Source organism: Candidatus Lernaella stagnicola, assembly GCA_030765525.1.
GTDB classification, from domain to species: Bacteria; Lernaellota; Lernaellaia; order Lernaellales; family Lernaellaceae; genus Lernaella; species Lernaella stagnicola.
Genome location: JAVCCK010000034.1, coordinates 173,015 through 230,685, shown reverse-complemented (window position 1 = coordinate 230,685; position 57,671 = coordinate 173,015). Strand labels below are relative to the sequence as shown.

Sequence of the window (57,671 nt, the reverse complement as noted above, 5' to 3'; positions counted from 1 at the left end):
GCACCAATCGGTCGGCCAATTCCTTGAATTGCAGAGCGCGTCGCTCGGTCGCCAGGGCCTGATGTTCGCCGGTTTGGGCGATGAGCGTGGCATACAGATCGATGCGTGTGTGTTCGAAGTCGCGCGCCGCCATTTGCGCGAGGAGTTCGAAGTCGTCGCCCTTGTACAACACCTTAAGGACGCCGTGATTGATACGCAGGCGGCTTTCCCGCTGCAACCGGTGCAGCATTTCGTGGATCAGCGGCCGGGCGTCCCGCCCCGTCGCGAAGATATGCGACAACGCGCCGCGCACAAACATCTCGCCCTGGCGGACTTCCTCGCCGTCTTGCGACATCCACCCGCAACGGGCGATCAAGCGTTCGTCGTCTGTGAACGACAAAGGGACTCCTTTCACAACGCGTGAGTTTCTATATTATGAACCTATGATAATGATGCAATCGCCGAGACGCTTCTTGTGGCTTTTTATCGTCGGTTTTTTACTGGCGGCAAGCGGCTGCGCCACCACCTCGCGAACGCCGGCCGGGTTCGAAACCGGCGGCGACTGGTACGAGACGGGGATCGCCAGTTGGTACGGAGAGCGATTCCAGGGACGCCGCACCGCCAGCGGGGAACCTTTCAACTACCACAAACTGACCGCAGCGCACCGCAGCCTGCCGTTCGGCACGTACGTGGAGGTCCAGCGCGTTGACAACGGCCGGTCGGTCGTCGTGCGGATCAACGATCGCGGCCCATTTGTGCGCGGTCGCATCATCGACGTTTCGAAAGCGGCAGCCGAGCGCCTGGACATGTTGCGCGCCGGCGTCGTTGAAGTTCGAATTCGTATTGTGCGCCCGGCGCATTAGCCGCCCGGCCCCGTGGGAGGACGACCCATTCCCGACGCACGGCTGCAAAACGACATCCGCCGACTAACCGCCGTAATTCAAACGGCGATTCTCTGGATCAGCGGGATCCTCCCGATTCTCGTACTCGTCGAATTTTGGCTTCGCGATCCCCATGAGGTCTTGTGGCTGCGTCATCACGTGGTGGAAACGCTGACCATTCTTTGCCTGGCGCTGCCCGGGCTGTTGATCTTCTTTTGGCCGCTGGTGCTGGCCGGGACGCTGCTTTTTCTGTGGCGTTTTTACCGCCGCCACCGCTCGCCCCGTTCCGTATCCTTTTATGCCAGACGGGCGTTGGCGACACTGGCGCGCGTGGCGCTCGCGGGCACGCAAAGCTTGTTCGCGGCGTTCTGGTGGTGGCTGGTGGGATGGAGGCCGGTTGCCGGAGCGGCGTTGGGCGCTGTCTTGTTGGGAAGTCACCTCGTGTGGTTCGGCCGTACCGAAGGGCGGCGGCGCGCTCTATCATTCGTCATGGGCGCGGTGGCGATCATCTGGCTGTGGAGCGGCTTCTGGTGGGAATACCGCATGGCGCAGCCGGTCCCGCAGGAGCGCATCTATTCCGCCGCCGCATACGACGCGGCCGTGGATTCTTCCGGCCGAACGATTGTGCTCGACGCGCCGTCGGGGCGGGCAGTCATACTCTCCGAGGGCCAATCGCGAGAAGTGGACCGCACGTTGGGACCGCAACGTTTGGCGATCAGCGAGAAGGACCATAGCGTCTACATCGCCAACTTCGACGCGCGCTGGCGGGGCGCGGTCACCCGCATCGCGGGCCAAGACGTGGAGGAAATCGCGCTGCCCGGTTGCTCCAAGGCGATCGACATCGCCGCCGCGCCGTCACAACGCTTGCTGATCGCGTGTGAGTTTTCGGGCACGCTGCATGTATACGACCCGGCCCGCGGCCTGATGCAACGGACGATCCGCGTGCCGCGCCTGCCCTATGCTGTTGCGGTCGACAACTCCGGGAAGGCGCTGGTGGCCAGCGAAAACGTCACCGGCCGCGTGGCGCTGGTCGACATCGACGCCGGGCGCCTGATCCGATCGCGGTCATTGGGGCGCGTCAACTGGGACGCAGTTCACGATCCGGTGGGCGGGCTGTGGTACGTGGCGCGGCCCATTTCCGGGGAGGTTGTAGCCCTGGACGATACGCTGCGCATCGTGCGCCGGATCGCCGTGGGCAGCGCGCCACGCGAATTGACGATTACCGGCGGCGAGCGAGCCTGCCTGCTGGTCACCCATTACTTTTCCGGTCGCTTGACGGTGATTGACTTGCGCGATGGTCGTATCGAGGCCCGTTTGCGCATTGGCGAGCAAGGTTTGTGGCACCAATTTCGCGGCATCTCGATCGCGCCGGACGGTTCTTGGCTGGCCAGCGACACCAACGGCGTGTGGCGATTGCCGCCTCGCTAGAAGTCGACGACGACCGTCGTTCCCGCCCATCGCCACGTTGATTTCAATCGTGAAAGGATGTCTTTGAACAACGCCCGCGCCTGCGCGCGCGTGGCCGGTTGCGGCACGAACTTCGTTACGGCGTGATTGCTGTAGAATGGGGTGATTTCCAGCCGCGCCAGCTTCGCGGACGTGAACGTCGCCTCGGTCACGAGTGAATACGCCCGGCGGTCCATGTCGAATTTTTCGTAACGGCCGGCGTTCTGCCACACATAGTTGCCAATGGAGTGCAACACCGGCTTGCCGTTGATTGTGGTGAATCGCTGGGCGATATGCGGGCCGTGGCCGATCACGAGATCCACGCCCGCCTCGACGGCCCTTCTGGCAAACCGTCGTTGAACCCCCTGCACGGGTCGGTAGTTGATTCGGTAGTGCAAAAGCACCGTCACGAAGTCCGCCCGTTGTTTCGCCGCGGCGATATCCTCGCGCAGGTTGACCTCGGTGAGCGCCGCCACGCCGGGTTTGGCGGCTGCGGCGAACCATCCGCCTTCCCCGCGCTTGCGGTAGGCCGGATGATGTTGAAAGTACGCCAACACGGCGACGCGGATGCCGTTTTTCTCGAGCACGAGCGGTGCGCGGGCCGCGTTCTCGTCCTCGCCGGCGCCGAAAGATCGAACGCCCGCCTTTCGCAAGTAGGACAAAGTTTGGCGCAAGCCGCTCACGCCGTAGTCCATCATGTGGTTATTGGCGAGGCCGAGGGCGGCGAACCCCTCGCGGGCCAGGGCTCCGGCGGCTTCGGGTTCGTGGCGCGGCACGAAAATCGGTTTGTCGAATTGAATGTGCGGCGTGTCGGGGGTAGCGATCGGCGTCTCGAGATTGCCGACAAGGAAGTCACCGCGGCGGGCGGTTTTCCGCATGTGCCGGAAGGAATAGTCGTAGCCGTGCCGCGCTGCGAGTTCTTTGGACGGATAATCGCCGAGGCCGGTGTCGCCCACGAACACGATCGACAGCTCGGGCGCGGCGTTTCGCTGACAAGCGACAAGGAACGAAACCGCCACCGTAAAAAAGACTGCGATGCCGATTGTCGTTGCGCGTTTCATGGATTCGTGTCGATTACTTTTTGAAATCCAGATCCAACAACGAGGCTTTGCGGTCGCCCTTCTTTTTCCGCAGGTCGGCGGCTCCCAACGGTTGCCCCTTTTTCGCCGGCGCTATCTTCTTCGCCTTGGCAGGCTTTTTCGGCGCTTTTTTCGGTTTCGCCACGCTTTTCTTTACCGCCTTCTTCTTGGGTTTCTCCGGCGCGGCTTTCGCCGGTTTCTTTTTCGCCGGCGGTACTACCTTGGCCGTCTTTTTGGGTTCGGCTTTCTTTTTCGGAGCTTTTTTCACGGCGCTTTTCGCCTTGGCCGTGGCCGGCTTCGTCTTTTTTACGGTACCGGTTGCCGGTTTTTCCTTCGGGGCAGTCTTTTTCGCGGCCGCCTTCTTTTTCGTCGTAGGTTTCTCGGTCGACGGTTTTCCCGGCTTGGTAACTTTTTCCACTTTCGACGCCGCCGGTTTTTCGGCCGACGACTTGGCCTGACCGCGTTTGGCGCCGGCTTTCTTCTTCGCCGAGGCCCGCCGCGCGGCACCCAGATCGATCACCTTCGCTTCCGGACGCGCCACAATCGGTTTCTGCGCCGCGGCTTGCCGGGGCTTCGCGGCGCGTCGAACCCCCTGGGTCAACTGTTGCTCCAAGCGGTCAATCACCGCATCCACTTCGGCAATCGTGTCGGCCATATCGCGAATGCGACGATTTTGGCGGTCCACGGCCCACTCTACCTGCTGCTTGTCGCGCAGGCTGGGCAGCCCCGCCGCACCGAGCACTTCGGTGACGATCTTGTCAAACTGCTTTTTGGTTTTGAGAATCTTGCCGACGGTCTGCAGGCCCTCGGGCGTGGCCAGGAATTCCATGGCCCGCTTGGTGATCGCCTTTTTCATTCTCCTTGTCAGGCTTTTCTTATCGCTCACGGTGGATCCTCCGCGTCTTACCAGTGATAGGAAACGCTCGCCCCGCCGCCGAGAATATACCCTTGGGCTTCCACGGCTTCGAAGGGGAGATCGGGATCGACCAGATCTTTTTCGAAGCGAATCGGGATGAGGTGATGATACTGGCCGTATGCGTCAAACGAAAGCGCCTTGTTGAACGTAATGCCCGCCCCCGCCGACATCACGTGTTTGTCCGTGTCGACCAGGTTGATGTAGCCGCGCTGCGCCTCGAAAGGCGTGGGTTGAAAACTGTACCCGGCCCGCAGGGCTACCTGCACCTGCCCGACCCACAGAGCGCCGTACGCCGGCGGCAGGCGGTGTTCGAACCCGATCCGCGGCACAAAAATATCGTGGGTTTTCGGCCGGATGATCTGCCGCGTCGGGAACTTGATTTTCACGTTGGTCGTCAATCCGGGCAGCGTCACCTGGACCGGCGGCAGCGGGCCCACCGTCCCGAGCACCGGCACGCTGAGAGTACGAATACGCGCGCGCATGCTCGTGGGCAGCGTGGCCAGATTGATGTTCCAGTCGTCGATGATCAGCCGCAGGTCGGGGGACGGATACTCCGACCAGTCGTACCACGTCACGTCGCCGGAGATGGTCCACGCATCGCCCGCTTTCACCGCGCCACCGAAGGCCGCTTCTTGCGGTTTCCAGTGGTCGCTCATGTCGGCCAGCACCCGCACGGGCACCGAAGCGTTGACGGTTAGCGTGCCGTCCAGGCCTTCCAATTCGATCGGCACGCGCAGCGGCTTGTTACCCAACGCCGGGGCGTGCAATTCGATCACGCCCTTGAGCGGCAAAAGGCCCGGCGCCAATTCGGACAGGTCGGAAAGGTTCACCTGATAGTTCTCAACGGTCAGCCGGGCGTCGACGTCAACGGTAACATCCCACTGGAACGAACCGCGGTACGAAGCCCCCAGTCGCAGCCATTCGCAGGGGCGTACCATTACCCCGGCATAGGGTGTGTAGCTGAAAGGGAAATCGAGAATAAGGTCGGCGTCCACATCGAGATCTTCGTCCTTGCCCTCCAAGGTGTTGCCGGACGTATCGCGGTTTTTCATTTCAACGGGAATCTTGAACACGCCCTTGCTGTCGGCGAACACGCTTAAGCCACCGCCGATGCTGAAACCGGAAACCGGTGACAACGCCGCCCCTACGTACGTCACGGCGCGTTTCGCGCGATTTTCGTACATGATGAACGAGGGGAAGTGACTGTCGATCGGGTTGAGGCGGACCATGTAATCCGTCGGCAGATAAGCGAGCAAGCCCAGGGCGAGATACCGGTTCAGCTTGGACGTGAAACCCATGAAATACGCGGTAGAGTCGTCGATGTCCACTTTCTCGTTTTCGATCGCGTGTAGTAACGCGGCCTTTCGTTTCGTGATGCCGTCGATCGGTACGAGTTTCAGATCGAAATAGTTTTTGGCCGCCATGAAACCGACGGCCATGTGGTTGCCTTCGTTGTAGATCATCCCCGCCGGGTTGTAGTACACGGCGGCGTAGTCGTCGGCTAAACCGGTAAACGCTCCGCCCATGGCGATGGCGCGCGTGCCGAAGCCGTACATATCCAGCGGGCTGGCGTGAACCGCACCGGGCGCAGCAAGAGCGCACACTATCCACAATGCGGCAAACAGTAAGCGCCACGGGCGCAAAAATCCTCGCATCGAAACATCTCGCGGGCCGTTGAAAACCAAGGCGGAAACTATATCTTACCAATAAAACTCACGCAACAACCCGACGGCGCACCGGATGCTCGATCCGCATCCACAGCGTCGGCATCGTTTCGGACGCCTCGTACGACGGATACCCCTTGGTGATCAACAATTGGACGATGGGTTATAGGACGCGGGAGATGACGCTTCTACCTTTGATTCCGGCGCGGCTGGCGTTTCGCTGCCCTGACTAGTCTTTTTTCATTAGCCGGAGAACCGCGACGCTGTCCTCGAATTGCCACGAATCGGGCGGCAATAGACGGTTATAGAGCCACCGGGCCTTTTCCACTTTCGCGGGTCGCGGCGTGAAATCGACCCGCATATTGTTGTTGAAGAAGGGAATAATCGTCACCGACTTGAGCCCCTTGCGGGTGATCTCGATTTTCGCGATCCAGGAGTAGTCGTATTTCAGAGTGCGGTCGCGACCCTTCTTGCGAACGCCGTGGTAAACGAAATTGCCGATCGAATAGAGCACCGGCACGCCCTTTTGCATTTCGACTTTCTGCGGAATGTGCGGGTGATGCCCGACGACGATGTCCGCCCCGGCGTTCACGGCAATGGCGGCGAACTGCCGCTGGGAATCTTTCACCTTGGGGTGGTAGCAGGCGCCCCAATGCGGATAGGCAATCACGAAATCCGCTTGTTTTTTAGCTTCGCGGATATCCCGGCCCCACCGCGGTTCGGTCACCGGAGCCACGCCCGGTAGTTTCGCGGTCGCCAGCAGGCGCCACTTCCGGGGCCGGCAACCGGCGACGATGGCGGTCTTGAAGCCGTCTTTCTCCAAAATCAGGGGGCGGCGAGCCTCTTCGAGGTTAACGCCCGCGCCGAAATGTCGAATGCCGGCTTCGTCGAGGTAGCGGATGGTCGTTTTGAGCCCGGCCTCGCCGTAATCCATCAGATGGTTATTGGCGAGGCCTACGATACCGACGCCTTCCTTTTTCAACACGGCGGCGACAGCCCGGTCGTGGCGGGGCCGGCGTTCGCCGAAGACGGTTTCCATCTCGGGATCGACAATGGGGGTTTCAAGGTTTGCCACGAAGTAGTCGGCACCCTTCATGTGGGGACGCACGTGTTCGAATGCCGCGTCGTAACCATTCTTTTTGATCCACGGATAGGATTCCACGGCGAGGCCCAGTCCCAGGTCGCCGACCAAGGTGACGGTCATTACGGTCGGCTCGTCGACGCTTAGCGTTTTGCTGCGCGCGGTGCGCTCACAACCCGCCGATCCCATCGCCAGCAGGAAAGCCAACAACCAAGCGCCGATTATCAGATGGCGTTTATACAATTTCATCGGAAATCAATATAACAAGGATTCTTCCGTTAGGGTACGGGGAGGACCGTGTGGGATTTACGAATTTGCCGCCCAGAAAAAAACGGCCAAGGGGAGGTCACTTGGCCGAATTGCTATGGTGAGGCTCTTTCGCTCAGGAACCGGCCGAAACCGAGTGGATAGTAGCGTTCGGACGTTCGATCGCGGCGGGCTGGCCTTCTACAAGGCGCCACGCCTTCTTATCCCTGAGCATGGCCATGACTAGCTTGTGATTGAGCGCGTGGCCGCTTTTCACGCCGTGCATGCGGCCGAGAATCGGGTACCCGGCGAGGTACAAATCGCCCATGGCATCCAACGCTTTGTGACGAACGAATTCGTTTGGATAGCGAAGTCCGCCGTTGTTGATCACCGAGTAGTTCCCGATAACCACCGCGTTGTCGAGACTGCCGCCGTTGGCGAAACCGTTTTCGCGCATCTGCGTTACTTCGGCCAAGAAACCGAAAGTACGCGCCGCAGCCAGTTCGGTGCGGAAGCTCTCGCGCGTTACCACGACGTCGAAACGTTGGCGCCGAATGATTGGGTGGTCGTAGTCGATTTCATAGGTCAGGGCGAAACCGTCGGCCGGGAACAGGGCCGCGCGCTTGTCGCCTTCGCTGATGGAAACCGGCTTGAGGATTTGAATATAACGGCGCGGCGTGCTTTGTTCCATCACGCCGGCACTGTCGACGAGGTAACTGAAAGCCGCGGCGCTGCCGTCCATGATCGGAATTTCGTCGCCGTCGACTTCCACGATCGCGTTGTCGACACCGTGCCCGGACAAGGCCGCCATCAGGTGTTCGATCGTGCCGATGACAAAGCCGTCGCCCATTAAGGTTGTGGCGAAGTTTGTACCGCCGACGTTGGCCGCGACAGCGCGAATACGCTGGCGACCCGGCAGATCCGTGCGACAAAAGACGATGCCATTGTCGGCCGGTGCCGGGCGTATGGTGACGGTCACATTTCCACCGGAGTGCAGCCCCACTCCCGTGCAACTAACCGCTGCTGCCAAAGTTCGTTGCCAAAACATAAACATAAGCCCCTTTTCTACCCCAAAATACACTTCAGCTTATGCCCGGTATTGAGCAAATGCCGTGCCAGAGACATAAAAGCGCAAAACCTCCTAATTTTTTGTCAAGGAAACCGAGAGTTTAGCCGATAAACAAAATTGAGATCGTAATGCGGCTGGTCTGGGGCTCACTTGTTATGTAGTGTATTTGCAACACTCTGTGTGGTGTATTTGCGACACTGAGCGCGGTGGTTTATTCCAGTTTTCCCCAGTACCGATCCTTTTCGCTGTAAAGGCAACCACAATACTGTTGGCGGTAGAGATGCTCTTGTTTGCTCCGCTCAATACCTTCCCGCCATCCCGGGCGGAAGTCGCGGTACATAAATTGTACCCCGGCCTCCTTGCCGACGGTTTCACCGACCTGGGCAATCAGGTCGTGCTGTTGGCGCTTGGAGTAAAGCAACGTGGTTGTGAAATAGTCGAATTTTCCGCGCTTGGCCACGTTGGCGGCCGCGCTCAATCTCATGCGCAGGCACAATCGGCAACGCTCGCTTTCGCGGAACGCCACCATGCGAAGAAATTCCTGCAACCGGTATTCGTCGCGCCAAATCATGGGCAAATCAACGCGGGCGCTGTACTGCCGAACCGCCTCGCTGCGCTTCCGGTTTTCCGTAACCGGCTGAATGTTCGGATTGTACCAAAAACCACGCAACTCGGCGCCCTCGGCACGAAGTCTGTCGATCGGCACAATACTGCAGGGCGCGCAGCAAATATGAAGCAGAACATTCATGGCGTTACAGTGCCACGGAACGCTGCGACCGGTCAACGCGTGCCGGCTGAGCCGGGATCGCAAATTCATTTTTCGACGACGAACGCAACACACTCGAGACGAATAGCATTTCGTAACGAATCATCCTTGTTGGTCAATCGTAATATACTGATTAGCAATAGTACGTTTCTGTTTGCCAATCCAACTCCAAACACAGTGGGGGAGCGATGTCACAGTTTGATGGGGTAAATGTGTTTTCCGCGACGAAGGCAAAAGAGCGCGAAGAGTTGGGCGAGTCACTCACCCGTTGGATGAACTCGCGGCCGGATGTCCAAGTCGTCAATACGGTTGTCAAGCAATCCAGCGACAACGAGTATCATTGCTTGAGCATCATCGTTTTCTACCGCATGCCGTAGAATGACGCCCGTACCCTCAGTACGGTAAAAGCAGCAATAAACTCGTAATAACTTGCTCTTATATGGAAGGTGCGGTATAGGCGCCGAACGCCCGGCCGGGCTTTGCGCTCGGCCGATCGGGCCGCACCGTTTCGCAGGTACGCCGTGCGTGGCACGCAGTCGGGAACCTTTTCTCGGGCCGACGGTCGTTTTCGCATAGGTTCAAATCATCTGCGGGAGAATTCCCATGAAGCGCACGTGTTACGTCGTATGTATTCTTATTCTGGCCGTCCTTTTCGGGGCGGCTTTTTCCTTAAGCGGCTGCTTATTGACCCGACCCGCCAATGCGGTGCCCGCCGGAACGGTTGCGGCGGGCGAAGTGTGCGGCAACGCACTGAGCCGAGGCTTCGAGGCGACGTTCTCCCCGCCCGCAGGTACCACGTGGCGTAAAACGAACGCCGTGCGCGTCTGGCTCGCCAAGCTTGACGGCACCCTCGTGGCGTACGCGACCGACATCGATTACGACGCCGAGAACCAGGTCCTGCATGCCCGTTTCGGCAAGAACGTCTCCCCGCAGGAAGAGCCGTTGTACTTGGTTCGCTATGAAATCGGCGTCGGCGACGACAGGACCACGGCTTCCTTCAGCCTCGCGCAGGTCCTTGGCGCACTCCAAGTAAGGATTTTGGGGCCGGACACCTTCCAAACCGGAAGCCGCGGCGCAATACGGATCATCGCCCACGACCGTTTTTCCGGCGAACCCCTCCCCGGCGCGACGATCACCGTGACCTTCCGGGACGAGAAAGCGGTCACCGAAGTGTTTCGCGGACAAAGCGCCGACGACGGCACCTGCGATATCTCCTTCGATGTGCCCGCACGGCAGTGGCAAGACGCCGCGCTGGTTGTCGCGGCCCAATGGCGGGGTCAGGAAGTATCGCTCGAACACGAGGTGACTCTGCGTCACGACACGCGAATTCTGCTCACGAGTGACAAGCCGCTGTACCAACCGGGCCAGACAATGCATCTGCGCGCGCTGGCTTTGGGCAAGGCCGACCGCCAACCCGCGGCCGGGCGCTTAGCGTGGTTGGAAGTGCAGGACGGTAAGGGCAACAAAGTTTTCAAGAAGAAACTCCAGACAAACCGTTTCGGCATTTTCGCCGCCGACTTCGTCCTCGCCGATCAAGTGAACCTCGGGACCTATCGCATTTCGGCCATCGAAGGTGAGACCAGCGTCGAGAAAACGGTCGAGGTCAAGCACTATGTGCTGCCCAAATTCAAGGTAAAGATCGACGCGGACCGCTCCTGGTACCTACCCGCGGCAACCATACGCGGAACCATCGACGCCCAATACTTGTTCGGCAAACCGGTCTCCGGGGCGAAAGTGGCGATCGAAGGTTTGGCGACGATCGTCGGCGTCGAGAAATTCGTCGATTTGACCGGCAAAACCAATGCCGAAGGGCGTTTCGATTTCGAATTGCGGATTCCCGACACCCTCACCGGTCGCCCGGTCGACCAAGGCAAAGCGAGAGTGCAGGTTCACGCCGTGGTGACCGACGCCGCCGGACACACTCAGGAGGCGTTGCGCAGCTACCCCGTGGCCCGCGCGCCGCTCGTGGCGCAGGTGTTGCCCGAAAGCGGCGAGTTGGTTCCCGGTTTGGAGAACCGCCTGTTCATCCTCGTGACCACGCCCGATGGCACGCCCGTGGTCGACGCGAAGGTTGCGCTGCAACCCGGCAAAGCGCCGCGCCAAGACGATTGGTGGACCCTGCCGTTCGCCGCAGCCACCGACGCCTTCGGTTTGACCGAGATGCGCGTCAACGTGCCCGACGACAGCGGCTTCACAATTACGGTCCGCGCCCGCACCGCAGAGGGTAGCGAAATTGAGGAGACCCTGCGCCTGCGGCCCGAGCGCACCAAAACCCCGCTTCTGCTTCGCACCGACGCCCCCACCTACCGCATGGGCGATGTCATCCAACTTATCGCGCTGGTCGGCGGGACATCCACGAGAACCGTGTTCTTCGACCTAGTCCGCGATAACCAGACGTTGCTGACCGCCAGCGCCGCCATCGCCGGCGGCCGCGCCGAGGCTCAGATTCCAGTCACAGCCGAGATGACCGGCGGTGTCGTGGCCACGGCCTATGTGTTCACGCCCGAAGGCAATGCGGTGCGCGACACGCGCCTCATCTACATCCACCCGGAGGCCGACCTGAAGGTCGCCATCACGCCGAGAAAAGACACGTATCGCCCGGGCGAAGCCGCCGCGATCGACGTCGCCGTGACCGACCTGAAGGGGCACCCCGTCGCCGCGGCCCTCGGCATCACCATTGTCGATGAAGCGGTATTCGCGTTGCAGGATATGCAACCCGGTTTGGAGAAAATATTCTTCACGCTCGAAAAAGAGCTGATGAAACCGCGTTACGAAATTCACACCTTCCAGCCCGAGATCGTCGTGCTCGATCCGCGTCCGGATCCGACTCGCAAGCGCGGCCAGACCGCCATGCTCGCGGCCATTGCGCCCGCCGTGGTCCCGGCGATTGATGAAAAGCAGGCCACCGACCTGCGTTCGGCCGTCGTGGAGAAACTACGGAAACAAATCGAGGATGATCTGCAGCGGGTCGCCGTGCTTTATGCCAAACACAAGGGCGATACGAACCGGATCGACATCGCGAAATTGAGCGATCCGTGGTTCCACCCCTATCGTATTTCGGCCGCAGGAGCCCGCGTCTACCGCTTGGTCAGCGCCGGGCCCGACCGTCAGTTCGCCACCGACGATGACCTCACTGTCGAAGACCCGAAATACGTCGAAGAGCGTAAGAAGATGGCGGAGGCGCAACGCGCGTTCGGCGCCGGCGGTTTCGCCGGGCGAGGCAACTTCGAGGGCGCGGTTGATCTTTTCGAGGATGAGGACAGAGCGATGGCCAAGGGCGAAGCGTTAAAAGAACCCGCGGCCGCCACCCGTACCGTTGACGGTTCGCGGGGGGACTCCGGCCCCGCAATTCGAGTGCGCGAGTACTTCCCCGAAACCTTGTTCGTCGACCCGTCGCTGATCACCGACGGACAGGGCAACGCCACGCTCAACCTGGATATGGCCGACTCCATCACGACCTGGCGCATTGCGGCCCAGGCCGTTAGCGCCAAGGGTTGGCTCGGCAGCGGCACTGCCCCGGTGCGCGTGTTCCAGGACTTTTTCATCGACATCGATTTCCCTGTCGCCCTAACCCGGCATGACGAGGTCAAGGTGCCGATCGCGCTTTACAACTACCTTGAGCGCGCTCAAACCGTGACGCTGAACATCGAGGCGGCGGATTGGTTCGAACTGCTCGATGGCGGCCTGCAGCGGCAGGTTCTGTTACAGCCGGGCGAAGTCAAAGCCGAAACGCTGCACGTCAAGGCAACCAAAGTCGGGCGTCACGCGTTGACCGTCTACGCCCGCGGCAGCAAGCAAAGCGACGCGGTCAAACGGGTCGTGCGGGTCGAACCCGATGGCGAAATGCAGGAAACGAACATCACCGACCGACTCCCAGGCGAAGTGTCGCAAAACGTCGAGTTTCCCGACGGCGCAATTCCCGGCGCCAACGTGTTGCTCGTCAAAATACACCCCGGTCTGGTCAGCCAGGTACTCGAAGGGCTCGACAACATTTTTCGCATGCCGTCGGGCTGTTTCGAGCAAACCAGTTCCACGACGTATCCTAACGTCATGGTGCTCGACTACATGAAAGCCTCCCGGCAAATCACGCCTGAGTTGCAGATGAAAGCCGAGGGCTTCATCAACCAGGGTTACCAACGCCTGCTGACCTTCGAGGTGCCCGGCGGCGGTTTCGAATGGTTCGGTCGTGGCCCGGCGCACATTATTCTGACGGCCTACGGCTTGATGGAATTCCACGATATGAGCCGCGTGTACGAAGTCGATGAAGCGGTGATCGTGCGCACGCAGGAATGGCTGGCCGGCATGCAACAGCAGGATGGTTCGTGGAAACCCAACCAACAGTTTCTCGACCGTGTCGCCGCGAAATTCGCCAACGATGTGCTGCGCAACACGGCGTATGTCACCTGGGCGCTGGGCCGCACCGAATATCAAGGCAAGGCGGTGCGCAAGGGAGTCGCCTATCTCGAAAAACATCACGCCGACGCCAAAGACGCCTATACCTTGGCGCTGCTGGCCAATGCGCTGGTCGCCGGCAAAGCCAGCGATGCGATCATCGACAAGGTGTTCTCGCGTCTGGCCGATATGCGGGTGGACGAAGAGGACCAGTCGTATTGGCCCGCGGAATCCACGGCAGTGGGCAGCCGCGGCAAAAGCTCCGATATCGAAACCACCGCCCTGGCGGGGATGGTCCTCGTGGCGGCCCATCGCGAACCGCAAACCGTCAACCGAATCGTCAACTACCTTATCTCCGCCAAGGATTCCTTCGGCACGTACTACTCAACGCAGGCCACGGTGTTCGCCATGCACGTATTGCTCGGCGCGGCGCAGGCGGGAGGTCGCGACGTTGAGGGCAAGGTGGACGTATTCCTCAACGGTGAAGCGGCCGGCGCATTCGACATCAATCCGGACAACGCCGAGGTCTTGCGCATGCTCGATGTGAGCGACCGCACCCGCTCCGGCCAAAACGAAATCAAGCTGACCTTCGCCGGCAAGGGCGAACCGGCCTACCAAATCGTCGCGCGGCACTACATGCCGTGGGGCGCTCGCGAGAAGCCCGGCGACAAGGAAGCGCTCAGCATCGATGTGAGTTACGACAAGCAGTCGCTGCGCGTGGATGAGACGGTCGCGTGCCGCGTCACCATCCGCAACCAGGCGCCCGGCACGCTGGGCATGGTGGTCGTGGATGTCGGCGTGCCCCCCGGCTTCCAACCGCTGCGCGAGACATTGACGAAATTGGTGGAGGAGAAAACCGTCAGCAAATTCTCGACGACCGCGCGGCAGGTCACGTTCTACCTTGACGAGTTACGCCCGGAACAAAAGTTGAAACTCGAATTCGATCTCAAGGCGCTGTACCCGGTGCGCGCCGCGGCCCCCGCGACCAAAGTGTACGAGTATTACAATCCGGAAACGAACGCGACGAGCGAGCCGACGACGCTGGTGATTACGAAATAGCCGCGCTACCTGCGCCGCTCCGCCGATCGCGCGTGCGCTTCGAGCCCCTCTAGGCGAGCCAGGGCAGCCGCGTCCTCGACGATCTCCGCGGCGTCCGCCGGTTGCATCAGGTGCAACCACGTGTGTACACGCAGGAAACTAAGCGGCGAAAGCCCGCCCGTAAAACGCGCCGCGCCCCCGGTGGGCAGGGTGTGATTCGGGCCGACACCGTAATCGCCGAACACCTCGGCGCTCGGCGAACCGATGAACAATCCGCCGTAATTCTGACAGCGCTCGGCCACCGACTCCGCATCCCGCACGGCCAATTCGAGGTGCTCGGGAGCCAATCGGTTGGCCAGGTCGATCGCCGTATCCAGGTCGGCGGCAACCGCGAATCCGCCGGCAATCGCTTCCGCGGCAGTACTCGCCGTCGGCAAGGTCGCCACCTGCTTCTCGATTTCGTCGTTGACCCGTTCGATAAACGCGGGCGATGTCGCAAGCAGCACCGGCAGCGCGTCGGGGTCGTGTTCCGCTTGCGCCAGCAGATCGGCAGCAATCGTCGCGGCGTTCGCCGTTTCGTCGGCCACGACGACCAGTTCCGACGGCCCGGCCAGCATATCGATGCCGACGTTGCGGCTGACGAGCCACTTGGCCGCCGTCACCCACTTGTTGCCGGGCCCGACAATCATGTCGCACGCAGCAATCGGACCGGCGCCGTAAGCGAGCGCGGCGATCACTTGCGCACCCCCCGCGGAAACAACGGCGTCCGCTCCGGCCACCGCCGCCGCGGCTTGGATCAGCGCGCTTGGCCGCGGCGAAGCGACCCACACCGAGGCGACACCGGCCACGCGGGCCGGAATGACGGTCATCAGTACGGTGGACACCAGCGGAAAGCGACCGCCGGGCGCGTAACATCCGACGCGTTGCACCGGGTCCACTCGTTGCCCCGCGCGTCCCCCCGGCACCTTGGCGACGACATTGGTCAAGCTGCGAAGCTGCGCCTCGGCGAACGTTTTGATCCGCGCGGCGGTCCGTGCCAACAAGCGTTGCGCATCATCATCGAGCTGCGCCAGAGCCTCAGCGAGTTGCGAGCGCGGAATCACCAGCGGCGCACCGATTTCGATGTCGCCGAAACGCTCCGCGAAACGTCGCAGCGCACCCTCACCCCCGGCGCGAACTTCGCGCACGATGGCTTCACTTTCCGCCAGGGTTTCCGCATCAAATGGCTCGCGGCGCATGGCGACTACTTCTTCGGCCGTGATGATTCGCAGACGCGCCGTCATGCCTTTTCTTCCTCTTGCTCGGATCGACGCGTCACCGCCAGCGTCCGCCGGTGAAGTTCTCGCTCCACGTCGGCAAGGCTGCCGCCGCCACGCGACAGGGCGACGAGCGCGAAATAAATAAGATCGGCCGTTTCCCACACAACCTCATCCGGCGTTTGGGCCTCGGCCAACTCGGCGGCTTCCTCCGCGAGCTTGGCGGCCAGCAGCGAAGGATCGTCCAGCAGTTTGCGGGTGTAGGATCCCGGCGGCGCATCGACGGCGCGCTCCGCCAGCTTTCGGGCCAGCGCGGGCAACCCACCGACATCGCCGAAACACGACCACGTGCCTTTGTGACAAAATCCGCGGCCGGCCTGCCGGACGGTGAAGCGCAGCGCGTCGCGATCGCAATCGACGGCAATGCGCAGCAGTTGCTGCGTGTTACCGGAACTCTCGCCCTTAATCCACAAGCCCCGCGACCGCGATTGATACACGCCCCGCCCTCGGTCGACCGCCTCGCGCAGACTTTCGGCGTTGGAATACGCCAACCCGAGCGCAACGCCATGCTCGTCGGCGACGATGGTGGGCCACAGGCCGTCCGGTCGGTCCGACACCAACGGCGCGGCCAGCGCGTCGGCCAGGTGCATGCGCCCGGTGTAGATGGCCATCCCCACCTGCGCGTCGACGCCCAGCCGGTCCAACTCACGAATCTCCGCCGTGGTGGTAACGCCGCCGGCGACAGTCAGCCGAGCGTCGCCGACCTGCGCTAGGAGAGCTTTGACGCGCTCGATGTCGATGCCGCCCATGCGCCCTTCCCGCTCCACAAACGTGACGAGAAATCCGCCGACGTAATCGCGCAGTTCGTGCAGGCGATCTTCCACGCGCGCGCCGGTTTTGGTGCGCCATCCCTCAATCACAACTTCGTCGTGGATGGCGTCCAACGCGGCAATAACGCGTTCGCGCGGCAGCTTGCCAAGCAGTTCCGGTTGCGCCGCGGTGCCCAGAATGATTTTGGCGGCCCCGGCGTTGAGCCACCGGCGGGCGGTCGCCAAATCGCGGATACCGCCGCCCACACGGCACGGAGCATGGCGCAGGAGCGTTTCGATCGCCTCGGTATTTTCGCCCTGCCCGATAGCGGCGTCGAGATCGATAACCGCGACTTCGCCGGCCAGGCGGAACTTTTCGGCCAGCGGCAGCGGATCGCCGGCGTCCAACGCCTTCTCGCGCCCGCCGATCAATTGCACGGCTTGTCCGTTCATCAAATCGATCGAGGGGACAATCATGGCCGGACCTCCACACCCTGCGCGGCCAGGTAGTCTTTGATTTCGCCGACCGTGCGCTCGCCGTAATGGAAAATGGACGCGGCGAGAACCGCATCGGCTCCGGCGCTGAAACCGGCGAGCAGTTGTTCCAGGGTGCGGCCGCCGCCCGAAGCGATGATCGGCACCAAGACGGCCTTGGAAACCGCGGTGAGCAAATCCAAATCGTAACCCTTGCCCGTGCCGTCCCGGTCCCAACTGGTCAGCAGAATTTCGCCCGCTCCCAGATCACAGGCCTGACGCGCCCAATCCACGACGTCGAGGCCGGTGTCATGCCGCCCCGATTGGGTGACCACCTGCCATCGCCCCGCCGCAACGAGCTTGGCGTCCACGGCCAAAATCGTGCACTGCCTGCCGAAACGGGCGGACAGTTCGGTGAGCAATTGCGGGTTCTCCACCGCGGCGGTATTGACGCCCACTTTGTCGGCCCCGGCTTCAAGCAGGCGCTCGGCATCGGCAATGCCGCGCACGCCGCCGCCGACGGTCAGCGGGATGGCGATCTGTTGCCGCACGCGACGCACGGTATCCACGGCGGTGTTGCGGCCCTCCGGCGTCGCGGAAACGTCGAGCAAAACGAGTTCGTCGGCACCCTGCTGTTCGTACACCCGTGCGCGTTCAGACGGCGAACCGGCGTCACGCAAGTCTTGAAAGCGAATTCCTTTGACAACGCGGCCGTCGCGCACGTCGAGACAGGGGATGATCCTACACGCCAGCATCGCCGTCCCCTTCTTCGGTCGCCAGCCAACGCCGGAGCAACGCGAGTCCAAAGGCGCTGGACAGTTCGGGGTGGAACTGACAGGCCAGAACCTTGCCACGCTCCATCCCCGCCACAAATGACCCGCCGTAATCCGCAACCGCGACGGCCCATCCCGGAGGCCGCTCGGTCAAGCGGTAGGAGTTGGCAAAATAGACGTAACCGCTTTCCAGCATACGGCACTTTTTGTCGGGCTCGATTTCATTCCATCCCAATTGCGGTACACGCAGGTTGTGAGCGAAACGAGTGACGTGTTCCCGGACCACGCCGAGCCCTTCCATGCCCGGATGCTCTTCGCTGGCGGCGCAAAGCAATTGCATACCCAGGCAAATCGCTAAGGTCGCGCGGTTCCCCGCGATCCGTCGTCGTAACGGCTCGACCAGCCGGTCGGCGCGAAGTTGCAGCATCCCCGCACCGAACGCGCCGACGCCGGGCAGCAATACGCGTTCGGCGGACTCGATCTCGCGCGGGTCGTTGCTGATTTGCGCCGTTACCCCGACGCGCTCCAAACCCGCCAGCACCGAGGCCAGGTTCGCCACGCCCGTACGCACAACCAACACATTCGGTTTCGTCATACGAGCACTCCCTTGGTGCTGGGAATGTCTTCGCCGTCCAACGCCATCGCTTGGCGAATGGCCAGCCCGACGGCCTTGAACGCGGCCTCGGCCCGGTGGTGGTCGTTGTCCCCCCGCAACACGTCCACGTGCAAGGTCAACCGCGCCGCGGTCGCCAGCGAATGCAGCACGTGCGGCACGTTCTCGGTAGCCATTTGCCCGGCGCCTTGTTCGTCGAGCCGCCCCAGCGTGTCGCGCTTCAGCCCCATGTCGATAACCGCAAACGGCCGCCCGGAGAAATCAACAACGGCGCGTGCCAGCGCCTCGTCCAGTGGCGCATAGGCGTGGCCGAAACGCGCAATGCCCGCCCGCTCCCCGAGCGCTTTGTCCAATGCGGCACCCAGGGCCAACGCGCAATCCTCGGACGTGTGGTGGTCGTCGATATGCAGGTCGCCGCGGCATCGCAATTCGAGATCGAAACGAGCAAAGCGGGTAAGCGCGGTGAGCAGGTGATCGAGAAAGCCGAGACCCGTGTCGATTTGCGCCACCCCGACGCCGTCGACAACGAGATAACAGCGGATATCGGTTTCCTTCGTACGGCGTTCGATTACGGCTTCGCGTGCATTCATGGCAACAGGTCCTCCAACTGACGAAGGTTGGTCAGCACTCGCGCAGCGCCGGCTTCGTACATCGCGGTTTCGGCCGCAGTATCGACGTTGTTTTGCACGCCTAGCGGCAGGGCGCCCGCGTGACGCGCGGCGCTAATGTCATCGGTCGTATCGCCGATAAACCAGGCGCGATCGACGCCGAGCTTCTCGAGCGCCACGCGCAACGGCGCCGGATTCGGCTTCAGCGGCCCGTCCTCTCGACACACGACGGCGGCAAAGAGGTCGGCCACGTCATGCTCGGCGAGAAAGCGCTCCGCATCCTCACGGGGCCGACCGGTCACGATCGCCAGCGGCAACCGTTCGGCGAAGCGTTCCAGGAGGGCGCGCTCGGGCAGCAACGATTCCTCCGCGCACAAGCCGGGCTTGGCGGCGTCCCCTTGGTACAAGCGCTTGAAACATTCTTTCACCGCCGGCAGATCAACCTCGACGCCTCGCTCGGCCAACAAGCGGCGCGTCAATTCCCAATCGTCGTTGGCCCCGCCCGCTGCTTTCGCGGCGGCGACGTCCTCGGCCCCGATTTGTACGCCGAACGTGGCGGCGGTCTCCACGATCGCGCGCCGGTATGACCGCGACACGTCGGCTAACACGCCGTCCATGTCAAAAAGCAATGCTTCGGGTGAAAGCACCGTCGCCAGGGCTGCGCACAGTCGCGCGAAACCGGCGGCGTCGGCGGGGCAACTGATGCGAATCCCTTCGGCGAAGCCATCGGTGGCCGGCACGAGACGCACGGCGATGCCGAAACCGGCCATCGCGTCACGCACCCACAGGTTGTCAGTAAAGCGCGCGAACACGAAGTTCGCCTGGCTGGGCAGCGACACGGCGCCGTAATAGGCCAGAAGTTGTTGCAGCGTTTCGCGTTCGCTACGCACCCGCGCGACGATCCATTGGATGTGCGAGCGGCCCGCGACCAGCCAGCGTTCCGCCACGGCTCTCGACAAGTTCGAAACGGGGAACGGCCCGCCCGCCAGGCGCATGGGTTGCAGCATTTCGGGCGAGGAAATCGCGTAGCCAAGCCGCAGCCCGGCCAGTCCTTCCGTCTTGCTGAGCGTATTGACGGCCACAGCGTTGGGCAGGCGCAGCACGGTGCCGAGCAAATCTTCGTCGGCATAGGCCGCGTAGGCCAAGTCCACCAGGACCACGGCGTGCGGTGCCGCTTCTGCCACGGCGACAAGTTCCGCCGGTCGAACCGCCAAGCCCGTCGGGTTGTTCGGACTAATCACGACGATCAACCCCGTCTCCGGCGTCACGGCGGCGCAGACATCGTCGACCGGAAAATCCTCGCCGGTCCAGGCCACGCGCTTGAGGCGGCCCCCGGATACCCGGGCCAAATGGCAGATCATCTCGAAAGTCGGCGTGGGCACGATCACTTCGCGGTCGGGCTGCACGTACACGCGACACAGACGGTCGATGACTTCGTCGGCTCCGGCGCCGATCATCACCTGTGCGGGATCGAGACCGACGCGGTCGGCCAGCACTTTTTCCAGCGGCGCAGACGAGCGGTACCGGTGCACGTCGGCCGCTTCGACCTCTCGCAGCAACGCCAACAACTCCGGAGGCGGCGGCGGTCCTTCATTGGCATCGAGCCGCAAATCGGTGGGCGCCTTCGCACGCGGCGGGCGATAGGCTTTGAGGCCATCCAAATGCAAGCAGGGCTGTGGTCGCGCTTTGCTCATCGGCCGCCTCACGTTACCAGGTGATCGAGAGCCGTCACGACGATGTCCGTACCGCCGTGGGCCCGCAGTTGAGGGATGAGTTCGGGCAGCATGGCCCGCGGGACCGCCGCTTTGACCGCGAAGCCGTCCTCGCCGTAAAGCGGGGCTACGGTGGGCCGGCGCATGGCCGGCAGCAGGGCGATCACTTCTTCGATTTTGTCTTGTGGGCAGTTGAGTTCGAGCATCACCCGTTGGCGCGCATCCAGCACGCTACGAAGCAACAACACGAGATCGTCGATGCGGCCGCGTAACATGGGGTTGTCCCGCGCGTCGCGGTTGGCGTATAGCCGCGTTGAGGATAGGAGCAGTTCGTCGACGATCGCCAGTTGATTCTGCCGCAAGGTGCTGCCGGTTGCGGTGTTGTCCACGATGATATCGGCGTCCTCTGGAGGGAACACTTCGGTCGCGCCGAAGGAGCGGACCAGCGTGGCGTCGAGTCCTTGCGCGGCGATCCAATCCCGGCTGATACGCTCGTATTCGGAAGCGACAACGAACTTTTGGCGCGGCAGCTTACCGTCTTGCAGCAACGAGATCGGCGCGGCGGCCACCAAGCGCACGGGGTCGAGCCCGGTGTCGAGCAGTTCCTCGAGTTCTTCATCCAATTCGAGTTCAACAACCCAATCGCGCCCGGCAAAACCGATGTCCCGCGAACCGACTTGCAGCATCTCGACGATGTTTTGCGGTTTGAGCAGCTTGACGTTGGTGTTCGCCAGAGAGATCCGCGGCCGGTAATCGCGCTCGCTACCGTCTAAACGAATGCCGGCATCGGCTATAAGCTGCAACACGCTTTTCTGCATGTGCCCCTTAGGCAAAGCCAGTCGAAGTTGGTCGCCGTTTCGGTGCGGACTCATGGGCGGTCCTTTCTTTAAACGCAAGCGCCGGCCCCGGGGCCGGCGCGGATGGTGCTTCGTTGAATACCTAAACCATCACCCGGCCCCCCGGTGTCGCCGGGAAGCGATGATGCCGACCGCGAATCATCAAACTCTCTCTCATAGCCGCTAAAAATAGGCCGCGGCAAAGCTGATGTCAAACGCGCAGGGTCCTGCGACTGTAAGTTATCGCCCCGGCCAACGACAACCAATTTGAAGGCTTGAAGGAATTGTTTCCGATTCCTCGCCTTAGGTCCTGCAAGGATCTGACGAACCATCCTCCTTACCTCTCGGGCGACCATTGAGTTGCCCCTTTTTTTTATGGCCGGCCTGTAAGTAACGACGCCGAGTCGCGACCAATTTTATGCACGTACTGCCACAACGTGCGATGCCACACTCAAACAACCTCCTCATCCTCCGGGGCGGCCCTCGCGGCCGCCTCACCTTATTTTTGGATCGCGGTGCGGCGCTGTTTTCGTTCGGCGATGTAGCGATGAAGTCGATAAAGAAGGGTCATATCCTCGCCGATGGCGCGATGCGGGCAGGATTCGTGGCAGCAAAAGCACTCGATGCAGTTGGTGTAGTCGATCACGGCGCACTCCGGCGTCATGCTGATGGCTCCGACGGGGCACATGCGTTCGCACGCTCCGCAGACCTGGCACTTGTCGGCCAGGATTTCCGGACGAATACGCCAAAAGCGAAACGCCAGCTTAGTCATGAATTTCGGCATCGTCACGAACGCAGTAGGAGGCGTCGCGAAGCGTTGGCGCACTTCGTCGAACGGGGGACCGTCAATCGTAATTTTCGACAAATCGGCTTCGCCCAGCCCCTCTTCGGCGGCGATGCGCACTTGCGGCACTTTCATGCGCGAATAATCGACACACTCCATCGACACCGTGTCCAGCGCGACCGCGTCGGTCGAAGCCAGCACCAATCCGAGCTGACGCGGGTCGCCTTCCTGCGGACCGCTCCCTTCCATGCCGATCACACCGTCCATGACCGTGAGATCCGGCGGCCGCACCCGGAATATATCGACCACGCATTCCGAAAAGGGTTCCAATTCGGTGAAGTGGTGGCTTCGCTTCCGGTCGCGATTGGCGATGGCGCCGAACCAGTTTTTTATCGCGCCGGTGTAGAGTGCTTGGATGTGTGATTTAAGTTTCGGTGCGTTGATGACCACGTCCGCGTCGAGCAACTCACACGCAAACATCAAATGGTGCAGACGCCGCGCGCCGGGCACTTCCACTTCGCGGTATCCCCGGCCGCTGAGCGGTGCGACGCGCGCTCCTTCCTCGCGGCAAACCGGCGCCAGCCCGCTTCGTTCGAAAGGGAGTTCCGGGCGGTCGGTCAAGTGCATGCCCGGCATGTCGCCGACCGCAACTTCGGCCGCGCCAGCTTCAAGGCACCAACGAATCAGCGCACGGGCGATTTCCGGATGCGTGCACACGGCGCTCTCGGGCGGAGCGTCGGAAAGGAAATTCACTTTAATGAACACGCGCTTGTCGCGCACCAGCGTCGGTAAATCGACGACTGCGGCGATGGCTTCTCCCACCGCCCGGTGAACGTTGTCCCGGTCGTAATCCGCACAGCGGCGAATCGCCACGTTAGCAGCCATGGATAACCTCGAATGATTTCAGCGGACCGCGCCTGTCGTTCCCTATTTTTTCGACCAACACCCTTCCATGCACGTAAACATGTTGTTGGTCTGACTAGGCGTCGGCGGCGTCGAGCACGACACGGTGTCCACGCACGTTTGGTAGCATTCCCACGGCCATTCGGTCATGTATTCGCAAAACTCGAGCAGGTCGAGAAGTTGAATAAAGTAATCGCTCGTATCGATTTGAATGTGCACACCGCACGCGTACAGGCCGCCCGCCGTAGCGCCGCAACCCGAACCCGGCACGGGTGGATTTTCGCACGCGGAAAAACACGGCTCGCCGCACGACTGCTCGAAGACGCAATCCCCCCAGCAGTTCCAGAACACCGAGGATAGCGCCTTGCCGCCGAATAGATTCTCGGTCGCTTCGCACCACGCTTGCATACCGGTTTGGCCGACCGGCGTGCCGCTGACGCCGTTCAGATCCCGGCTGCACGTATTGATCGAGCCGTCGGCGACCTGGGAGCAAGTATAATCGGGAGTGTCATCATCGTCGTCATCGTCGACCGCCGTATCGTCGTCGGCGCCGGTGTCGTCGTCGCCGCCGGTATCATCGTCGGTGCCGGTATCGTCGTCGCCACCTGTGTCGTCGTCGGCGCTCGTATCGTCGTCCGCCGCGGTGTCATCATCGTCGTCGCCTCCCCCACCAGCCCCCGGGCTCGGGGTGTCGTCGTCGCCGCCCGTGACGGGGCTGCGAGTGCTGCCGGTGTCATCGCTGCTGCTGCCGCACGCGATGTAGAAAGCCATAGACAGGGTGAGCAAGATCGCCATCAACCAAACTAGCTTGTCGACACGAGTCATTCTGAACCTCTTTTCTTCACTATTCGGCTAAATTGTAGCAAAACTAGGCGCGAATACAATTCAGTGCAGCGCGGACGCGGTGATGCCACCGGCCGGGCGCACGCTCAGCAGTCGCCAAGGCAGGTAATCATCGCCATCGTCTCGGGCGCGGTCGGTGGATTCGAACACGTGAGCGAATCGACGCAGCCTTGCGCGCAAGTCCAATCGACGACCGCGTAATCGCCGCACACGGCCTGCAGGTCCATCTCAGGGATATACAAGGGCGTACCAACGAACACGAAGGCGACGCCGCAAGCGTAAACGCCGTGCACCGCGGTTGCGCAGCCGGTTCCCGGATCAGGCGGGTTCAGACAGGCATCCAAGCACGCCGTTTCGCAATCTTCGTCGAAGCTGCATACGCCCATGCAGTTCCAAAAGGGGGCGACGGTTTTTGCGGTGAATAGCTCCTCGGATAAGCCGCACCATTGTTCGAGATCATCTTCCCCCTGGGCGACACCGTGTATATCGTTGAGGGTCATGGCGCAGGTGTTGAACAGACCGTCAGCCACCTCGTCGCAGCTATAGTCGGCCGGTGTCGTGTCATCGTCGTCGTCGTCGTTGTCGTCATCATCATCGTCGATCGGCGACGTGTCGTCGTTGTTGTCGTCGTCATCGTTGTCATCGTCATCATCATCGTCCGCCGGGGAGGAATCGTTGTTGTCGTCGTTGTCGTCGTCATCGTCGTCGCACGCACCGACAACGGTGCCGGCGAGACAAAGGGCAAGCAAGATAGAGAGAGCAAGACGCCACGCATTCATCGGTCAAACCTCCGCTTCGGTAGGCAATCGGCGTTGTCGCCATCGGTCACAGGCTGCACTGATCGTAGGCAATGGACCCACCATTCGTCAACGCGGCGGCACGCCCGCGAGATCAGCACAGGTTATACCTTCCAGCCTTTTCGATCGATACGCGCCAGGATCAACGGCAGCACGAAGACCGAGGTGACGAAACACGCACCCACACCGATCACCAACAGTTGCCCGAGAGAGCCGATCGCCACATAGGTCGCCAGCCCGAGCATGCCGAAACCGGCCATGGTCGTCAGCGACGAGAGCAGAATCGCTTTCCCGGTATGCTCGACCGCCGCGTGCACTCGTCGTTCCTGTTCCATGCGGTAGCGATGCAGAATGTGGACCCCGTTATCGATGCCGATTCCCAAAATGAGCGGGACGATCGCCACGTTGACCAAGTTGAATCGCATGCCGATGTAAGGCATGGCGCCCACCATCCAGAGCGCGCCGACCATCAAGGGCACCAACGCCAGGATACTGGTGAGCGGCCGCCGGAAATCCAAAATCACCAATAGGAAAACCGCCGCGAGCGAGAACCAAATCGAACTGCGAAAATCTTCTATAATGTTGGCGAAAACACGCTCAAAAAGGATCGGCACGGAAATCGCCGAGGGGTCCACCGAGAGCACTTCGTTGTTGTGCTCCGCCATGAACTGCTTGTTCCACACGTTGCCGGTCGGATAGGCGAACACTGCCATGCGGCCGTCGTGACCAAGGAAATTTTCACGAATCTGCTCGGGTAGGCGTGCGACCGTGAGGACCTCGCCCTTGGTCGCCATACGTAAATTCTCCAGCAGCGACTCCAGTTCCGCCGCCACGAAGCCCTCGTACCGCATCGCACCAACTTGCGCCGGCTTTTCCACGGCGACGCGTTCCACCCGCGTGGCGAAATCGTTTACCTGCTCGACCACGCGGCGGGCTTCGTCCTCGACATCGAACTGCCCGCCAAGAATGGCCAGTTGCAGCACCGCCCGCACAACTCGGGCACTACCGCGGGCGGCCGCGGCATATGCGCGCAAATCCTCCGGCGCGAACGAAGCGCGTGCGGCGGGTCGCTCTTGGACCGTGATGTCGGCGAATATCGGCGCCAGTTCCCGCAACCGAAGATTCTTCGCCGCTTGGTTTTCAGGCACGTAGTCGGATATCGCGTCGACCTTGGCAATGGTCGGTTTTTGTTCGACCGCCGCAGCCAGCCGCCGGCAATCCTCGACCGTGTCGCCGAAATACATGGCGTAGTCGATGCTGAATCCCAGTCGCTTTTCCACTTCGTCGATATGAGCCAAGGCAATCGATCCGCGAGGTTCCAGGCTGCGGTAGTCGTAGTTGAACGAGCTGCGCCACACGCCGAACGCCGCCAAAATGCTCACGATCAATATGACGACCGTCGCCAGTTTGGGTCGATCGATCGCCAAATCAGCCAGACGCCCGAGCGGCACCGAATCACCGATGCTGCGAATCGTCAGTTCGGCGGAGACTTTACGCCGGTCGCGCAACGCGATCAGCGCGGGCAACAACGTGAACATCAGCAGGAGCATCACCAGAATGCCCATTCCCGAAACGAAACCGAGCTGCGCCAGACCCTTGAAGCGGGCGATCATTAATACGAGAAACGCCGCCGCCGTCGTGATGCCGCCCGTCAGAATGCCGGGACCGGCACCGGCCATGCCGTTGATAATCGCCTCGCGAACGGCCAAACCTTGGCGGATGCCCTCGCCGTACCGGCTGATCAAGTGGATGGCGAAATCGATACCCAAACCGATCATGATCGCGCCGAAAAACGCGGTGAGCAGGCTGAGATAGCCGATGGCGAATTCGGTTACGCCGAAGGTGATGCCCAGCCCGGACAGCAGGCACACGGCGATGAGCACCAGGTCAGTGAGCTTGCGGAACACGACGGCGAAAATGATCAGCACGATCACCAGCGAAGCAAGCGTCGTGAATTTCATGTCGTGCACCAAGGCTTGATGTTCGTCGCGCATGACCGGCATGTTGCCGGCCAGCAGCACTTCCACCCCGGGTACTTCGCGCTTCACGTCGGCCACGGCCGCATCGACCATCGCCAGCACTTCTTCGATGTAGATGTAATCGTCGGCGGGACGCGGCGTCATCACGCGCATCACCAACAGGCGGTCGTTGTCGTAGAAAAAGTAGTCGTCGTCCGTTATTTCATCATCGCCGGCGGGCAGCACCAGTTTGCGAAGCGAACGCTTGGCGGGGCCGGCCTCGGTCTCCGGGTCGTCGTCCAAATAGCTCCATGCCGTTTCGTAGAACGCCCCGAGAGCTTGGAGCCGTTGCAACGCGTCGGCCTCGTCGGTGATTTCTTCCTCTTCGATGATTTCCCGTTCCAGTGTCTCGTTCATCCGATCGAGGAAAGGTACGAGACGGACGTCACGAAACAGGGCGCGCAAATCTCCCTGCCGCTCTTTGGATTCGGCGACGAATTCCGCCACTTCGTTCTCGGAAAGGAAAAGCGGCGCCCAGCGCATCATCTCGTCCAATTCAACCCGCGCCACGACGCGCCCGATCAAATCCGGGTGCTTTTTCAATTTCGGGGCAAGAGTGTGCGCGAAACGAATGAGGCGTTGTTTGTCGGCAGCTTCACCGGCGGGCGTGGTCAGGCCGACGACCATATAGGACAGGTCGCCGAAATTATCGTTGGCGTCCTGCACGCGTTGCACGAGCGGGTCATTCTCGTCGAGCAACGCCAAAAAGCCGAGGTTGATATCGATCGTGGCGGCGAAGTAGCTAAAAAACGCGGTGATCGCGAGCGCGATCAACGTGACCAACCCGGCGTGGTCGTGACACAACGCTCCCCATCGCGCCAGGATTCGTTCCCGCCAGCTTCGCCGATGTGTTGCCGTCACGCGCTTGCCGCCTCGTTGTTCCAACGTTGATGGAAGGCAGAATCATACCATCGGCGGTGGGATTTGACAGCCGCGAAGTTCTACCGCGGCGGCTGCGTCAACTGCAAACGATGCAACTCCAGCGCGTGTCCAAGGATATCCTTGGCCGGCACGGGCGCCGGCGGGTATCGAGACGGGTCGTTCGCGTAGCCAATGCCGTTGACGACGCGACGCACGGTGATGCAATCATCCTCCAACAGCGCCGCGCAGCCGGAATCGGATAAGTTGTCGCCGCCCTGCTCCAGATCGACCACCACCACATCACCCTCCGCGATTTCGCCTTTCATGCTTTCATCAGGCATGCGAATCGCACAGAGCGTCGCGCCCTCGCGTTGGCGAGTGATTATCATGTCGTCGCCGAACACCAAACGCTTCAGGACGCTCATTTCAGTTTCCTGGTCGGCAATCGCCTGCACAATCGGCACGGCAACGAACTCATCGGTCGTTTGCGCCGTACGCTCGTCGGATTTGCATACCGCCAAGGCGCTCATTTTCGCCTCCCACTCATATTTTGGTCGGTGACCGAAAATCAGCCAGTTCGGCGTCACGCCGGTGGCGCAGCATATCCGCGCGAGATTTTGCAGGGATGGCAGCCCTTGGCCGTGTATGTAGGCCAACATTCGGCTATGGGTAATACCCACACGTTTGGCAAACACCGAGGGATGACCACCCGCGAAATCTTCGACGAGATTTCTAAGTCGTTCGCGAATTTCCTGTTTTTCCATCGCGACGGTCACGTCTTCTCTCCATGTGTTCGAACTCGGTCTTTTTTGCACCCCAAATATCCGTTTACAGACATTTCCTGGGACAAAAAGATCGAATGATTGTGTGGGAGAATTCGGCCCGCCGCCGAAGCGGAACGCCAGGTTGGTCGTTTGCCCGTCACAAAGACCCTTTACTATCGCAGTTGGCAAGCAAATGAACAAAGCGCCGTCACCAGCGGTGGCAATCAAGATTGCGTTCCGCCCGTTAACCCGAAGGTGCCTTGTTTTAATGTTGTTTGCGTTTTACGTTCGACTTCCCCAAAGGGTTATCCTTTAACGTTTTTACCGTGGTTTTGTCAACACAGATCGACGGCATATTATATTTTTCTGGGAATGGCCTTCTAGCGGGTATTTTCCGGCCGGCCGAATCCGCCGCCGCCCGGGGTCTCGATTTCGACCACCGCGCCGGCCGTCACCGTAATGGTCACGTGGCCCGGCAGTACCCGTTCGCCGTGCTCATCCCGCAACCGGTTGACGCCCGGCTGCCCCGATTTACCGCCCTGCAATCCGTAAGGCGCGCGAGAGCGTCGCTCCGATAGAATCGTGATTCGACGCGGTTCCAGAAAGCGAAAAGCCCTGATAACGCCGTCGCCACCGCGGTAGCGTCCGGCCCCACCCGACCCGCGACGAATGGTAAACCGCTCGACTCGAATTTCCGGGTAGCGGTACTCCAACACCTCCGGATCGGTAATGCGCGTGTTGGTCATGTGAACTTGCACCGCCGACGCCCCGGCTCGCCCGTCTACCGCACCGGCCCCGCCCGCAATGGTCTCGTAGTATTGCCTGCCGCCGCCGTCGGGACGCCCGAAAAGGAAATTGTTCATTGTTCCCTGCGATGCGGCCGCAACACCCAACGCTCCGTATAACGCGTCGACGATGCGCTGCGAGGTCTCCACATTGCCGCCCGCCACCGCCGCCCCCGGTCGCGGATGGAGCAATGAACCTTCGGGAACGACCAACTCAATAGGCCGCAGGCAGCCGTCATTCAGGGGAATGTCTTGATGTATCAACGTGCGCAAGACGTACAGCACCGCCGCGCGTACTACGGGCAGCGGCGCGTTGAGGTTGCCGGGCAATTGCGGATCGCTTCCGGAGAAATCAATGAGCGCGCGCACGCCAAGCGGAGTCTGCGTCGCCGGTTCGATGAGGAACCGCACTTGGATCCGCGCGCCGTCGTCAAGAAAATCGACGAAGGTGCGGTCGAAAGGCTTGGCATCGGGTACGAATCGCAGCAACGCCTCGGCCATAGCCTCGGCGGCGTTGTCCTTAATGTGACCCATGTAGGCCGTGACCGTATCGAGCCCGTAATCCGCCGTCAGGCGCTCGAGTTCGCGCCGCCCATGCTGATTCGCGGCGACCTGCGCCCGCAAGTCGCTCAAGCGTTCGGGCAGGTTACGCGCCGGATACGGCCCGGCACCCAGCGCCGCGACGATCTCGTCCTCCAGCAGCCGGCCGTCACGCACCAAAAGCAGTCGATCGAGCACGACACCTTCTTCGGCCAAGGTGCGCGCCTCGGGCGCCAGCGAACCGGGCGCGATGCCCCCGATATCGGCATGGTGACCGCGGTTGGCAACAAAAAAGACCGGTCGCGCGTTGTCCAGAAAAACCGGCGTGACGACCGTCACGTCGGGCAAATGAGAACCGCCCTGAAAAGGATTGTTCGTGACGAAAGCGTCGCCGGGCCGCATCTCCGCGCCGCGCTTGGCAATCAGCGAGCGCACGCTGTCGCCCATGGCGCCGAGGTGGACGGGCACGTGGGGCGCGTTGGCGACGAGGTATCCTTCGGCGTCGAAGACCGCGCAGGAGAAGTCGTGGCGCTCGCGGATGTTCGTTGAATGGGCTGTGTGAGCGAGCGTTCGCCCCATCTGTTCGGCGACGCTCATAAATAGATGGTTGAAGACTTCCAGCAGCACGGGGTCTCGTTCGGTGCCGGCGGTCTTCGTCGCGGCATCGGTGGCCGTCAGCAAAAGATGCCCCGAGGCGGCGACGCGCAGGCGAAATCCGGGTTCGACGAGCACCGTCGTGGTGTCTTCGACGACGATCGCCGGTCCGTCGACCGAAAATCCGGTCGGCAAATATTCGCGTTCGTAGACGGGCGTATTCAGTTCACCTTGCTCAAACCACACGGGCACGAATTCCCGCGGCGTCCCGGCCGTCTCCAGCGACTCCGACACGCTTCTCGTCCACGACAGGCCACCCGGACCGACGACCTCGACGCGCAGCGCGGCCGCTTCAATCGCCACATCGTCCAGCGTAAAGCCAAAAAGCTCCTCATACTGACGCCGAAAGCATTCCGCAGTTTGCGGCACATGGTCATACTCCACGTTCAACGTCGCGTCCGTGCCCTGGGGCCGCAAATCAACACTGCGCCGCGTGCGGATTTCCTCCCGCTGAAAACCGGCCTCCACGAGTTCCGCGATCAGCGGCGCGGCCAAGCGATCGAAACGCTTTTCGATCTGTTGTTCCAAGGACGGCTCGAACAACTCCAGACAAGCTTCGGCCCCGGTGCGCACGTGATCGGCCACGGCGATCCCATACGCGGAAAGCAGGCTGCCGTGCCGCGGCACAACGATGTTCTCGATACCCAGCGTGCGGGCGATCGAGCAAGCGTGCTGTCCGCCCGCCCCGCCGAAGCAAATCAACGCGTGTCGACGCGCATCCCGCCCCCGGGCAACGGTGAGTTCCTTGATCGGCCGGCACATCATCTCCCCGGCGATTCGCACGAAGCCGAGCGCGACCTCCTCGAGGCTCATCTCGACGCCGAGCCTGCGATTGATAGACGCAGTGAGTTCGCCGAAACGCTCGCGCGCCGTATCGACTTGCAGGGGTAGATCGTGATGCGGCCCAAACGTGACCGGAAAATAGCCGGCCAGCAGTCGGCCAAGCACGGCATTGGCGTCCGTGAGAGCCGGCGGCCCCCCGAGGCCGTAGCAGACGGGACCGGGTGACGCCCCCGCCGAGTCCGGCCCCACACTTAGCTTGCGGCCGTCGAAGCGCAGCAGCGAACCGCCGCCCGCCGCCACGGTCACGACGTTCAACATCGGCGTTTGGAACGGTATTCCCGCGGTCACGGTTTCGAAGACGCGATCGAAGCACCCGTCGAAACGGCACACGTCGGTGGAGGTGCCGCCCATGTCGAAACCGATCACTTCGGCGAAACCGATTTCGGCTGCCACCTTGGCGCAGGCGACCACCCCGCCCGCCGGGCCTGACAAAATCGCATCTTTCCCCGAAAACGACGTCGCGTCGGCCAGCCCTCCGGCGTTCTGCATGAAAAACAGGCGCAAGTCGCGTACTTGCCCGCGCACGCTTTCCACGTAGCCGCGCAGCACGGGGCTCAGGTAGGCGTCGACCAAGGTCGTCTGGCCTCGCCCGACGGCTTGAATCAGCGGCATAACTTCGTGGGACACCGAGACCTGCCCGAATCCCGCCCGCCGCGCCGCCGCCGCGGCATAACGTTCGTGCACCGGGTTTTGCCAGGCGTGCAGAAAAACGATGGCCACCGCGTCGAACCCGTCCTCCCGCAGCTCCCGCAAATTCGTTTCGAGTGATGTCTCGTCCAAGGCCTCGAGCACGCTGCCGTCGGCGGCTATCCGCTCGTCAACTTCGCGCACCGCCGCGTACAAAGGAGCGGGCTTTTCGATGGCCAAAGAAAACAAGTCGGGGCGGGTTTGGTGACCGATTTCGAGTAAGTCGGCGAAACCCCGGGTAATCAGCAACGCCAGCGGTTCGCCGCGTCGTTCGAGCAAAGCATTGGTGGCGACCGTCGTGCCCATGCGAAGGCTGTGGATTTCTTCCACGGGCAGCGCCCGCCCCGGCGCGACACCCAGCACGCGACGCATGCCCTCGATGACCGCGTCGTCGTATTCGGTGGACTCGGAAAGCAGTTTGGTCGAATGCAGACGCCCGGCCGGATCGATTGCCAGCACGTCGGTGAAGGTGCCGCCACGATCGACGGCGAAACGCCATTTTGTCAGGCCCGCCGTCATGCTCTGGCGGGCAAACGCGCCGGATCGAAGTTCCACACGTGACCACCGCGCCGAAAATCGATGTACCCGAAGTGGCCCCGTTCCAACATGTGCTTCATCGCGTATTCGTGCGACCAACCGAACAGGAGAATCGAGAACGCAACCAGCGAGCCGCCGTGGGAAACCACCACGATTTCTTCTCCGGCATGGCGCGCCGCGGCCTGTGCCCAGAACGCGGAAACACGTCTTTCCACATCGCGAAACGATTCACCGCCCGGCGCGTTGGTGCTGCGCCAATCCTGAACAAACGCGCGAAAACGGTCGTCACCGCTCTCCCCCAGATCGTTCCACATGCGGCCTTCCCATTCGCCGAAATTCAACTCCCGCAAGGACGGCTCGAGGGTGACTTCCATGCCCAGCGCCTCGGCCAGTGGCGCGGCGGTCTGCCGGGTGCGAAGCAGGTCACTGGAAAAGAGCGCCGTGGGCTTCCCGATATACGCCGCCAGCGTTCGCGCCTCGTTTGCCGTTTGCTCGGGATTACCCAGGGGCACGTCCGACCAACCGACGCACTGGTAGCGTGGAATGTCCAGCGGGCCGTGCCGGTAAAGCCAGACGCCACTCGGTGTGGATTCGATGGTGCTTGCGGTCATCTAGTCGTTCCCTTTCATCTTGTTATCGAAGTAAGCTTTGACTCGCTTGAGTTCCGCGCCCGCCTTAGCAGCTTGTTCGCTCGGGTCGCTTTCGAGTTTGACGATAGCCCGTGCGAACCTCTCCTTGCCTTGTGGTTTTCCGGCCAGCATCATCGCAAAGGCCAGATATCCCTCCGCCACCGTGGCGTAAGGCTCGTCGCCGACTTGACGCGCGAACGAGGCGAATGCCTCTACGGCTCGGTCGGGCCGGTCGACCACAAGCTCAGCGACGCCGAGCATCCATGAGGCGTGCGCCCGCCACCCGGCCAGAGCCAGCTTTTCCTTGGCAAGCCACAGATTGAGCACGTGCGCTTGATTCGCCGCCATTTGTGATGCGTTGTAGTCCATCGGATTCGCCCACCGGTTCCAGGGAAACGTCATTTCAATCGACCAAGCCGCGAGCTTGAATCGGCGACGCAAAAGCTCTTTAGCGCGCGGCGGATCTTTCTTCCGCGCAAGTTCTACGGGGTAGATCATCGCCAGCGACGCGTTTGCGGCAAACAAGTGCGCGGCGTAAAGGTCTTTTTCCTTTTTCAAGGCATGGTGCGCCAAGCGTTCAAGCACGTTGGCCCGCTGGTCGGAAGTCAGGCCGCCCAACTCGTCGGTGGCGGCAAAAAAAGCGGTATTGGGCGCGATGTTCTTATTCGCTTCGTATGCCCCGAGCGCCCGTCCGTAGGCCTCATCCTCGCGCTCACCTGCCGAAGCGACCGCCGCCAGCAAACAGACCAGTACGACACTCCACATACAAAACCGCATCTAAGGCTCCTTTACTCGTCCGCATCTCGGTATCCGAAGATCAGAACGGTCCCCTCACGAAACCGTTCCAGCAGCGCGATGTTCTCAAACGCCGTGCCGCCCGGTACCGGCGTCGTTGTCTTCCAAAACATATAGCGGCCGTTGACGTAGCCGCGCAAGGTTTCATCGAACGAGCCGCGCGGCTTACGAAGATACTGCGTCAAGCGCCGCGGATGCGGATACCCCCGCGTCTTCCACGGCTCGATTCGATCCGGGCGGGCCGCCAATACCACATCACCGTTTTCATCGCGCGCCAGGCGCGGCAACTTGAAAAACGCCGGCCGCGCAAAACCGCGCCCGCGGAAATCCGGCCACAATTCCGCGGCCGTCACGTCGACGTTCGCGAGGTGAAGCACGCGTAGTTGAGTCAGGTTCCCGAACGTGGGCGACAGCACGCACCCCTCGAGTTCCGGCGAGCCGGGTTCGGTAAAGAACTGAAATTCGACCTCCTGGGGTCGTTCCTCACGAATCGTCACGAGCAAATAGGGGCGCGCGTCGTTGACGAAGGCCTCGTAGCGCAGCACCCACGAAAGCCGCACGAAGCCGTCTTTCCGCCATACACGAGCCGCCGCGTCGACCGGCGGCGCGTCCCGTTCACGCCACGCGTCGTAGTCTTGGTGAAACGCCGGCGGATACGCCTCGATGATCATCCCGCGCGCCCCGTCGCCGGGACTGCGGTCCAGTTCGCTCTTGCCGTAACGGCCGTCGGTCGTTACCGCGGTTAGTGCCGCGAAATTGATGAAGTAGAGCCTTCCCTCGGCCTCGTAACCAAAGCGGATCAGCCCCCGCGGCCCACCTTTCTCGTGCGGCGCGTAGCCCACGACGCCCGGCTTGATACCCACGACGATGCCGCCGCGAATGCCCCATATCGGCGCGGCGTCTGAATCTTCCGGCACGAAAAACGGGCCTTTGTCCGTGAACGCGGCGACGGTGGGCCGGGCGTCATAGGAGACGGGGGGCGTGGCGCAACCGCTGAGAACCAGCAGCGCCATCAGCCCGAGAAAGGCAACGCGCGTTGCGGCGGCACGCTTATTGGCCGCGAACACCGTCTGGGCCTCAGGGACAGGCTTTCTTCAGGTCGTCCAACCCGAATTCGTCGGCGAACTCCTCGCACCCGGGGATTTCCGGAATATCCAAGTCGGACTCGGCCTTGACCCGCAATTCGAACTTCGTCAACGCGAGGTGCCAATTGAGCAATTCTTCGATGTCGGGGCAATTTTCCGTCGAGCCGGAAATCAATCCCTCGGCGATGCAAAGGCCGAACTCTGTGACCGCCTCCACCGGATCGGCGCCGTTGCCGACGTCGGCCATGCGGTACTTGGCTTTGTAACCGATGCCGATCGACATCGATTCGTTCAGCGCCTCGACCAAGTGCGGCACGTTGGGAATTTCCAACTCGATTTCCTCACCCGGCGAAACAATGAACTTTCCGTCCTCATCCACGCGCTCGTCGACGAAGGGGATCATCACCGCTCCGTCCCAGGCCTTGGCCAGTTTGCCGTCACCCAGGAAAAGCTGGAATTCCACGGGCACATCGACGTAGACATCGGTCTGGTTACGGAAGCCGAAGGTCACGCCGACTTCGGTGACGACCACGTAGTCGCGCACGATGTCGGTGATCGTGCTGTCGATGGAAAACGAAAGCACGCCGGGATCCAGGATTTTCAGCGAGGCGCCCTCCAGCTTGTTTTCCACCACGTCGAGGACGTCTCGGATGTCGTCCTCGTCCAGAATGGCTTGCAGCAAGTCGGGCACGCCCAAATCGTCCAGTGCGTCCTCCACGTAACCCACGAGACCGGACAGATTCACCTCGGTCGGGAAAATCGGCAGGTCGATCGGCAGCAGCGGGATGGTCGCCTGGCCCTTGATCTCCCCGTCCTCCAGGGATACGCCGTCACCGGCACCGCACGAAATAACGATGGCGAAGGAAAACGCGAACAAGATAGCGGTCAATATGAGAAGCGTCCTATTCATTATGACAGTCCTTTTGTTTCTAGTCGTAGCAGCGATCATTACTTGAAAAAGTAGGCCACGACCGGCAGGTAGTCAATGAATAAAAGTGACAGCAGGTCTCGACTGTGGTGGACACATGTGTTATCGGTTTAGGCATCATCACGGAATAAACGGCACACAAATTTGGCTTGCGCCAAGCGTCCGAAAAACGAAACCAGAAGGAGTTTAGCAATGAAGAGGACCGTTTTAACGCTAATGGTAATCTCGCTCGTGGTGGTTTTTGCCGCCAGTTCTGCGCTTGCTTTCGGTCTCGGTGACATAAAGAAGATGAAATCCAAGCTTAAGAAGGAAGTCAAAACCTTTGTGCTTTCCGACGTCGACGCGTCGTTGAAAGAATATGAAGGCACGGATTTGGATCCGGGCAAAGAAATCGGCGCGGTGGCCGTATACGGCGACAAAGACTATGACGGTATCGCGACTTCCTTGGCCAAAATGGAACTCGGCTTGACCTTCGCGCAGAACGTCCTGAAAGACACCGATGCGAAACTGGCCGAAGTTAAGGACCCCGAAGAACTCGATAAACTGAAGAAAAACAACGAATTGGCACAAAAAGCACTCGAAGCGCTCATGGGTGACGGTGCGAAGCTGGTTGCCAGCGCCACGTCTTTCACCGGCGGCCTGCAGGGTAAAATCAAGGAAGACCCGATGGGCTACGGCAAGTACGGCGCCGACATGGGCAAAACGATGAAAAAAACAAAGAAAGTCGTCGACCAAATCAAACCGACGATCGACCAGTTGATCGCGACGGTTGGCAAAATTACGGAAAAAGGCAAAGCGATGGCCGCCGACGCGACCGCTGAATAAACTTTAACTATTGCGACTCAAGGGCGGGTTTTCCCGCCCTTTTTTTGTCTCTTTTCCTCGTTGAGCCCTCCGGAAAAAACATCTATAATAGCTCGAAACCTTATTTGAGGTTCATAGGGGAAATTTATATCGATGGCTTACACCAGGCGAAATGAAACCTTCATCGTGTCGACCGTATTGGTCGTGGTTCTTTCCGCCATCGTGGCTGGTTGCGCGGCGTGCTCGAGTGTTCGCGCCTCGTGGGCCGTGCGAAGCTTCGCCAAAGACGCGGGCGGCGTGATCGCAGAGCAGTACGATAGCAAGGCCAAAGAACCGGACATCATGACGCAGCGATTGCAGCAGGCCATTGCTGAATCGGCCGACTACGCCTCGTTGCTGCAAACGGTGTACGGGCCGGAGCCGTATGCGTACCGCTTCGTCGTCGCCCAGAAGCTGACCGAGCAGCACAAGCAGCTAAACGCCCGCATCGACCAGCTTCGCAGCGAGGGTTTCGATCCCGCCCCCTATCGCCTTGAGCAACGAACAAAATGGGAGACGCTCCTCAACGAGAGCCTCGCCTTCCTGGCGTCGCTTCCCGGAACTTCTCTTGACCAAGCCGAAAGCGCCAAGCTTACCGACGCGCTCAGCGCCGCGGCGCTTGATGATTTTTCGCCTGATTCCATTCTCACCTTCGCCGCAAAACCCGTAAACAAGGGAAAGTTTCCCAGCCTGCAGGAGATGCTGACCAAGGCAAAAGACGCGGCGAAGAATCGGGATACGGCCATCGTCCAGCTCGAAGCGCTCGACGCCGTCAACTTCATGCGCCACGCCACCGACATGGTGATGGATACCGAGAATTTCTCCAAATTCTGGGAAGATAGCAAAAGCGACATGGCCGGGACGTTGAAAAAGATGATCCCCCTCTCCCCCCATTACGCGGCGCTGAAAAAAGAACTCGCACGCTTTCGAAAACTCGCCAAAATGCCGCAGCCGCCGACCTTCACCCGGCGCCAGCATGCGAAAAAGGGTAGCAAGAACAAGGCGTTGGTGACCACATATCAAGAGCGATTCAAATTCGAGGGCTACTGGGATGGGCCGGTGGACGGTGAGTTTGACGAGGCCTTCGAACAAGCGATCTACAAATACCAGGAAGATCGCCAGGTGACTCCTGACGGAAAAATCGAAGCCCGCACCATCGAACGGCTAAACGTTCCCATGTCCGACCGTGTCAAGCAATTGAAAATCGCGCTGCAGAAGCTGCGGAACTCACCAACCCGCGGCAGCGACTATTTTCTGCGCGTCAACCTCGGAAGTCAGGAATTAGAAGTGTACCGGGACAACGGCGGTACGATCGTGCGCAGGCATCGCATCATCATCGGCAACCGAATCGGGAAGAACCACACGCCGGAATTCTCCGATGAGATCGAAAAAATCGTCATCAATCCGCCTTGGCTGGTTCCGCAACGCATCATCAAAGAAGAAATGCTCCCGCAGTTCGTCGAGGACCCCGATTGGTTCAAGAAGAAAGGATACGTGGCCAAAGTCGTGTACGAAGAGGACGGCGAAACGATCAAGAAAATCGCAGCGGTCACGCAACCGCCGGGCCGCGGCAACGCCCTGGGCGTCGTGAAAATCCTCTTCCCGAACAGACACAGCGTCTACTTGCATGACACACCCACGAAATACTTGTTCAAACGCGCGCTGCGCACCTATAGCCACGGCTGCATGCGCTTGCAGGACCCGGTGGACGTGGCGAAATACCTGCTGGCGCAGGATGAAAACCCGGGGCTCAAGGAATTCGACGACTTGCTCGAATCCCGGAGGCAAAAGACGATCCACCTGCTGAGCAAGGTGCCGATCCACATGGTGTACGTCACCGTAACCAGTAACGAAGAAGGCAAAGCGGTGTTTTTCACCGATCCGTACAAGCGCGAAGAAGAATTAATGGAGGCCATCTCTGCCGATTAAATCGCGTTGGCTCAAGGACCCGGCGATATTTGACACGTCGGGGCGTCTACTTATAATACCTTGGCTCGCGATTTGGAGTGTAAATGACGGTTAAGCGGCTCGAAATTCGAATCCTCACCATGTTGGCGCTCGTGGCGCTCGTGGTGATCGTGCCTGTGGCCATCGCCATGGTGCCCGGTCCCACAGAGGAAGATGATGTGCCGCCCCTGCCCGAGCCCGACGCGATCTTCACGCCGGAATACGATGTCAAATTGCCTGAAACCGTAAAACTAGCCGACTATGCGACGTATCCCAAAAAGGTATACGCGCGCTGCAAATCGATCGGTTTTCCCAATCGCGGCGCCTTGCGGGGCGGTGTGCTTTTCCCGCGCAACACCAAGTATTATGTCGCCGCTCGGCCCGATCGCCAGTGGGCGACGCCCGAAACCGTCGACGGTCTTCTATTCGCGGCGACGAAGGTGCACGACCGTTTCGGCTCGTCTCATCGTTTAGCGATGGGAGACATCAGTTATCCGCAGGGCGGGCGTTTGAGCACGCACCGTTCTCACCAAGCGGGCCGCGACGCTGATATCGGATTCTATTTCAAGAACGCTGCGCCCGGCCATCTCGTGGACGGTAGCAGTAAGAATCTCGACGTACCGCGCAACTGGTTGTATTTAGAATCGTTGATCGATCTGAACACGGTGAAATTCGTCTTTCTCGACTACCAAATTCAAGCCCTTCTTTACAACTACGTGAAGAATCGCCTGCACTATCCGCAAGCATATCTCGACCGCGTGTTCCAATACCCCAAAGGTCGCCGCGAACGACAGGGAATCATTCGCCACTCGCGCGGCCACCTCAACCACTACCACATTCGTTTCTACAGCCCCATCGCCGTAGCTAACGCCCGTAACGCCGACTTCAAAGAGCCGCGATTGGCCCAACTGCAAAGTCAAATGAACGACGCCGGCACCGCGAGTACCGCCGCCGCCGCGATGAGTTCGGCCATCACCGCCAAGCGCGCCCGCCGCGCCTATTACGGAACCGCCGGACAACCGACGGCATACCGCGTCCGCAAAGGCGATACGTTGTGGTCGATCGCTCGCAAATATGGCGTGACCGTCAGCCAGGTCCGCGCCTGGAACGACTTGAGTTCGACCGCGCGACTTCGCGTCGGCCAGACGTTGACGCTGTACCGCCCGACGCACAAGAAACCCGCCGCCACCGCCAAATCGCGGTGACGACCGTCCGGCGATTGATGGCACGCCGGTCGACCTTTCTCGCTCTGCTCGTTGTTTTCCTATCCGCAGGTCCTGCGCTTGCCGGACTTATCTACCCCTTGGACGCGCCGCCCTCGGTGTCGAGTAATTACGGTCAGTATCGACACGGCCACGCCCACCTCGGACTCGACCTCTGGACATTTCACCGCCTCGGCACGCCCGTTCGAGCCGTTGACGACGGCGTCATCTACCGCATCAAATGCTCGCCTTACGGCTATGGCAAGGTCTTGTACCAACGACTGCGCGACGGCCGAACCGCCGTATACGGACACCTCGACGGCTTCGCGCCGAAGATCGCAGCGCAAGTCGAAAAACGACAGCGCGCGCGCGGCGGCTATCGCCTCGATTGGACGCTGAACAAAGCCGAAGCACTTTCGGTCGAGCAAGGGGAAATCATCGGTTTTGCCGGGGACGCCGGCACCGACGTGTCCCATCTGCATTTTGAGATCCGTGGCGCGAGCGGTCGCCCTCTTAACCCCTTGCGGCACGATTTCCCGCTCCCCGACGACATGCCGCCGGTGATCCGCGCCCTGCGTTTTGTGCCACTTAGTTTCGACAGTCTGGTCGACGGCGATGTCATGCCGAAAATCGTTCCCATCCCCGCCGGAGGTGACGTTTCCCCGGTGGAAATCGCAGGCCGCGTGGGCGTGGAGATCGAAGCCTACGATCGGCAGCCGCGTAGCGACCGCGACTTGGCACCGGCCGAACTGCACCTGCAAGTGGATGGCCGCGACGTATTCCGGCACCGCTTCACTTCGGTGGGCTACGGGCAGGCGCACATCAGCGCGCTGAGTTACGACACCCGCCTCGCCTCGCTGCAGCGGCGTTTCTTCATCCGCATGTATCGATTGTTCGGGTCGACCGCGTTTCATCAGCCGAGCAACCTCAGCGGTAAATTGGACGACCTCTCGCCCGGGTCGCACCAAATCACGGTGACCGCGCTGGACGAAAAAGGAAACCGAACCGTCGTCCTCGTGCCGATTCGTGTTCTGTCCACCGAAGCAGTCGCCGCGTTGACACCTGCGGCCGCTCCCTCGCCCTCGACGGACGACACGGATTTTCTGCGCGATGTCGAAATGGAATGGCGGCGCACGTACGCCGTGATGAGCTTCACCGTCGCCGGCGGCGTGGCTGACGACATTACGTTTGCCGCGACGGTCGATCCACCGGGACGGCAGATCAAGACCGCACGGTTTCGCCACACGGCCCACGGCAAACGTCATCACCTCGCCGTGCATGTACCGCGCGACCGTAACGCGACGCTGCGCATCGTGGTCGGCGTCGGCGGTCGTTTCGATAGCCGGACGTTCCGGTTTGCCGTCGCCAAATCGGCCACCGAGTTGCGCAGTCCGGACGGTCGGGCCCGTCTGTCGTTTCCGGCCGCGTCGACCTACGATTCGACTTTGATCCGCATTTCGGAAAGCGCACCCCGCGTTCCCGCGTGGGCGGCGGCGGTCGGCAAAGCGTATTCCTTCGGTGAGCCGTGGGAACCCTTGCGTAAGAAACCGCGCCTGACCATTCACCTCCCCCCGGGCGTGAAAAGCGCCGGCCTCGGTCTCTATTTATTCGACCGCGGCACGTGGTGGCATTTGGAGAAGGGCCACAGAGCCGCAGTCCCCTTGTTGGGAACCTATGCGTTGTTGCGCGATGTGGAAGCGCCAGAGATCGGGGAGATGCTGGTCGAGAAGAGTCGCCGCCCCTGGATACGGGTGTTCGTGACCGATCGCGGCAGCGGGATATCCGACCGCGCGATTCGCGTTGCCCTCGACGGCAAAGCGCAGATCGTCGAATTCCAGCCCTACAAGAAACAGTTTCGCCTGCGACCGGCCGCTTCGTTGGCACCGGGGCGGCACACCTTGTCCGTCGCCCTTAGCGATCGCGCCGGGAATCGCGCGAACCGTTCTTTCAGCTTCGATGTTTTGGAATAATCAGCGCTTGCGGCCAACCGGAATGCGCAGCTTCTGCCCGATTTGCAGCCGCCGTGGATTGACGCGATTGTAGCGGAGTATCATCTTCACCGTCGTGCGGTATTTGCGGGCGATCTTGCCCAAACTGTCGCCCTTTTTGACACGGTAGATGATGATGCCGCCACGGCCTTTGGGGCGGGACAGCTTGGCGATTTCCTTCTTGCTCAGGTAAGGATTGCCTACCTTCGCCTCGGTCAGCTTCTGCTTGATGGCCGCGACACCGGCCGTCGGCACGTTGATCCGGTAGTTGGCCACTTTCGGCGGTGTGTGCGTCCCCAGCAACTCGGGATTCATGGCCTTGAGATCTTCGTAGGAGACCCCGGCGTACTGGGCGAAGGCCTTAATCGATACCACGCCGTTTAGTTCGACACGCGAGACCTCCAGCGGGTCTTCGGGCGTAACGTACATGCCGTACATTTCCGGATCGCGGGCGATCAGCACCGCCGCAAAGTACTTCGGCACGTACGAGCGGGTCTCAGCCGGCAGAGACAGGCCCCAATAGTCGCGGTGCCCGGCGTTACGGATCGCCCCGTTGACACGGCCCTCACCGCAATTGTAGGCCGCCAGGGCCAGCGCCCAATCGCCTAAAGATTCGTGCAGGTCCTTCAGATACCGCGCCGCAGCGCCCGTGGCTTTTTCCGGATCGCGACGTTCGTCCACCCAGGTGTTGATGGTCAGCCCGTAGGTTTTTCCGGTTGCCGCAATAAACTGCCACATGCCGACCGCCGCGGCGGGGCTGTAGGCGTAGGCCGAAAAGCCGCTCTCAATGATCGGCAAATAACCGATATCTTCGGGAACCCCTTCTTCGGCCAGAGTTTTGCGAATCATCGGCAAATAGCGTGTCGAGCGCGACAGGTACTTCTGCATGCTGGCGCGCCCCGGCCCCACGTAGTAGGCCAACCAGCGCTGCACTTCTTCGTTGAAGGCGATGCCGATGAGCTTTTTTTCGATCGGCACCGGCGAGAAACGGCCTGTGATTCGCCCGATCCGCACCTGGGCCAGGCAAACCTCGAAGTAAAGCGAATCGATCTTGCGCGTGAGGACTTCGTCCTTCGTGCGATCGTAGGGTTTGGCAAGCAACTCGAGCGTCTGCCTGTTGGCGATCAGCGCTTCGTCGTATTTTTTTGCCTGAGTCAGTTCGACCGCTTTGAGGTATCGCTCGCGCGCGTCGTTGTATAATTCTTCGGGCAAGGCGGTTTCGGCGGGCGTTATCTGCACGGCAACCGCAGGGGCCAACTCGGGAACCGTCGGCGGCGCGCTCTGCTTGGCTTTGCCGCCGGAGAATGTAGCGCAACCGCCGCAACACAACAGCGCGATCAGAAGCGCAATGAAAAATGCAGAGCCGCGCATGTCTCTCCCGTCGAGATCCGAAAATAAAAATGCCGCCGAAAGTGGGCGGAAATCGGACGTTTGCATTGGGCGGTACTGGATTCGAACCAGCGACTTCCACCGTGTGAGGATGGCACTCTACCGCTGAGTTAACCGCCCGAAAAGTCCTGTCTTATTACAATAAATCGCGCAACGCTGCAAGCGCTCATTTCGCCGGCCGCCGTTTCGAGCCAACGCCCGCCGCGGTCCCTGCCGCACCTTTGAGGATCGCCAAGCCCACACTCGCGCCGACTAATCCCGCCGTCGGCAGCAGCCAAAGGCCAACCACCAACGCGCCGACCAGGGCCGCAAGGTGGTCCGCCATTTCCACGCGTCCAGCCCGCACGCCGACGCCCTCGCCCGCCGCCGCCAGCAATTCGGCCGTCAGCGGGAACGCGGTTCCAGCCGCAAAGCCGCCCGCGCAAACAATGCTGAGCAGGAACACCGCCGCCGGCGTCACCGACCACGATCCGGCGCTCGGCAGGCTGATTGCCAACACGAACGCGACGGCAGCGAAAAGGAAGTCGCCCAGCATCAGCAACCGCAGCGGTGCGGCGCCTCGCTCCACCAACCTCGTGGCCGTATAACCGCCCAGCGCCAACCCCGCCATGTAGAGCCCGATCAGCAGCGCGATCATCTGGTACATGTTGCCGATAAACGACTGATAGGCGAGCGTGATAACGATCACCAAGCCCATCGCCGCAAAACCGGTCGTTGTCAGGCTGATCATTCCGCAGCGCCGATCCAACTTTTCGCTTTTTCCCATCAGCGACGCCGCGATCAACAACATCGCCACCGCAGTCCAGAACTTCATCCAGAAATTCGTGTTGGCGCGCGATAACAGAGACAACACGCCGCCTAATCCCCCGCCGGCATAACGATCCCAGACGCGCAAGAACGCGAGAAAGGCCACGGGACGCATCTGCGTATTGGGCTCGGCACGCACCGCTTTCAGTTGCGCGGCGAAGCTGTCGATACGTTCGGGAACGACGAATTGATCCACGACTTCCACCGGCAGCGGCGGTGCGCCGCGAAACGCGGCGGCGTAATTTTCGCGCATGCGCGCCGGGTCCTCGTTGGGCGCGGCCGCCGTTTTGGCGACGAACCACGTCTGTTCCCCCGGTAGTACAAGAACGCCGGCAAACGCGCGGTCCAGCGACGCCTTGATGGCCCCGACGTAGCCCCCGATTTCGTCGCCCAGGTAGTTCTCGGAGCCGGTGACTGACGTCATGAACACGCCGCCGTCGGCCAGACGGGCGCGCACTTCGCGGAAAAACTCCACGGTGAACAGCCGACCGATCAACGCCGTGGACGGGTCCGGCGCGATGACGACGGCCAGGTCGACCGCCGGGCCCGCGGCGCGAAGATACCGGCGGGGATCCTGATAGGTAATCGTCAGGCGCGGATGACGCAACAATCGCTGTTGTTCCGGCGGCAGACGGGCGATCATCTCCCGGCCGTATTCCTCGTCGAGCGCGACGATTTCCACCGATTCAACGACCGACGCAGCCAGTAATTCGGCCGCCAAGCCGTTCAAGCCGCCGCCGAGCAACAAAACGCGCCGCGGGTTCGGGTGTTGACTGAGCAAAAGCGCCGCTTGTTGGCGATACACGAAGACATCAGGGAAGCTATCGAGGTAAACGCCATTGCCGTATATCTGCACCTGGTCTCCGCTTCGCGCGAAGGTGACGTTTTGGTACCGCGTTTGTACCGAGCGGTCGAAGCTCGAACCGGTCTCCAGCGCCGCGAATCGGAGGCTCTCGATGCTTTGTTCGATACGTTGAACCGGCGAACTAAACGTGAGGAGGAATAGGCCGATCGCCGCAGCGCCCGCCGCCACGTAAACCAGTCGCTTTGAAAACAACGCCGACGCGCCGCCGATGAGAATCGCCGAGGCCGCCAAGGCCGCACCGAACGGCGGGGTCCACAACGCCAAAAGGAATGAAAACAGTAGGCCGGCCGCCGCGCTACCTCCGGCTTCGGCGACAAACATGTTACCGATCACGGAGCGATCCGCGGCGCGCGTTGCGGCGATGAGGGGAAAGGTCCATCCGACCCAGAAACCGGCGGGCGAAGCGAGCGCTGCCGTCACCGACGTGGCGCCCCATCCGGCCACTTGCGTTGCATCGCCGCCCGACCACACCGGTACGAGTTTCATGACGACGAGCAACAGCGGCGGTAACACTGCGCCAACCGCAAACGCTACGCGCAATAGAGAGACACGCGCCGGCCCTCTCCTTCGTCCCGCGACGGCCGCGCCGATGCCGATGCCCGCGAACCACATAGCGAAATAGAGGCCGATTGCCGCCTCGTTACCGCCCACAGCGACAATGAACTGGCGCAATAATACCGTCTGAGACACAAGCGCAAACGCGCCGCTGGCGAAGAGTAACAACGTCGTTCGTGGACGGGATAGCTGCTCGATCCGATTCATACCTACAGCATATCAAAAAAAAGGAGCGGCCGAAGCCGCTCCTTTCGAACTCTGTCTTTTACGATTAGGGATTCAGGAACCCGCTGCTGATGAAGCGCAGGTCGCCAAACACGACGGTGATCGCGGCGTTGGCCGGATTCACGAAGTCGTAGATGGTGTTGCCGGAGACAACACCGACTCCCCAACCTTCCTGCTCGATTCCAACCCAGTTGTAGCTGTACATGAACAGCCAGTACCAGTCGTCATCTTCGTAGATCGCGTTCGGCTCATTGTAAGCGCCGCCGTAGATCTGTCCCGTTTCCTCATTCAACAAACCCATGCTGAGCTGAGCCTGTTTGCCGGCTTCCGGCGTGCTGATTTGGAACACGCTGTTCGGGACATGCGGTCCATAGGGCAACGTGAAGTCGTAGTTTTCTTGCGGGAAACCAAGTTCCTCGCCACCCGGTACCAACAACCCCGTGTCGCCACCCGTTTGGGCAAACAACGCGAGTTTGAGCGGACGCCAGTTCGGATCGTTTTGATCGTTGAGCAACAACTGCCGGTATTCGTCATTCGCCAGATATTCGGGCGGAACGACCACGCGAACCGGGAGCGTCAGGTTTTCATGCGTCTGACACAGCCCACGGTTGCCACCGGTTGGCGGCGCACCGAGTACGGACAAGCAATCGTTGATCGTCTGGCAGGCGTTGTCGCCGTCATCCGATTGTTTTACGCATTGCAGGGCCGCAACCCAATATTGGGTGCCGCTGTTGGCTTGGCAATTCGCCACAGCCTCTTCGAGTGAATCGAAACCGCCGAGCGCGCCGCCTTCGTCGTAGAGGACCGAAAGCCAGTGCGAGCAGAGATTTCCACAGCCGGTGTACTTTGGATCGACCGTGTAGAAGGGCGTGAACGGAATGTGAACACGAGTCGTTTCCAGGTCGCCCCGAATGAACGGTTGATTGTCATTCGCAGCGCCGTAGGGAGCCTTCGGATAAATGTTCCAGCCGCGGTCACCATAGAAGGTGAACAAGCCGCTGCCCATCGGTTGGTCGATGTAGAACGCCGAGGACTGAATGTCGTCACTAGGATCGAACTTCGTACCGCGATCATCTTGTGTCGTGGTGACGATCGACTGATTCAACTCGTCGATATCCAGCACATCGAAGTCGTCCAAGCCGCTGAAGCTCCAGAAGTAGGCTTGAATGATCGCAACGTCGAAATCGGTGATTTCGTACAGGAAGCGATAGCCTTCTTCGTCGCCCTTTTGCAGCACGACGGATTCATCGATGAAGCCTTTACCGGCATTGTATTTGTCGATCTTGCGCGCATACGTCTCGTACAGATTGAGGCTGCGCACGCCCGGTTCGACCGGAGCGTTGTCGACGCCCGTCACGCCGGCGGAATTAAAGCTCACCGGGAACGGAACGCCTTCGCGACCGCATTCGTCAACGTTGTCACGCAAGCGGACCGACAGCTTGTATTCACCCGCCGGCAATGGATTGGCGACGGTGAAACCAACTAGCGTGCGATCAGCCAACGTACCGCTCCGAACGTCGATGGGTACCGACAATTTCGGGCGGATACCTTGAACGTTGATCTGCCCGTTGCCGAAGTCCCCTTCCACGTCACGATACCAAATGTAGACCGCTAACTTTTCGCCCTGCTGGACGGTGTAGCCCTGCTCGACTTGGAAGAGCGCGCCATCGCGTTCAACGAAGAGCAAGATGTCAACCGCATCGGGGCCGTAAGTGCTTTCACATCCGTATGCGTCAGAGAAGTTATCGGCCCAACAGGCATCCACGCAAGGCAGATACTTGTCGCAGTTTTGACCGGTCTTACAATCACCGAGGCAGCGAATGTAGCGCTGGCCCGGCGCGGTGTTGGTGTACGGATACAAGTGATCCGCACACTGCTGCACCGACCAATCCATGCGGTCGCAAGTCTCGAGCTTTTCGCAGTGCCTGAACCAATCGTCACAACGTGCGTCCGGTTCGCCGAACGCCGCCGGCAAGAGATCCGGTTCGTCGACATCGTCGTTCGAAATCGGATCCTCGTCGTCGATCGGTGCATTGGCGCCGCCGCCGACGTTGATCACGCCGACATTGAGGAAGCGGAACCGCATCGATTGGCGTGTGCCCGTCAACGGTGCTTCTTCTTCTCGATCGTACAGGCGGTTCCGGTACACGAGAACGTCAGGCCGGTCGATATACTTGGCAGGCCGATAGCCGACGATGCGATCCTGGTTAATCCAGGTCGTCAGGCTGTCGAGCGGAACCTCGTAATCGGTCTGGCCCGGGGTCATCATCACCATCGCCTGAGGGAAAGCGCCGTCGGCAAAGCCGTCCGCGCCGAAACTCAAGCCGACGATACCCGCCGAAGGCCGACGGATTTGATAGAAGTAATCGAAGTCGCCGTCGTGGTCCAAGTCGAACATGAAACCACGACGCCCTGTTGGTTGACCGGCTTCGTCGAACTCGTCAAAAGGGCCGACATCGTCGATCGAGAGCTTTAGCGTGCCGTACCCGCGGGCCGGCAGCTCATCGACTTCTTCATCCTCTTCCAGGATGATACAGCCGCCCAGCAAGAAGCCGGTGAGTAGCAACGCAATCGCGAGGATTGTCGCTGAGCGTTTCATGGGTTGTTTCCTCCGCGTCATCTTATGCGTCCCCTATTAATACCGGTCATCGAAGCCGGTGCCGAGACCAATGTAGTAGCGTAAAGGCTTTTCTTCCCGGCTGGGATCCTGGAAGCCGTGGGCAATCTTGATGAAGCTGTCCCAACCCGAAGCAAACATGAACATCGAGAGGCGTAACTCAATTCCGACGTCGGAAATCAAATCGTCTTCCGGATTGAATTCGCCGTCGTAGTTCTTGTCGAAAATCGTGTTGAGGTTGTACAAGCCTTCACGACTCGTCGGGTGCGACCACAAGTTGCCCACGTTGCCGAAGAGCGACATGTACATCTTGTCAAAGTAGAACGCCCACAATTGAACGTCCATCTCTTTCATCAAGGGGTAGCGATACTCCCATCCCATGACGGCCATGGTTTCGCCGGACAGACTGTACTTCTCATACCCCAGGAACGCCCCGTTGAACGAGAAGGTGCCGGTACCGGTAACCCACATGCCGCCGCCGTTGAAGCGATCGTACATGCCGACACGGCCGTAACTGTTACCCCAACCGTAGCCTTCGGGGATGTCGGAGTGGGTGAACCCGCCCATGAACTTAATGATCAAGGTGTGGCGTTGCCGCTTCCACCGTTCGAAGTTCATGTTGGCCCAATCCCAACCCTTGACGCCGGCCCACGTATCGTTGAGCGGCGCCATATCCCAGAAGGGGAACGGGATGTACTTACGGTACGTAATCAATGTTTGCCAGAAGCTATTGTCCGGCACCAAGTAGTCTTCGTCCGGATTCGCCCGGGCCTCTTCCTCGTCGGTAACTGCCGGATTGCTCCAGATGTCGGATAGATCCGCGCCCATCGGCGCACCGGTGAAGGGTTCCGAGATTTTCGGACTGGCAAACGTGAAGTCCCACTGGAATTTGCTGCCGCCGCGCGGGTTGATGCCGCCGTCGACAGCGCTGCGGTACACGGAGTCGCGCGTCCAATTGAAGTTCAACGAACGCGTCGTGGACTGGCGTGAACGCAGCGACGGCTGCTCAGCGCGCACATCGAAGTACTGGTAGAACAACGTGAGATGGTTATCGCCGAACAGCGTGTAACGCATGCCGATCAAGTAGTACGCAACGTCGAAGCTGATCTTCGCATCGAAGTTGAAGAACTCGAAGTCACTGGCCACGGCCGGGAAGATGCGGTGCAGCGAGCACCAGAGTGTCACCGGCGTCATGTAGTTCTCGTAGAACAACGAGTACCGGCTTTCTTCACCGACGTACCAGAAAGCGAACACCAAGTTCCGTTCCACCGCGTCGACCATAATGAGTTGCGCACCAAGTTGGATGCGGCTGTCCTCGTAGTTCACGATCGGAATCCACACCCACGTGCCGGCATGATCGTGCAAGACCGGGAAAACACCCGCCAAGCCGTCATAGACACTGTAATCCTGCCCGACGATCTCCGGCAGTGGATCGGTGGTGGTAAGGTTCAACTGGACTTCCTCGTCCGTGACGTTGAACTCGAAATCCTCCACCGGGTGCATCAGCCACTCGTCCTTCGTGATTTCGTATGGGCGGAAGCCGTAGCTCGTGAAGTAACTGTAGGTGATGCTCTCGCCGTCGGCGCCGAGCATGGGCCACATCGCGCCCGTTTTCACGTTCGTGATCTGCATCATCGTATGGGTGTTGATGTTGACCGAGTAGACATTGAAGATGCCGTTCCGGTCGCTAACCAACAACACGTTTTCGTTGTCGAGCCACTCCGGGTCGCGGTTGTCGTGCTTGTCGTAGGTGACAGGCTGCAAGTCGGTGCCGTCGGAGTTGATCACCCAGACATCCTGCTGTTTCTTGCGATACATCAGGAAGGTGATCTTGGAGCCGTCCGGGCTCCACGTCGGGAAGCCAAGCTGCGTGTCGTCGTCAAACTCCATGAGCACGTAGTGACCGCTGATTTTCGGATACCGCATCACACACAATTTACGTTTGCCATCTTCATTCGTGATGAAGGCGATTCTGGTGCCGTCCGGGCTCCAGCTTGGCTCCATGGCACGAGCGTTATGCGTGATGCGTTCGGTCTTTTTCGTTTCGATGTTATAGACCTGAAGGTCACTGTAATAATGACCGGTCCACGGGTTGGCTTTATGACCGGCAAACACGATCTGCTTGCCGTCCGGGTGCCAACTGTAGCCGCCGAAGAACGAAGAGGGCCCCTTCTCGGGCTTGAAATCGTTGATCTTGTCAGGATCCGGCTTCAACTTCTTGAAGTAGATCTTGGCGCCGCGACGCTGAGCCAATCCGTGAGAGGACACCAGCGAGAGATATTCGCCATCCGGGCTCTGCTTCACGAAATGGTTCGTGATACCCAGAATCCAGCGATCGTCTTTCGACATCTCGGTTTCCGGCACCGGCGGATCGCTCGGGAAAATCCTCAGAAAACGACCCTTGACCTCTTTATCCTCGGAAACCCCCAACACGGACTCAACCTGCTTGCTGTATTTGTCCGTAATGTAGGCTTTCCACTGATTGTAGAGCTCTTCGCGGCTGACGCCCAACTCTTTGTTGATCATCCGGTTGTACACCGGATAGAAGCCGACGCCGGTCTCATGCCACATCCGGGCCGGGGCATCCAAGCCCCACTGCTCGCCGATGAACGCGTTCATCGAGAAGCCCTGGTTGTATACCATCTCAGCCTGAAGGCTGTTTTTATCGTAGATGATATCCATCTGGTCCATGGTGAGCAGGTTGTCGTCCAACGCCGCCGCGCGAACCAGCATTTCGCGGTTGGTATCGTAAGGGTCGGCGCCGTAGGTCATCGAAGTGAACTGCGCGACACCTTCGACCATCCAGGTCGGCAAGCGTTCAGAACCGTAGAACACGCCGACACCAACGTCGAAGTTGTACTTGCGGCTGCCTTCCATGAAGCCGAACAGCACGCCGTACATGTTTTCACGCATGTTGGCCGCTGCCTTCAAGGTGACAATGTGGCCCAACTCGTGGCTGAACACGTCTGCCACCCAGTCCACCCGGCCGCGGCTGTCGTAATACAGGTGCGAGGCCCAAATGGTGATCCAATTAAAGGAATAGGCCGCAAAGCCGTTCGCGTAGTCTTCGGTGTCGAGGATGACAACGTTGACCTTGTCTTTCAACTCGAAGTTGTAAAGCGTCGCGTTGTGCTCGTAGATATCCTCGGCGACTTTCAGCAACTGGCGAGCCGTGTGTTCGATTTCCGGATACCAGTAAATCGTGAAGTGTTCGGTTTCCGTGTATTTCCAATCAATTTCCGGGTGGTTCACGCCGTCGTCCCATAGCAGGAACGTAGCGTTAGCATCCTGAGGAAGCGCCGCGACCAAGCCGCAGGCGAACACGGTGAGAATGATGGCAACAGTGATTTTGCTCATGATTTCGTTGATTGCGATTCGTGTATTCATTATGCCACCCCCCTACTGCCAACGTTTTTTGAGGCCAAGGGAATAGGTCACGCCTACACCATCATTGCCCTCAATATCGAAGGGTGGAAGATAATACGACCTCGAGAACAGCAGGTAGGAACTTTCACCCTGCATCGGAATATCGGCCGACAAAATCAGGTCGGTGTCCGAAGCCCACGCCAAAACCAATTTCGGCGTAATGCTCGCTTCGAAACCATCGTCCATCAATTTGAATTCGTTGCCGAGATTGTCTTCAACGGTCGATTCAGTGATGCGCATTAGATAATGACCTTCGCAGGCCAGAGTCCAATCGGCGCCCAAGACCAGCCACCGCGGTAGAACCGGTACGGCCGGAATCAAAAACCCGATCTCGCCGTCCACTTTAACCTGGTCGGCTAAGTCGAGTTCGCCGGGAGCGTACTTCGTGTCGGCCGGCAAGCGGTAGTTGTAACCACCGTGCAGTTCGAACGCGAATTGCCACGCCGACTGCTTGACAGCAAAGCCGGAGTAGAAATCCGTCTGTCCCGACGTAATATTACCCCGGATTTCCGTACCACGCCGCGGATTGTCGTTACCCGTGGCGAACTTGGTATTGGTCTCCAGGATGATACTCGTGGTCGGGTCGAGCCGGCGGAACAACGAAAATGCGATCCAAACGTCGATGTCGCCCAAAGACGGCATGTCCATTTCCCACAACTTCCACGGATCGGAGTGATCCAGGAAGTCGACAGTCGCTTCTTCGGCCAAAACACCATAGGTGTTTTTCCTGCCGGGACGATAGTTCTGGTTCCCGTCGAAGATTCGCGTCTTCCGATACGAGAAAGGCCAGTTAATTGATACCGACAACCAGTCGGCCAGGCCGCCTCCAACGTAGAAATTTAATGTCTCTTTCTTCGTCTTGAAGCTACCCGCGACCAGGTTCCCCCCGTCGTCCCAAAAATGGCGCGTGTATTTATACTCGAAGGAGAGACCTAGTTCGACGACACGCTTGTTGTAAACCAGTGGCCGATGGATATAATCCGTCGGGTACTCCCAGCCAGCGTTGAGCGTATGATCAACAGCGGCCTCACCCCACGGATTATCGTCCTCTTCGTCTCCCTCGTCGTCGCCATCTTGGCCCAGGGCTAACCCTGGAACCAACATCGCGGCAACTATGACGAAGCAGCCAAAGATAAGGAACCTTCGCTTCATTATCCCTTTCCTTTCGCGATGGCCTTACGGGCGATTGTCCGGTGACTATTACTTGCTTTGACTTGTCGTGTCAAGCTTTGTTCAAGAATCCGCTCGGTTTCTACAGGCAAATCGGATACCTTTCGTGCGTGAAGCTAATCCGCGGCATTGTTGCGTAAAAAAGCCGCGAATTGCTCGACGTCTTGCTCGGAACCAATGAACAACGGTGTACGGTCATGAAGGGTTTTCGGCACCAAATCGCGTATCTCTTCGCCGTCCTCGCACAGTGCTCGCCCGCCGGCCTGCTCGGCCAGCATCGCCAGCGGCGCGCACTCGTACACGACCCGCAACTTGCCGTGCTTGTTCTTGTCATCACTCGGGTACATGAAAATCCCGCCGTACAATAAAGTCCGATGAAAATCCGCCACCAGCGAGCCGACATAACGCAGGCTGTACGGGCGGTCGGTTTCCGCATCAGACTCTTTTAGATGTTTGACAAACTCCTGGACCGCCGTACACCATTGAGCGGCGTTGCCTTCGTTGACACTATAGATGTTGCCCTTGACCGGTATCTTGATGTTCGGGTGCGAAAGTAAAAACGCGCCGACCGATGGATCGTACGTAAAGCCATGCACGCCGTCGCCGGTGGTGAACACCATCATCGTCGAGGAACCATACAGAATGTATCCTGCCGCCACCTGCTCCCGTCCCGGCCGCACCAAATCTTCGGTCGAACCCGGGCCGTTGGCCGTGCGGCGGCGGAAAATCGAGAAAATCGTCCCGATCGAAATGTTGGCGTCGATGTTCGAGGAACCGTCCAGCGGATCGAAAGCCACGGCGTAATTGCCCCGCTTCTCGCCCTTGGGCAAATGGATCACATCCTGCTCTTCCTCCGAAGCCATGACGCAGGTGTAGCCCGATTCCGATAACACTTTCACGAGAAGATGATGCGAATAGATGTCGAGCTTTTGAACAGGCTCGCCCTGAACATTGACGCGACCGGTCAGCCCCAAGATGTCCACCAATCCGGCCTTGCGCACTTCGCGCTGGATCAACTTGCCGCCAAACGCCAGCGAATTCAGCAAACCCGACAATTCGCCGGTTGCTTCAGGGTGTTTGCGTTGAGTGGTGGAAATATGGCGCTGAATTGTCACCGCCTCGTACAAAACATCACCCCCTGGCCGCAAACGACCTGATGGTCACTTAATAAGTGTTTTTTACATACCGGCAGAACGATGCCCCAGCCAATGCGCCGCGTAACCCGGTGATTATAGCGGCAACCCCTCACCGTTGAAAACCCCCTTTTCAGCCTTTTTCCGGCCCGCGGACGATCCCATAATATGGACTTCATTCAAGTAGTTACGGAACTTGCCCGCCCGAAGCCGTCGCCGCGCGGCACATCGATAACCTCTTCGCCGGGTAACAACGGAACAGAGGGACTTTATGCGTTCTCGCCAAACGCAATCCACAAAGATACGGTGTCCTCGCGAGGCTTGCGTCTATGATCGACGGAATTCTTCAGACGGAACTTTTTTCGCGCTGTTCGTAAGCTTGACGGACAGGCCTAACCGCGCCGTGCGCCCGATGATTTATGTGTCAATTCGTATGTCGCGGTCATTATTTGTGTCGGTGGCGTCATCATTGGCGCCGCTATCGGCGTCGCCCGCGTCACCGTCGGCGTCCTGATCGGCGTCGTTATCGGCGGCGACGTCATCATCGTCATCGTCGCGGAGTCACTCGCGCCCGAAAAAAGTCAGACCGTTCTCGCCCACTGACTCGACGGCGACATCCCCGGAGTCTTCTTCGCGGCCCGTCCCCAATGTGTCAACGAAACACGATATCGATGGGTGATCAGTTGTGTTGACACCGCGACGCCAAGCGGTTTAGCTTTCCCCGTTCAAAAAGAAGGGAGCACCGCCGTCGAATCAAAGGAAACACTACGCTGGGTCAGTCACCCCATTCGAGAAGAGCCGCGGCGCACGTGGATCATCGTGCTTTTCCTCGTGCTGACCGCAGTCGCAGTATGGATTTCGACGCAAAGCGCTTACTGGATGATCCTCGGCACCGTCGTGATTCTCATCACCGTGCGGGAGTGGTTTCTGCCGACCCATTACACGATGGACGACGAAGGCGTCACGCGTCGCTTTCTCTTCGTGACCCGTCGCAAGCCGTGGGATGAAATCCGCCGCGCCTCGCCAGATCGCCGCGGCGTGCTGCTATCGCCCTTCCCCTTCCCTTCGCGCCTGGAAACCTTTCGCGGTATCTACCTTCGGTTTTCAGGCAATCGCGACGAGGTGATGGCGTTTGCGGAAAAGCGGGTACAGGGCACCACGGCAAAAAGCCTGGAGGAACGTTCATGACGAGGCCAAACATGCACTGTACCCTGTACCCTGTACCCGGTACCCTCCGCTCATGAGCTGGCTGAAAAACGCATTCAAAGTCGACAAGGCCGACGCCTTCACCACGACCGAGCACGAGCAGGAGTTGCTCGACAAGGTCGCCGAACGGATCTGCCGCCACGGCATGGCGGTGCCCGGCATTTTGTTTCTGGAAACGTTCCGCCCGCTCAATTTCATCGGCTCCCAGAGCATGGCGTTTTTCGAGCCGATCGTCCGCAGTCTATTTGACTGGGAATCGTACACGGTGTTCTGGAAAATGCTCGAACGGCGCGGTAGTGTAGAGGCCCTGATTCGCGCCATCGAAAAGCACGAAGCCGAGCGTAGCGAGAAAATCGCTGCGCTGAAAAAAGAACAGAAAGAAGCCAAACGCGCTCGCAAAAAGGCGCGCCAACAAGACAAGACGGGAGATAAGAACCGATGAGCATCGACCTCGACAAGATCAACGTGATCCTGGCGACCGATTGCGGCAGCACCACGACCAAGGCGATCCTCATTCAGAAGGTCAACGGCGAGTACCGCCAAACCCAGCGCGGCGAAGCGCCCACCACCGTGGAAGCCCCCTTCGAGGACGTCACGATGGGCGTACTCAACGCGGCCCAGGAAGTCGGCGAGTTAGCCAACCGCAAGCTCGTGGCCGAGGACGGCACGATCATCACCCCCGCCACGGAAACCGAAGGTTGCGACATTTACATCTCAACCTCCAGCGCGGGCGGCGGTTTGCAAATGATGGTCGCCGGCGTGGTGCGCAAGATGACCGGCGAATCGGCCGAACGCGCCGCTTTGGGTGCCGGGTCCATCGTCATGGACGTGATCGCGTCCAACGATAAGCGCCTGCCCCACGAGCAAATCGAGCGCATCCGCCAACTGCGCCCGGACATGATTCTGCTTTCCGGCGGCATTGACGGCGGCACCAAAACCCACGTCGTGGAACTCGCCCAGTTGATCAGCGCCGCCGACCCGCGGCCGCGCTTGGGATCAAGCTACAAGCTGCCGGTCATTTACGCCGGTAACAAACAGGCCACCGAAGAGGTAAAAGCCGAGCTCGACGAGATCACCGATCTCTTCCTGGTCGAAAATATCCGCCCGGTTTTGGAGCGCGAAAACCTCGGACCGGCGCGCGAAAAAATCCACGACCTGTTCATGGAACACGTCATGGCGCAAGCGCCCGGTTACAAAAAGCTGATGGCTTGGACCGACGCGCCGATCATGCCCACGCCCGCCGCAGTGGGCAACATTCTCAAGCGCGTGGCCGAGGAGGAAGGCATCAACGCCGTGGGCGTCGACATCGGCGGGGCCACGACCGACGTGTTTTCGGTTTTCGACGGCGTGTTCAACCGCACGGTTTCGGCCAACCTGGGCATGAGCTATTCGATCAGCAACGTGCTGGCCGAGGCCACGCTGCCGATGGTCATGCGGTGGGTGCCCTTCCACATGGACGAGCGCGACCTACGTAACCGCGTCAAGAACAAGATGATCCGCCCCACGACCATCCCGCAGACCATGGAGGAGCTGATCTTCGAGCAAGCAGTCGCCAAAGAAGCTTTGCGCCTGGCGTTCAATCACCACAAAAGCTTCGCCACCACGCTCAAAGGCGTGCAACAGCAGCGCACCATCGGCGACACCTTCAGCCAATCCGGCAGCGGCGAGACCATCGTCGATATGATGAAACTCGACCTGCTGGTCGCCTCCGGCGGCGTGCTCTCCCACGCGCCCCGCATGCATCAAACCGCGATGATGCTTATCGACGCCTTCGCGCCCGAGGGCATTACGCGTCTGGCCAAGGACTCCATCTTCATGATGCCGCACCTGGGCGTGCTGGCCGAGGTTCACCCCACGGCCGCCACCGAAGTTTTCAAGAAGGATTGCCTCGTCTATTTGGGCACGGTGGTCGCCCCGCGCGGCCAAGGCAAAGAGGGCAAGGATTGTTTCAGCTACGAGATCGAAATGCCGGGCGGCGAAACTCTCACCGGCACGATGAAATTCGGTGAAGTAAAACTGATTGAATTTCCCGACGGCGAAACGGCCAAGCTGAGCGCCGACCCCGCGCGCGGCTTCGACCTGGGACGCGGTAGCGGCGCGGCCATCGAGGGCACGGTCTGGGGCGGCGAAGTCGGCCTCATACTCGATGCCCGCGGACGCGAGCTGACCATCAGCGAAGACACCGGCAAACGCGTCAACGCCCTGAA

Annotated in this window: 41 protein-coding genes and 1 tRNA gene (2 of these 42 running past the window's edge); 11 read left to right on the top strand and 31 right to left on the bottom strand. The window is 60.3% G+C overall.

The window, feature by feature from the left end:
- Positions 1-379, bottom strand: partial view of a phosphodiester glycosidase family protein gene (locus P9L99_15715; GenBank protein ID MDP8224806.1) — the 5' end (the start) only. 1,295 nt of this gene lie to the left of the window's left edge; the window shows 379 of its 1,674 coding nt (coding positions 1-379); it begins with the start codon at positions 377-379; the stop codon falls past the left edge of the window.
- 73 nt (positions 380-452) lie between these two features.
- Here P9L99_15715 and P9L99_15710 point away from each other — a divergent pair, with 73 nt between their 5' ends.
- Together P9L99_15710 and P9L99_15705 are read left to right on the top strand one after the other, a co-directional pair.
- Positions 453-842 carry a septal ring lytic transglycosylase RlpA family protein gene (locus P9L99_15710; GenBank protein MDP8224805.1) on the top strand — a complete coding sequence of 130 codons (390 nt, stop codon included), beginning with the start codon at positions 453-455 and terminating at the stop codon, positions 840-842.
- 12 nt (positions 843-854) lie between these two features.
- Positions 855-2,288: a YncE family protein gene (locus P9L99_15705; protein MDP8224804.1), complete on the top strand. Its 1,434-nt coding sequence runs from the start codon at positions 855-857 to the stop codon at positions 2,286-2,288.
- Here P9L99_15705 and P9L99_15700 read toward each other — a convergent pair.
- The 6 genes from P9L99_15700 to P9L99_15675 all read right to left on the bottom strand — a co-directional run bounded on the left by P9L99_15700 (position 2,285) and on the right by P9L99_15675 (position 9,178).
- Entirely contained in the window at positions 2,285-3,367 is a 1,083-nt protein-coding gene (locus P9L99_15700) for a CapA family protein (GenBank protein MDP8224803.1), read from the bottom strand. The genes P9L99_15705 and P9L99_15700 overlap by 4 nt on opposite strands.
- 13 nt (positions 3,368-3,380) lie before the next feature.
- Complete coding sequence (locus P9L99_15695; GenBank protein MDP8224802.1) at positions 3,381-4,271, bottom strand: hypothetical protein; 891 nt, start codon at positions 4,269-4,271, stop codon at positions 3,381-3,383.
- Between the two features lie 17 nt (positions 4,272-4,288).
- Entirely contained in the window at positions 4,289-5,956 is a 1,668-nt protein-coding gene (locus tag P9L99_15690) for an outer membrane protein transport protein (protein ID MDP8224801.1), read from the bottom strand.
- 238 nt (positions 5,957-6,194) lie between these two features.
- On the bottom strand, positions 6,195-7,295 hold the full coding sequence (locus P9L99_15685; GenBank protein ID MDP8224800.1) for a CapA family protein: 1,101 nt from the start codon (positions 7,293-7,295) through the stop codon (positions 6,195-6,197).
- A 133-nt stretch (positions 7,296-7,428) separates the two neighbouring features.
- Positions 7,429-8,340, bottom strand: a complete 912-nt coding sequence (gene lpxC / locus P9L99_15680) for a UDP-3-O-acyl-N-acetylglucosamine deacetylase (GenBank protein ID MDP8224799.1) — start codon at positions 8,338-8,340, stop codon at positions 7,429-7,431.
- Between the two features lie 232 nt (positions 8,341-8,572).
- On the bottom strand, positions 8,573-9,178 hold the full coding sequence (locus tag P9L99_15675; GenBank protein MDP8224798.1) for an epoxyqueuosine reductase QueH: 606 nt from the start codon (positions 9,176-9,178) through the stop codon (positions 8,573-8,575).
- A 137-nt stretch (positions 9,179-9,315) separates the two neighbouring features.
- Here P9L99_15675 and P9L99_15670 point away from each other — a divergent pair, with 137 nt between their 5' ends.
- The gene (locus tag P9L99_15670) at positions 9,316-9,504 is read left to right on the top strand and encodes a hypothetical protein (protein MDP8224797.1); all 189 of its coding nucleotides are present in this window, start codon (positions 9,316-9,318) and stop codon (positions 9,502-9,504) included.
- Positions 9,505-9,730: 226 nt separating this feature from the next.
- Positions 9,731-14,578, top strand: coding sequence for an alpha-2-macroglobulin family protein (locus tag P9L99_15665; GenBank protein MDP8224796.1), 4,848 nt, complete (start codon positions 9,731-9,733; stop codon positions 14,576-14,578).
- 5 nt (positions 14,579-14,583) lie between these two features.
- Here P9L99_15665 and hisD read toward each other — a convergent pair whose 3' ends face one another.
- The 17 genes from hisD to P9L99_15580 all read right to left on the bottom strand — a co-directional run bounded on the left by hisD (position 14,584) and on the right by P9L99_15580 (position 36,073).
- The gene (hisD, locus tag P9L99_15660; GenBank protein ID MDP8224795.1) at positions 14,584-15,840 is read right to left on the bottom strand and encodes a histidinol dehydrogenase; all 1,257 of its coding nucleotides are present in this window, start codon (positions 15,838-15,840) and stop codon (positions 14,584-14,586) included.
- Positions 15,837-17,099, bottom strand: coding sequence for a phosphoribosyl-ATP diphosphatase (hisE, locus tag P9L99_15655; GenBank protein MDP8224794.1), 1,263 nt, complete (start codon positions 17,097-17,099; stop codon positions 15,837-15,839). The genes hisD and hisE overlap by 4 nt, the downstream gene beginning before the upstream one ends.
- Positions 17,096-17,851 (bottom strand): imidazole glycerol phosphate synthase subunit HisF, encoded by a 756-nt coding sequence (hisF, locus tag P9L99_15650; protein ID MDP8224793.1) that lies wholly within the window; start codon positions 17,849-17,851, stop codon positions 17,096-17,098. Before hisF ends, hisE begins: the two co-directional genes overlap by 4 nt.
- Positions 17,838-18,464 carry an imidazole glycerol phosphate synthase subunit HisH gene (gene hisH, locus P9L99_15645; protein ID MDP8224792.1) on the bottom strand — a complete coding sequence of 209 codons (627 nt, stop codon included), beginning with the start codon at positions 18,462-18,464 and terminating at the stop codon, positions 17,838-17,840. Before hisH ends, hisF begins: the two co-directional genes overlap by 14 nt.
- Positions 18,461-19,072: an imidazoleglycerol-phosphate dehydratase HisB gene (gene hisB / locus P9L99_15640; protein MDP8224791.1), complete on the bottom strand. Its 612-nt coding sequence runs from the start codon at positions 19,070-19,072 to the stop codon at positions 18,461-18,463. Before hisB ends, hisH begins: the two co-directional genes overlap by 4 nt.
- Complete coding sequence (locus tag P9L99_15635) at positions 19,069-20,784, bottom strand: TIGR01548 family HAD-type hydrolase (protein MDP8224790.1); 1,716 nt, start codon at positions 20,782-20,784, stop codon at positions 19,069-19,071. The genes hisB and P9L99_15635 overlap by 4 nt, the downstream gene beginning before the upstream one ends.
- Positions 20,785-20,792: 8 nt before the next feature.
- Entirely contained in the window at positions 20,793-21,674 is an 882-nt protein-coding gene (hisG, locus tag P9L99_15630) for an ATP phosphoribosyltransferase (GenBank protein ID MDP8224789.1), read from the bottom strand.
- A 463-nt stretch (positions 21,675-22,137) separates the two neighbouring features.
- The gene (locus P9L99_15625) at positions 22,138-23,307 is read right to left on the bottom strand and encodes a DUF362 domain-containing protein (GenBank protein MDP8224788.1); all 1,170 of its coding nucleotides are present in this window, start codon (positions 23,305-23,307) and stop codon (positions 22,138-22,140) included.
- Between the two features lie 42 nt (positions 23,308-23,349).
- The gene (locus P9L99_15620) at positions 23,350-24,150 is read right to left on the bottom strand and encodes a hypothetical protein (GenBank protein ID MDP8224787.1); all 801 of its coding nucleotides are present in this window, start codon (positions 24,148-24,150) and stop codon (positions 23,350-23,352) included.
- 104 nt (positions 24,151-24,254) lie between these two features.
- Entirely contained in the window at positions 24,255-24,947 is a 693-nt protein-coding gene (locus P9L99_15615) for a hypothetical protein (protein MDP8224786.1), read from the bottom strand.
- A gap of 122 nt (positions 24,948-25,069) precedes the next feature.
- Complete coding sequence (locus P9L99_15610) at positions 25,070-27,844, bottom strand: MMPL family transporter (protein ID MDP8224785.1); 2,775 nt, start codon at positions 27,842-27,844, stop codon at positions 25,070-25,072.
- 80 nt (positions 27,845-27,924) lie between these two features.
- Positions 27,925-28,620, bottom strand: coding sequence for a hypothetical protein (locus P9L99_15605; protein ID MDP8224784.1), 696 nt, complete (start codon positions 28,618-28,620; stop codon positions 27,925-27,927).
- Between the two features lie 368 nt (positions 28,621-28,988).
- Positions 28,989-32,672 carry a hydantoinase B/oxoprolinase family protein gene (locus P9L99_15600; GenBank protein ID MDP8224783.1) on the bottom strand — a complete coding sequence of 1,228 codons (3,684 nt, stop codon included), beginning with the start codon at positions 32,670-32,672 and terminating at the stop codon, positions 28,989-28,991.
- Entirely contained in the window at positions 32,633-33,265 is a 633-nt protein-coding gene (locus P9L99_15595) for a histidine phosphatase family protein (protein ID MDP8224782.1), read from the bottom strand. The genes P9L99_15600 and P9L99_15595 overlap by 40 nt, the downstream gene beginning before the upstream one ends.
- Positions 33,266-34,060, bottom strand: a complete 795-nt coding sequence (locus P9L99_15590) for a hypothetical protein (protein MDP8224781.1) — start codon at positions 34,058-34,060, stop codon at positions 33,266-33,268.
- Between the two features lie 11 nt (positions 34,061-34,071).
- Positions 34,072-35,145 (bottom strand): hypothetical protein, encoded by a 1,074-nt coding sequence (locus P9L99_15585; protein MDP8224780.1) that lies wholly within the window; start codon positions 35,143-35,145, stop codon positions 34,072-34,074.
- 10 nt (positions 35,146-35,155) lie between these two features.
- Positions 35,156-36,073 carry a hypothetical protein gene (locus P9L99_15580; protein MDP8224779.1) on the bottom strand — a complete coding sequence of 306 codons (918 nt, stop codon included), beginning with the start codon at positions 36,071-36,073 and terminating at the stop codon, positions 35,156-35,158.
- A 306-nt stretch (positions 36,074-36,379) separates the two neighbouring features.
- Between P9L99_15580 and P9L99_15575 the strand changes: the two genes are divergently transcribed.
- The 4 genes from P9L99_15575 (at position 36,380) to P9L99_15560 (ending at position 42,053) form a co-directional block, all read left to right on the top strand.
- Entirely contained in the window at positions 36,380-36,916 is a 537-nt protein-coding gene (locus P9L99_15575) for a hypothetical protein (GenBank protein MDP8224778.1), read from the top strand.
- A 132-nt stretch (positions 36,917-37,048) separates the two neighbouring features.
- Positions 37,049-38,863: a L,D-transpeptidase family protein gene (locus tag P9L99_15570; GenBank protein ID MDP8224777.1), complete on the top strand. Its 1,815-nt coding sequence runs from the start codon at positions 37,049-37,051 to the stop codon at positions 38,861-38,863.
- 83 nt (positions 38,864-38,946) lie between these two features.
- Positions 38,947-40,086: a penicillin-insensitive murein endopeptidase gene (locus P9L99_15565; protein MDP8224776.1), complete on the top strand. Its 1,140-nt coding sequence runs from the start codon at positions 38,947-38,949 to the stop codon at positions 40,084-40,086.
- Positions 40,087-40,103: 17 nt separating this feature from the next.
- Complete coding sequence (locus P9L99_15560) at positions 40,104-42,053, top strand: M23 family metallopeptidase (protein ID MDP8224775.1); 1,950 nt, start codon at positions 40,104-40,106, stop codon at positions 42,051-42,053.
- Here P9L99_15560 and P9L99_15555 read toward each other — a convergent pair whose 3' ends face one another.
- From P9L99_15555 to fbp, 7 genes are all read right to left on the bottom strand, one after another.
- Positions 42,054-43,442: a transglycosylase SLT domain-containing protein gene (locus P9L99_15555; protein MDP8224774.1), complete on the bottom strand. Its 1,389-nt coding sequence runs from the start codon at positions 43,440-43,442 to the stop codon at positions 42,054-42,056.
- A 66-nt stretch (positions 43,443-43,508) separates the two neighbouring features.
- Positions 43,509-43,580, bottom strand: a tRNA-Val gene (locus P9L99_15550).
- A gap of 46 nt (positions 43,581-43,626) precedes the next feature.
- A complete protein-coding gene (locus P9L99_15545) occupies positions 43,627-45,804 on the bottom strand; it encodes a hypothetical protein (protein MDP8224773.1) in 2,178 nt (725 codons plus the stop codon).
- Positions 45,805-45,958: 154 nt separating this feature from the next.
- Entirely contained in the window at positions 45,959-48,511 is a 2,553-nt protein-coding gene (locus P9L99_15540) for a hypothetical protein (protein MDP8224772.1), read from the bottom strand.
- A 36-nt stretch (positions 48,512-48,547) separates the two neighbouring features.
- Complete coding sequence (locus tag P9L99_15535) at positions 48,548-51,916, bottom strand: DPP IV N-terminal domain-containing protein (GenBank protein ID MDP8224771.1); 3,369 nt, start codon at positions 51,914-51,916, stop codon at positions 48,548-48,550.
- A gap of 12 nt (positions 51,917-51,928) precedes the next feature.
- On the bottom strand, positions 51,929-53,107 hold the full coding sequence (locus tag P9L99_15530; protein MDP8224770.1) for a hypothetical protein: 1,179 nt from the start codon (positions 53,105-53,107) through the stop codon (positions 51,929-51,931).
- Positions 53,108-53,241: 134 nt separating this feature from the next.
- Positions 53,242-54,252, bottom strand: a complete 1,011-nt coding sequence (gene fbp / locus P9L99_15525) for a class 1 fructose-bisphosphatase (protein MDP8224769.1) — start codon at positions 54,250-54,252, stop codon at positions 53,242-53,244.
- A gap of 681 nt (positions 54,253-54,933) precedes the next feature.
- Here fbp and P9L99_15520 point away from each other — a divergent pair.
- The 3 genes in view from P9L99_15520 to P9L99_15510 are tightly spaced (at most 52 nt apart) and all read left to right on the top strand, a layout consistent with a single transcriptional unit that may run on beyond the window.
- Positions 54,934-55,446, top strand: coding sequence for a hypothetical protein (locus P9L99_15520; protein MDP8224768.1), 513 nt, complete (start codon positions 54,934-54,936; stop codon positions 55,444-55,446).
- A gap of 52 nt (positions 55,447-55,498) precedes the next feature.
- A complete protein-coding gene (locus P9L99_15515) occupies positions 55,499-55,906 on the top strand; it encodes a hypothetical protein (protein MDP8224767.1) in 408 nt (135 codons plus the stop codon).
- Positions 55,903-57,671 carry the 5' portion of a glutamate mutase L gene (locus tag P9L99_15510; protein MDP8224766.1) on the top strand. It continues 52 nt past the right edge of the window, so only the first 1,769 of its 1,821 coding nucleotides appear in the window; its start codon is at positions 55,903-55,905; its stop codon lies beyond the right edge, outside the window. Before P9L99_15515 ends, P9L99_15510 begins: the two co-directional genes overlap by 4 nt.

Bases quoted from the DNA above. Each gene is read 5' to 3' on its own strand.
- P9L99_15575 (MDP8224778.1), top strand. From the start codon at position 36,380: ATGAAATCCAAGCTTAAGAAGGAAGTCAAAACCTTTGTGCTTTCCGAC.
- P9L99_15685 (MDP8224800.1), bottom strand. From the start codon at position 7,295: ATGAAATTGTATAAACGCCATCTGATAATCGGCGCTTGGTTGTTGGCT.
- hisH (MDP8224792.1), bottom strand. From the start codon at position 18,464: ATGACGAAACCGAATGTGTTGGTTGTGCGTACGGGCGTGGCGAACCTG.
- hisD (MDP8224795.1), bottom strand. From the start codon at position 15,840: ATGACGGCGCGTCTGCGAATCATCACGGCCGAAGAAGTAGTCGCCATG.
- P9L99_15615 (MDP8224786.1), bottom strand. From the start codon at position 24,947: ATGAATGCGTGGCGTCTTGCTCTCTCTATCTTGCTTGCCCTTTGTCTC.
- P9L99_15700 (MDP8224803.1), bottom strand. From the start codon at position 3,367: ATGAAACGCGCAACGACAATCGGCATCGCAGTCTTTTTTACGGTGGCG.
- P9L99_15535 (MDP8224771.1), bottom strand. From the start codon at position 51,916: ATGAATACACGAATCGCAATCAACGAAATCATGAGCAAAATCACTGTT.
- P9L99_15665 (MDP8224796.1), top strand. From the start codon at position 9,731: ATGAAGCGCACGTGTTACGTCGTATGTATTCTTATTCTGGCCGTCCTT.
- P9L99_15555 (MDP8224774.1), bottom strand. From the start codon at position 43,442: ATGCGCGGCTCTGCATTTTTCATTGCGCTTCTGATCGCGCTGTTGTGT.
- P9L99_15690 (MDP8224801.1), bottom strand. From the start codon at position 5,956: ATGCGAGGATTTTTGCGCCCGTGGCGCTTACTGTTTGCCGCATTGTGG.
- lpxC (MDP8224799.1), bottom strand. From the start codon at position 8,340: ATGTTTTGGCAACGAACTTTGGCAGCAGCGGTTAGTTGCACGGGAGTG.
- P9L99_15515 (MDP8224767.1), top strand. From the start codon at position 55,499: ATGAGCTGGCTGAAAAACGCATTCAAAGTCGACAAGGCCGACGCCTTC.
- P9L99_15635 (MDP8224790.1), bottom strand. From the start codon at position 20,784: ATGAGCAAAGCGCGACCACAGCCCTGCTTGCATTTGGATGGCCTCAAA.
- P9L99_15590 (MDP8224781.1), bottom strand. From the start codon at position 34,060: ATGCGGTTTTGTATGTGGAGTGTCGTACTGGTCTGTTTGCTGGCGGCG.
- hisG (MDP8224789.1), bottom strand. From the start codon at position 21,674: ATGAGTCCGCACCGAAACGGCGACCAACTTCGACTGGCTTTGCCTAAG.
- hisE (MDP8224794.1), bottom strand. From the start codon at position 17,099: ATGATTGTCCCCTCGATCGATTTGATGAACGGACAAGCCGTGCAATTG.
- P9L99_15595 (MDP8224782.1), bottom strand. From the start codon at position 33,265: ATGACCGCAAGCACCATCGAATCCACACCGAGTGGCGTCTGGCTTTAC.
- P9L99_15620 (MDP8224787.1), bottom strand. From the start codon at position 24,150: ATGACTCGTGTCGACAAGCTAGTTTGGTTGATGGCGATCTTGCTCACC.
- P9L99_15540 (MDP8224772.1), bottom strand. From the start codon at position 48,511: ATGAAACGCTCAGCGACAATCCTCGCGATTGCGTTGCTACTCACCGGC.
- P9L99_15530 (MDP8224770.1), bottom strand. From the start codon at position 53,107: ATGAAGCGAAGGTTCCTTATCTTTGGCTGCTTCGTCATAGTTGCCGCG.
- P9L99_15565 (MDP8224776.1), top strand. From the start codon at position 38,947: ATGACGGTTAAGCGGCTCGAAATTCGAATCCTCACCATGTTGGCGCTC.
- P9L99_15625 (MDP8224788.1), bottom strand. From the start codon at position 23,307: ATGGCTGCTAACGTGGCGATTCGCCGCTGTGCGGATTACGACCGGGAC.
- hisF (MDP8224793.1), bottom strand. From the start codon at position 17,851: ATGCTGGCGTGTAGGATCATCCCCTGTCTCGACGTGCGCGACGGCCGC.
- P9L99_15675 (MDP8224798.1), bottom strand. From the start codon at position 9,178: ATGAATTTGCGATCCCGGCTCAGCCGGCACGCGTTGACCGGTCGCAGC.
- P9L99_15580 (MDP8224779.1), bottom strand. From the start codon at position 36,073: ATGAATAGGACGCTTCTCATATTGACCGCTATCTTGTTCGCGTTTTCC.
- P9L99_15560 (MDP8224775.1), top strand. From the start codon at position 40,104: ATGGCACGCCGGTCGACCTTTCTCGCTCTGCTCGTTGTTTTCCTATCC.
- P9L99_15570 (MDP8224777.1), top strand. From the start codon at position 37,049: ATGGCTTACACCAGGCGAAATGAAACCTTCATCGTGTCGACCGTATTG.
- hisB (MDP8224791.1), bottom strand. From the start codon at position 19,072: ATGAATGCACGCGAAGCCGTAATCGAACGCCGTACGAAGGAAACCGAT.
- P9L99_15670 (MDP8224797.1), top strand. From the start codon at position 9,316: ATGTCACAGTTTGATGGGGTAAATGTGTTTTCCGCGACGAAGGCAAAA.